This is a genomic window from uncultured Desulfovibrio sp. (genome assembly GCF_944324505.1).
In the GTDB taxonomy this organism is placed as follows: Bacteria; Desulfobacterota; Desulfovibrionia; order Desulfovibrionales; family Desulfovibrionaceae; genus Desulfovibrio.
The window spans coordinates 1-56,675 of sequence record NZ_CALUWO010000002.1 but is presented as its reverse complement, the minus strand read 5'-3'; the positions used below and the strand labels follow the sequence as shown (position 1 = coordinate 56,675).

48 protein-coding genes (1 of these 48 running past the window's edge) are annotated in these 56,675 nt (G+C 64.4%); 24 read left to right on the top strand and 24 right to left on the bottom strand.

The annotated features are described in order from the left end of the window. Positions 1–352, top strand: partial view of a TIGR01212 family radical SAM protein gene (locus Q0J57_RS02870; RefSeq protein ID WP_297216916.1) — the final stretch only. It extends 587 nt beyond the left edge of the window; the window shows 352 of its 939 coding nt (coding positions 588–939); its start codon lies off the left edge, out of view; the stop codon is at positions 350–352. Between the two features lie 93 nt (positions 353–445). Here the strand turns inward: Q0J57_RS02870 and Q0J57_RS02865 are convergent, their stop codons facing one another. Beyond that, positions 446–847 (bottom strand): YbjN domain-containing protein, encoded by a 402-nt coding sequence (locus tag Q0J57_RS02865; protein WP_297216914.1) that lies wholly within the window; start codon positions 845–847, stop codon positions 446–448. A gap of 236 nt (positions 848–1,083) precedes the next feature. Between Q0J57_RS02865 and Q0J57_RS02860 the strand changes: the two genes are divergently transcribed. From Q0J57_RS02860 to Q0J57_RS02845, 4 genes are all read left to right on the top strand, one after another. Then, positions 1,084–1,872, top strand: coding sequence for a type III pantothenate kinase (locus Q0J57_RS02860; RefSeq protein ID WP_297216912.1), 789 nt, complete (start codon positions 1,084–1,086; stop codon positions 1,870–1,872). A 135-nt stretch (positions 1,873–2,007) separates the two neighbouring features. Beyond that, positions 2,008–3,306, top strand: coding sequence for a phosphopyruvate hydratase (eno, locus tag Q0J57_RS02855; RefSeq protein ID WP_297216910.1), 1,299 nt, complete (start codon positions 2,008–2,010; stop codon positions 3,304–3,306). Positions 3,307–3,452: 146 nt separating this feature from the next. Further along, positions 3,453–4,307, top strand: coding sequence for a bifunctional methylenetetrahydrofolate dehydrogenase/methenyltetrahydrofolate cyclohydrolase FolD (gene folD / locus Q0J57_RS02850; RefSeq protein ID WP_297216908.1), 855 nt, complete (start codon positions 3,453–3,455; stop codon positions 4,305–4,307). A 222-nt stretch (positions 4,308–4,529) separates the two neighbouring features. Next, positions 4,530–4,994 (top strand): DUF4952 domain-containing protein, encoded by a 465-nt coding sequence (locus Q0J57_RS02845; protein ID WP_297216906.1) that lies wholly within the window; start codon positions 4,530–4,532, stop codon positions 4,992–4,994. A gap of 121 nt (positions 4,995–5,115) precedes the next feature. Here Q0J57_RS02845 and Q0J57_RS02840 read toward each other — a convergent pair whose 3' ends face one another. After that, the gene (locus tag Q0J57_RS02840) at positions 5,116–5,997 is read right to left on the bottom strand and encodes a hypothetical protein (RefSeq protein ID WP_297216904.1); all 882 of its coding nucleotides are present in this window, start codon (positions 5,995–5,997) and stop codon (positions 5,116–5,118) included. Positions 5,998–6,077: 80 nt separating this feature from the next. After that, positions 6,078–6,860, bottom strand: a complete 783-nt coding sequence (locus tag Q0J57_RS02835) for a sirohydrochlorin cobaltochelatase (RefSeq protein ID WP_297216902.1) — start codon at positions 6,858–6,860, stop codon at positions 6,078–6,080. A 119-nt stretch (positions 6,861–6,979) separates the two neighbouring features. Between Q0J57_RS02835 and Q0J57_RS02830 the strand changes: the two genes are divergently transcribed. Together Q0J57_RS02830 and Q0J57_RS02825 are read left to right on the top strand one after the other, a co-directional pair. Beyond that, positions 6,980–7,840 (top strand): SDR family oxidoreductase, encoded by an 861-nt coding sequence (locus Q0J57_RS02830; RefSeq protein ID WP_297216900.1) that lies wholly within the window; start codon positions 6,980–6,982, stop codon positions 7,838–7,840. Between the two features lie 153 nt (positions 7,841–7,993). Beyond that, a complete protein-coding gene (locus tag Q0J57_RS02825; RefSeq protein ID WP_297216898.1) occupies positions 7,994–8,794 on the top strand; it encodes an NTP transferase domain-containing protein in 801 nt (266 codons plus the stop codon). Between the two features lie 72 nt (positions 8,795–8,866). Here Q0J57_RS02825 and Q0J57_RS02820 read toward each other — a convergent pair whose 3' ends face one another. Beyond that, a complete protein-coding gene (locus tag Q0J57_RS02820; protein WP_297216896.1) occupies positions 8,867–9,418 on the bottom strand; it encodes a hypothetical protein in 552 nt (183 codons plus the stop codon). After that, the gene (locus tag Q0J57_RS02815) at positions 9,415–10,206 is read right to left on the bottom strand and encodes an HD domain-containing protein (RefSeq protein WP_297216894.1); all 792 of its coding nucleotides are present in this window, start codon (positions 10,204–10,206) and stop codon (positions 9,415–9,417) included. The genes Q0J57_RS02820 and Q0J57_RS02815 overlap by 4 nt, the downstream gene beginning before the upstream one ends. A 153-nt stretch (positions 10,207–10,359) precedes the next feature. Between Q0J57_RS02815 and dnaE the strand changes: the two genes are divergently transcribed. Further along, entirely contained in the window at positions 10,360–13,836 is a 3,477-nt protein-coding gene (gene dnaE / locus Q0J57_RS02810; RefSeq protein WP_297216892.1) for a DNA polymerase III subunit alpha, read from the top strand. A gap of 50 nt (positions 13,837–13,886) precedes the next feature. Then, complete coding sequence (gene queD / locus Q0J57_RS02805; RefSeq protein ID WP_297216890.1) at positions 13,887–14,300, top strand: 6-carboxytetrahydropterin synthase QueD; 414 nt, start codon at positions 13,887–13,889, stop codon at positions 14,298–14,300. 304 nt (positions 14,301–14,604) lie between these two features. Here queD and hypB read toward each other — a convergent pair whose 3' ends face one another. Further along, positions 14,605–15,282 carry a hydrogenase nickel incorporation protein HypB gene (gene hypB / locus Q0J57_RS02800; RefSeq protein ID WP_297216888.1) on the bottom strand — a complete coding sequence of 226 codons (678 nt, stop codon included), beginning with the start codon at positions 15,280–15,282 and terminating at the stop codon, positions 14,605–14,607. Positions 15,283–15,301: 19 nt separating this feature from the next. After that, entirely contained in the window at positions 15,302–15,658 is a 357-nt protein-coding gene (locus Q0J57_RS02795) for a hydrogenase maturation nickel metallochaperone HypA (RefSeq protein ID WP_297216886.1), read from the bottom strand. Between the two features lie 281 nt (positions 15,659–15,939). Between Q0J57_RS02795 and Q0J57_RS02790 the strand changes: the two genes are divergently transcribed. Next, positions 15,940–16,800, top strand: coding sequence for an AMIN domain-containing protein (locus Q0J57_RS02790; protein ID WP_297216884.1), 861 nt, complete (start codon positions 15,940–15,942; stop codon positions 16,798–16,800). Positions 16,801–16,984: 184 nt separating this feature from the next. Here the strand turns inward: Q0J57_RS02790 and proC are convergent, their stop codons facing one another. From proC to Q0J57_RS02770, 4 genes are all read right to left on the bottom strand, one after another. Next, positions 16,985–17,797, bottom strand: coding sequence for a pyrroline-5-carboxylate reductase (gene proC, locus Q0J57_RS02785; protein ID WP_297216882.1), 813 nt, complete (start codon positions 17,795–17,797; stop codon positions 16,985–16,987). Positions 17,798–17,869: 72 nt separating this feature from the next. Further along, positions 17,870–19,126: a divergent polysaccharide deacetylase family protein gene (locus Q0J57_RS02780; RefSeq protein ID WP_297216880.1), complete on the bottom strand. Its 1,257-nt coding sequence runs from the start codon at positions 19,124–19,126 to the stop codon at positions 17,870–17,872. A 6-nt stretch (positions 19,127–19,132) separates the two neighbouring features. Then, positions 19,133–20,455, bottom strand: a complete 1,323-nt coding sequence (locus tag Q0J57_RS02775; RefSeq protein WP_297216878.1) for a S41 family peptidase — start codon at positions 20,453–20,455, stop codon at positions 19,133–19,135. A 269-nt stretch (positions 20,456–20,724) separates the two neighbouring features. Further along, on the bottom strand, positions 20,725–21,237 hold the full coding sequence (locus Q0J57_RS02770) for a rubrerythrin family protein (protein ID WP_297216876.1): 513 nt from the start codon (positions 21,235–21,237) through the stop codon (positions 20,725–20,727). A 203-nt stretch (positions 21,238–21,440) separates the two neighbouring features. On the opposite strand from Q0J57_RS02770, the gene Q0J57_RS02765 reads away from it, so the two are divergent. From Q0J57_RS02765 to Q0J57_RS02750, 4 genes are all read left to right on the top strand, one after another. Further along, on the top strand, positions 21,441–22,064 hold the full coding sequence (locus Q0J57_RS02765; RefSeq protein WP_297216874.1) for a YigZ family protein: 624 nt from the start codon (positions 21,441–21,443) through the stop codon (positions 22,062–22,064). 85 nt (positions 22,065–22,149) lie between these two features. Beyond that, positions 22,150–23,952: a TraB/GumN family protein gene (locus Q0J57_RS02760; protein ID WP_297216872.1), complete on the top strand. Its 1,803-nt coding sequence runs from the start codon at positions 22,150–22,152 to the stop codon at positions 23,950–23,952. A 2-nt stretch (positions 23,953–23,954) separates the two neighbouring features. Continuing rightward, positions 23,955–24,881 (top strand): translation initiation factor IF-2, encoded by a 927-nt coding sequence (locus Q0J57_RS02755; RefSeq protein WP_297216870.1) that lies wholly within the window; start codon positions 23,955–23,957, stop codon positions 24,879–24,881. Then, on the top strand, positions 24,878–25,948 hold the full coding sequence (locus Q0J57_RS02750) for a radical SAM/SPASM domain-containing protein (protein ID WP_297216868.1): 1,071 nt from the start codon (positions 24,878–24,880) through the stop codon (positions 25,946–25,948). The genes Q0J57_RS02755 and Q0J57_RS02750 overlap by 4 nt, the downstream gene beginning before the upstream one ends. A gap of 61 nt (positions 25,949–26,009) precedes the next feature. Here the strand turns inward: Q0J57_RS02750 and murJ are convergent, their stop codons facing one another. From murJ to Q0J57_RS02735, 3 genes are all read right to left on the bottom strand, one after another. Then, positions 26,010–27,617 (bottom strand): murein biosynthesis integral membrane protein MurJ, encoded by a 1,608-nt coding sequence (gene murJ, locus Q0J57_RS02745; RefSeq protein ID WP_297216866.1) that lies wholly within the window; start codon positions 27,615–27,617, stop codon positions 26,010–26,012. Next, the gene (rnr, locus tag Q0J57_RS02740) at positions 27,617–30,214 is read right to left on the bottom strand and encodes a ribonuclease R (protein ID WP_297216864.1); all 2,598 of its coding nucleotides are present in this window, start codon (positions 30,212–30,214) and stop codon (positions 27,617–27,619) included. The genes murJ and rnr overlap by 1 nt, the downstream gene beginning before the upstream one ends. 140 nt (positions 30,215–30,354) lie before the next feature. After that, positions 30,355–31,059, bottom strand: a complete 705-nt coding sequence (locus Q0J57_RS02735; RefSeq protein ID WP_297216862.1) for a Bax inhibitor-1/YccA family protein — start codon at positions 31,057–31,059, stop codon at positions 30,355–30,357. Positions 31,060–31,237: 178 nt separating this feature from the next. Between Q0J57_RS02735 and Q0J57_RS02730 the strand changes: the two genes are divergently transcribed. Continuing rightward, complete coding sequence (locus Q0J57_RS02730; RefSeq protein ID WP_297216860.1) at positions 31,238–31,834, top strand: peptidylprolyl isomerase; 597 nt, start codon at positions 31,238–31,240, stop codon at positions 31,832–31,834. Between the two features lie 200 nt (positions 31,835–32,034). On the opposite strand, the gene Q0J57_RS02725 is transcribed toward Q0J57_RS02730, so the two are convergent. After that, entirely contained in the window at positions 32,035–32,991 is a 957-nt protein-coding gene (locus Q0J57_RS02725) for a peptidoglycan glycosyltransferase (RefSeq protein ID WP_297216858.1), read from the bottom strand. Between the two features lie 216 nt (positions 32,992–33,207). Here Q0J57_RS02725 and Q0J57_RS02720 point away from each other — a divergent pair, with 216 nt between their 5' ends. From Q0J57_RS02720 to Q0J57_RS02710, 3 genes are all read left to right on the top strand, one after another. Next, on the top strand, positions 33,208–33,957 hold the full coding sequence (locus Q0J57_RS02720; RefSeq protein WP_297216856.1) for an SPOR domain-containing protein: 750 nt from the start codon (positions 33,208–33,210) through the stop codon (positions 33,955–33,957). Positions 33,958–34,026: 69 nt separating this feature from the next. Further along, positions 34,027–35,502 (top strand): monomeric [FeFe] hydrogenase, encoded by a 1,476-nt coding sequence (locus tag Q0J57_RS02715; protein WP_297216854.1) that lies wholly within the window; start codon positions 34,027–34,029, stop codon positions 35,500–35,502. A gap of 540 nt (positions 35,503–36,042) precedes the next feature. Next, on the top strand, positions 36,043–36,423 hold the full coding sequence (locus tag Q0J57_RS02710; protein WP_297216851.1) for a CrcB family protein: 381 nt from the start codon (positions 36,043–36,045) through the stop codon (positions 36,421–36,423). 273 nt (positions 36,424–36,696) lie between these two features. On the opposite strand, the gene Q0J57_RS02705 is transcribed toward Q0J57_RS02710, so the two are convergent. After that, positions 36,697–37,320, bottom strand: coding sequence for a flavodoxin family protein (locus Q0J57_RS02705; protein WP_297216848.1), 624 nt, complete (start codon positions 37,318–37,320; stop codon positions 36,697–36,699). A gap of 128 nt (positions 37,321–37,448) precedes the next feature. Here Q0J57_RS02705 and Q0J57_RS02700 point away from each other — a divergent pair, with 128 nt between their 5' ends. Further along, positions 37,449–38,354: a hypothetical protein gene (locus Q0J57_RS02700; RefSeq protein WP_297216846.1), complete on the top strand. Its 906-nt coding sequence runs from the start codon at positions 37,449–37,451 to the stop codon at positions 38,352–38,354. Between the two features lie 91 nt (positions 38,355–38,445). On the opposite strand, the gene Q0J57_RS02695 is transcribed toward Q0J57_RS02700, so the two are convergent. The 5 genes from Q0J57_RS02695 to Q0J57_RS02675 all read right to left on the bottom strand — a co-directional run bounded on the left by Q0J57_RS02695 (position 38,446) and on the right by Q0J57_RS02675 (position 42,922). Then, positions 38,446–39,726, bottom strand: coding sequence for a tRNA-specific 2-thiouridylase (locus tag Q0J57_RS02695; RefSeq protein WP_297216843.1), 1,281 nt, complete (start codon positions 39,724–39,726; stop codon positions 38,446–38,448). Next, positions 39,726–40,475, bottom strand: a complete 750-nt coding sequence (locus Q0J57_RS02690; RefSeq protein ID WP_297216840.1) for an amino acid ABC transporter ATP-binding protein — start codon at positions 40,473–40,475, stop codon at positions 39,726–39,728. Before Q0J57_RS02690 ends, Q0J57_RS02695 begins: the two co-directional genes overlap by 1 nt. After that, on the bottom strand, positions 40,459–41,265 hold the full coding sequence (locus Q0J57_RS02685) for an amino acid ABC transporter permease (protein ID WP_297217420.1): 807 nt from the start codon (positions 41,263–41,265) through the stop codon (positions 40,459–40,461). The genes Q0J57_RS02690 and Q0J57_RS02685 overlap by 17 nt, the downstream gene beginning before the upstream one ends. Positions 41,266–41,396: 131 nt before the next feature. After that, complete coding sequence (locus Q0J57_RS02680; protein ID WP_297216838.1) at positions 41,397–42,134, bottom strand: basic amino acid ABC transporter substrate-binding protein; 738 nt, start codon at positions 42,132–42,134, stop codon at positions 41,397–41,399. A gap of 143 nt (positions 42,135–42,277) precedes the next feature. Then, entirely contained in the window at positions 42,278–42,922 is a 645-nt protein-coding gene (locus Q0J57_RS02675) for an NYN domain-containing protein (RefSeq protein WP_297216836.1), read from the bottom strand. A 194-nt stretch (positions 42,923–43,116) separates the two neighbouring features. On the opposite strand from Q0J57_RS02675, the gene Q0J57_RS02670 reads away from it, so the two are divergent. Beyond that, positions 43,117–44,484: an O-antigen ligase family protein gene (locus tag Q0J57_RS02670; protein ID WP_297217418.1), complete on the top strand. Its 1,368-nt coding sequence runs from the start codon at positions 43,117–43,119 to the stop codon at positions 44,482–44,484. On the opposite strand, the gene Q0J57_RS02665 is transcribed toward Q0J57_RS02670, so the two are convergent. Continuing rightward, positions 44,481–46,379, bottom strand: a complete 1,899-nt coding sequence (locus tag Q0J57_RS02665; protein ID WP_297216833.1) for a sigma 54-interacting transcriptional regulator — start codon at positions 46,377–46,379, stop codon at positions 44,481–44,483. The genes Q0J57_RS02670 and Q0J57_RS02665 overlap by 4 nt on opposite strands. Positions 46,380–46,688: 309 nt before the next feature. Between Q0J57_RS02665 and Q0J57_RS02660 the strand changes: the two genes are divergently transcribed. Continuing rightward, positions 46,689–49,316 carry an amidohydrolase family protein gene (locus Q0J57_RS02660; RefSeq protein ID WP_297216829.1) on the top strand — a complete coding sequence of 876 codons (2,628 nt, stop codon included), beginning with the start codon at positions 46,689–46,691 and terminating at the stop codon, positions 49,314–49,316. A 101-nt stretch (positions 49,317–49,417) separates the two neighbouring features. Here Q0J57_RS02660 and uvrA read toward each other — a convergent pair whose 3' ends face one another. Then, positions 49,418–52,354: an excinuclease ABC subunit UvrA gene (gene uvrA, locus Q0J57_RS02655; RefSeq protein ID WP_297216826.1), complete on the bottom strand. Its 2,937-nt coding sequence runs from the start codon at positions 52,352–52,354 to the stop codon at positions 49,418–49,420. A 121-nt stretch (positions 52,355–52,475) separates the two neighbouring features. On the opposite strand from uvrA, the gene Q0J57_RS02650 reads away from it, so the two are divergent. After that, positions 52,476–53,267 (top strand): hypothetical protein, encoded by a 792-nt coding sequence (locus Q0J57_RS02650; protein WP_297216824.1) that lies wholly within the window; start codon positions 52,476–52,478, stop codon positions 53,265–53,267. Between the two features lie 175 nt (positions 53,268–53,442). Here the strand turns inward: Q0J57_RS02650 and Q0J57_RS02645 are convergent, their stop codons facing one another. Next, the gene (locus Q0J57_RS02645; RefSeq protein WP_297216821.1) at positions 53,443–54,033 is read right to left on the bottom strand and encodes a TrmH family RNA methyltransferase; all 591 of its coding nucleotides are present in this window, start codon (positions 54,031–54,033) and stop codon (positions 53,443–53,445) included. 146 nt (positions 54,034–54,179) lie between these two features. Between Q0J57_RS02645 and speG the strand changes: the two genes are divergently transcribed. Both speG and Q0J57_RS02635 read left to right on the top strand, forming a co-directional pair. Further along, entirely contained in the window at positions 54,180–54,773 is a 594-nt protein-coding gene (gene speG, locus Q0J57_RS02640; protein ID WP_297216818.1) for a spermidine N1-acetyltransferase, read from the top strand. Positions 54,774–54,922: 149 nt separating this feature from the next. After that, positions 54,923–56,368: a sodium:proton antiporter gene (locus tag Q0J57_RS02635; RefSeq protein WP_297216815.1), complete on the top strand. Its 1,446-nt coding sequence runs from the start codon at positions 54,923–54,925 to the stop codon at positions 56,366–56,368. The last annotated feature ends 307 nt before the right edge of the window (positions 56,369–56,675 follow it).

The window sequence follows — 56,675 nt, the reverse complement described above, 5'->3', positions numbered from 1 at the left end:
GCGCAGTCTGGACTGGGCGCTTTCCCTGCCCCTGGCCGGGCTGAAGCTGCACAATGTCTATGTGCCGCGGGGAACGGCGCTGGCCCGCCTGTATGCGGCAGGGGACTATTTTCCGCTGGCCCGTGACGAATACGTGGACCTGCTCTGTCAGATGCTGCCGCGCATTCCCTCCCGCGTGGTGCTGCACCGCATCCAGGGCGATCCCGCCCCCGGCGAGCTGGTGGCCCCGGCCTGGGCAGCCGAAAAGCGGGGCATCATGACGGATGTGCGCCGTGCGCTGGCCGCCCGGCATCTCTGGCAGGGCTGCCGGGCCGATGTCACGGAGGCCCGGCCGGAGTGGTACGGGGGATAGTCCGTCCCGCTGCCGGGGCCTGGTCGCGTTCCGGACAGAAAAAAGGGGCAGAGGCCCGCGCCTCCGCCCCGATGGAAGGTTCCGGGCAGGGGATCAGTGGGCTGCGTCCTCGCCGTTGAGCACGTCGAAGAATTCCGCGATCATGTCCTGCACCAGGGAAACATAGCGGTCAAGATCACGGTCAAGGGATTCGGGCGTCACAAAGGCTTCCACGGCAAAGCGCACCTCGAATTCGCTGTCGTCATCGTCAAAGACAATGGCCTTGCCCACCTTGAAGGACTGGGACAGGGCGGCGGCAATGCCGTAGACAGCCTCCTGTTCGGCCGGGCCGAAACCGGTGAAGCTGGCGCCAAGGGAAATGTAGTCGGGGTCTTCCGCATCCAGAAGGATGTTCATGTCCACGTCGTCGCTGGTAAAGGCAATGTCGCCGTCTTCGTCCAGTTCGGGGGCAAAACCGTGTTGGGTCATGATGTGCATGATCTGTTCGGCCTTCATGAAAAGACTCCTTGGAAGGGGTGAGCCGCCGTTGGCAGGCGGCACGGATATGGGGCAATGGTACATGCCCGCACGAGAACAGGCAAGAGTGCCCTTGCGTGTTGCGGTCCAGTCTGGCATACTCCCTGCAAACGCTTCCGGTCCGGAGCGTTTTTCCTTTTCCGTGCCGGGTGCGTTATCTTCCGCGGAAGTCTGCCCCCGGCGAGCGCGGGGCAACACGGGCTACAGGAGCGCGTATGCAGGCGGAACTGCTGCTTTTTGATATCGGCAATACCTCCATCAAGATAGGTCTGGCCGGACCGGAGCAGGTGGAAACCACCTATTCGCTGCGCACCGATGCCGAACAGTCGTCGGACAGCCTGGGGCTTAACCTGCTCATGCTCTGCCAGCATGCGGGGCTGGATGTGACCCGGGTGCGCGCCTGCATGGTGTCTTCCGTGGTGCCGGACTTCAATCCCGTGCTGCGCGAGGCGCTGGCCCGCTATGTGCAGCGCCCGGTCTTCTTTGTGCCTGCCGACGTGCCTGTGCCCCTGGAAAACCGCTATGCCCGCCCCGAGCAGGTGGGGGCGGACAGGCTGGTGGGCGCCTACGCGGCCCGCCGTCTGTATCCCGGCCCGGAATCGCTCATGGTGGTGGATTTTGGCACGGCGGTGACCTTTGACTGCGTGGCCGGCAATGCCTACGAGGGCGGCCTCATCTTTCCCGGTCCCCAGACGGCCCTGGCGGCCCTGGCCCGGCATGCGGCGCAGCTCACACGGGTCAATCTGGACGTGCAGGCCCTTCAGCCGCAGCTGGGGCGCGATACGGTCACCAGCATCCAGCACGGCCTTGTCTTCGGCTTTGTGGGCATGGTGGAAGGGCTGGTAAGCCGCCTGAGAACGCAGCTTCCGGGGCAGACGCGAGTGCTGGCCACGGGCGGCTTTGCCCAGGCCATTGCCCGGCTCAGTCCGGTTTTTGACGACGTGCTGCCTTCCCTTCTGCTGGACGGGCTGCGCCGCCTGCACTACGAACAGTTTTCCGGTTAGGGCACCGATTGCCCGAGGGCGTGCCGCGCCTGCCGCGCAGCCCGGAGGGTCTTGCCGAACGCGGCGCGTGGGCGCGCGACGGCCTTTTGCGACACCCCTGCTTTCGCTGGTGAAAGCGCAACACAAGGAGCAGCTATGAGCAGCATTGCCTCTGTCTATGGTCGCGAGATTCTCGATTCGCGCGGCAATCCCACGGTGGAAGTGGAAGTTACCCTTGAATCCGGCCACAGTGCCCGCGCGGCCGTGCCCTCCGGGGCTTCCACCGGCAGCCGCGAAGCGCTGGAAATGCGCGATGGCGACAAGAGCCGCTTTGGCGGCAAGGGCGTCATGAAGGCCGTGGAAAATGTCAATGGCGAAATTGCCGATGCCCTGCTGGGCCTGGATGTGCTGCATCAGGTGCAGGTGGACAATACCCTCATTGACCTGGACGGCACGGACAACAAGTCCCGCCTGGGCGCCAATGCCATGCTGGGCGTATCCATGGCCTGCGCGCGCGTGGCCAGCCAGTTCCTGGGACTGCCCCTCTACAATTATCTGGGCGGTGTCAATGCCAAGGTGCTGCCCGCGCCCATGATGAACGTCATCAACGGCGGCGCCCATGCCTCCAACAATCTGGACATCCAGGAATTCATGCTCATGCCCCTGCGTGCCCAGAGCTTCCGCGATGCCCTGCGCATGGGGGCGGAAATCTTCCATGTGCTCAAGAAGATTCTGGAAAAGGACGGCTATTCCACCGGCGTGGGCGACGAGGGCGGCTTTGCCCCCAATTTCAAGAATCATGACGAGGCGTTCTCCTATCTCATCAAGGCCATTGAGGAAGCCGGCTACAATCCGGGCAGCGAAGTGGCCCTGGCCATTGATGCCGCTGCCTCCGAATTCTACCAGGATGGCAAATATGTGCTGAAGGGCGAAAACCTCAGCCTCAACAATGCCGAAATGGCCCAGTGGCTGGAAGAATTCACCAAGAAGTATCCGCTCATCTCCATTGAAGACGGCATGGCCGAAGGCGACTGGGACGGCTGGGGCATGCTCACTGCCAGCCTGGGCGACCGCATCCAGCTGGTGGGCGACGATGTCTTTGTGACCAATCCTTCCATTCTGGCCGAGGGCATTGCCGAAGGCGTGGCCAATTCCATCCTCATCAAGCTGAACCAGATCGGCACGGTCACCGAAACGCTGGATACCATCGAAATGGCCAAGGAAGCCGCGTATACCACGGTCATTTCCCACCGCTCCGGCGAAACCGAGGACAGCTTCATTGCCGATCTGGCCGTGGGCGTCAATGCCGGCCAGATCAAGACCGGCTCCCTGTGCCGTTCCGAGCGCATGGCCAAGTACAATCAGCTGCTGCGCATCGAGGAGGAACTGGGCGACGGCGCCGAGTTCTTCGGCCCCATGCTGGCCGAATACTACGCGCTGGACGAACGCGACTAGGCAGAACATTCCCGGGGCACGGCCCCGTTGCGGGCGCCCTTCGGGGCGCCCTGTTTTTTCCGTGTCTGCGGCGGCGAGGCGGGCCTTTGCCCGGCCGCGGCCGGACCGTAGACTCTTTCACCGGTTTTTCATGCAAGGGAGGGCGGATGCTGCTTATTGACGGAAAGAAGGTGGCGCAGGAAGTGCGCGCAGGCTTGCGCGAAACCATTATGGCGGCCACGGCGCAGGGCTTGCGTGCGCCGGGACTGGCGGTCATTCTGGTGGGTGAGGATCCCGCATCCCAGGTCTATGTGCGCAACAAGGAGCGGGCCTGTGCCGAGGCGGGCATCCTGTCCCTGCCCTATCATCTGCCCGCCAGCACCCGGCAGGAAGACCTGCTGCGCCTCATTGCCGAACTCAATGCCCGCCCGGATGTGGACGGCATCCTGTTGCAGCTGCCCCTGCCCGCCGGTCTCAACGCCACCCAGTGTCTGCTGGCCATTGATCCGGCCAAGGACGTGGACGGCTTTCATCCCGAAAACGTGGGCCGCCTCTCGCTGGGGCTGCCCGGGCTGGTCTCCTGCACGCCGGCCGGGGTCATCGAGCTGCTGCGGCATTACAATCTGCCGACCCAGGGCCGGCGCGCCGTGGTGGTGGGCCGTTCGGACATCGTGGGCAAGCCGCTGTCCATGCTGCTGACCCGGCCGGGACTGTTTGGCGATGCCACGGTGACGGTCTGCCATTCGCGCACGCCGGATCTGGCCGCCTGCTGCCGTGAGGCGGATTTCGTCTTTCTGGCCGTGGGGCGCCCCCGGCTGCTCAAGGCCCACATGGTGCGCGAAGGTGCCGTGGTCATTGACGTGGGCATCAACCGCACGGCCGAGGGCTTGTGCGGGGATGCGGACTTTGCCGATCTCAAGGACAAGGTGGCGGCCATGACGCCCGTGCCCGGCGGGGTCGGGCCCATGACCATCGCCATGCTGCTCAGCAATACCGTGCAGTCCTGGGAGGGGCGCCGCTAGCGCCCGTCGTCACGGCAGCACTGCCTGCGGAGAGAGAAAGGAAGCCCTGCCGCCAGCGCAGGGAGGACGTTTCTTCGCTGGCGCACGTTTTTTCATGAGGATATGCCGCGGGAAGAACGGCTTTCCGAAGGCATGTGAACAGGTCCCGGACGGGCTGTATCAGCCCTGTGTGCCGCCGTCTGCCCCTTCGGGTGGACGGCGGCTTGTCATGAGGAGGCAACCATGGGGAAAAAGGTCGCGGTGCTGCTGCTGGCCGGACTGCTGGGGCTGGCCGTCACGTCTCCGGCCGGGGAACTGTCCGTGCTGCCGCCGCCGGCATGGCAGCTGCCGCAGGAAGGCTGCGGCGATGTGCTGCAACAGGCCGGCCTGGTGCTGCCCGGTTTGGAATTTCTTGTCTGCCGCCGGGAAGGGCAGCCGGCGCGGGAGGTGGCGCGCTACCGGGTACGGGGGGATCAGGCCGCTGCCGTGGAGGCGCTCCTGCGGGAAAAAACCGGCATGGCCGCGCTGGAGCGTGTGCTGGGCATGTGGACACTGCCTGCGGGCGGCGAGGGACGCCTTCCGGCCGGCGCTGGTCGGACAGGGCGGGTATTCATGGGCGAGGTGCCCCTGACGGCGGCCCTGGCGGCGGAACGCAGCCAGTGGGCGCAGATTGCCTGGTTTGCCGTGCGGGTGGAGCTGGACCACTGAACGGATATGGCTGCCGCCGGACGGCACGGCCCGCATGGACAGACGAAAACGGGGGGAAGACGGCCTGTGTGGCGGTCTTCCCCCCGTTGCTATCCTTTGCCCTGGGGCAGAAGGCGTCAGCCTAACGGACAGCTTTGATCATGTCCTCGGCGGACGGAGAGGACAGCACCTTGCCGTCAGCAACCACGGCGGGCAGGGCGGTGATGCCGTAATAGCGGCATATCTGCACGGCCTGATAGGTATTCACGCTGCCGGCATCATAGCAGTAGCTGGTAATGTCCATCTCGCGGCTGGCGGGCACGGCGGGCTTGAGACGCGAGAGATAGGCATAGTGAATGGGAAAGTCCGTGGACTTCACCGTGGCGTCATATTCGTTGGTAAAGGGAATGGCCTTGCCGCGGGCCTTTTTCTGGCCGGCCTTTACCGCATTCCAGCGGGACAGGGCATAGTCCAGATAGGCCATGGCCTGGCCCTTGCGTTCGTAGGATATCCAGATGGCCATGCCCATGAGGTCGGTGCCGTAGTTTTCCTTGTTCAGGCCGTAGACCACGATCTTGCACTGGGACGGATCCAGCGAGCGGGAGGCTGTCATGACCTGTTTCCAGAGCGTTTCGCTGCGGGGATTGCTGAAGTCCAGCAGCACCAGCAGTTCATGCGGGGCCTGCCGGTTGCCGAAGACCACAGGATAGATTTCTTCCCGCCAGTGGGCACGGTAGGCGGCCTCTTCCTCGATGCGGGAGGCAGATCCGCCCATCTGGGGCAGCATGCGCTTTCCGTCGGTGCTCAGTTCCCGGGTATTGGGCAGGGTCTTCTGCATCCACGGGTTGAAGGCATTGGCCGTGCCGCCGCCTGCCGCCACGGCGGGCGTATCTTCATGGGACAGGGCCGCCGTGAGACCTGACGACGAGGAACCGGACGAGCCGTCCGTGAAGGAACAGGCGCTGATCAGGCAGGCCAGGGCCAGCAGACCGGCCAGAAGCAGTTTTCCGCAATGCTGATACATGTGATATTTCCCCTCCTGTGGAGCGTTGTTTCTGTACTGAAGGGAGGCCCTGGAAAAAAGGGCAGGAAAAACGGCCGGCATCAGGCCGGCGCATCCAGTCCGGCCACGGCCTGATCCAGATGCCGCAGCCAGATATCCGCAAAGCCCGCGTATTCCGCCATGCCGTGCAGCACCGGACAGCAGTGGTGACCGGCCGCTTCCAGCCGCGAGCGCCACGAGCTTTCCCGCTGGCCGGCCATGTCTTCCAGGGCATGGCGGCCGATGACCGAGAGCAGGGGCATGAGCCAGACGCGCGATGAGGTGAGCCGGGGCAGAAGGTGCCCCAGTTCGCGGGAGCCGCACATGGCGCCCACGTGGATGCGGGGGTCCAGGGCGTAGACGGCGCGGGCCAGGTCTTCATAGCGGGACACGGCCGCATGCTGGGCGCCATGCCCCATGAGCAGCACATCCTCGTGGGGAAGGCGTTCCGCCGGCACATGGGCGCACACGGCACGGGCCGCGGCCAGCACATCGTCGTCGCTGTTCAGCAGGGGCGTTCCCAGGCGCAGCACCATGCCCGTGGCCTGTGCCACATCGTCCACCACACCGCGTACCTCGGCATGTTCACCGCCGGGAATGGTTTGCAGGGGCTGCACGGCCACATGGGTGAAACGTTCGAATTGCAGGCGAAGCAGCGCCTTGGCCACGGAATCGCTCTTTTGCCTGGCCTGTGCCAGCCGCTCGCGCAGCAGCAGGGAGGTATAGGCCCAGCGCACGGGCACGCCCGGGTGGGCCAGGCGTACCCGCACGTCAAAGCCCCGCAGGGCTTCCTGGGCGCGCAGGCCGCTGGCTCCGAAGGCCACAAGCAGGATAGCACGTTTCATGCAATGGCTCTATACCACTTGTCCGCCAGAGGCAAGGCGGCGGCGCCTTTTGCCAGGGGCACAGGCCGGCTGTTGACCCGTGGCAGGGCCGGAGGTAGCATGCCGGTCAGGAGGTACATATGCGGAAAGCCCTGGTTCTGGGGGGATGCACGGGTCTGCTGGGTCAGGCTCTGGTGCGGGTTCTTGCGCATCGCGGCTGGCAGGTGGAGACCCTGGGCCGCAGTGATGGCAATTTGCTGGATATGGACTTTCTGCAGCGCTTCCTGGAGCGCAGCGAGGCGGATGTGGTATTCAACGCTGTGGCCTGGACCCGGGCCGATGAGGCCGAGGATCACCCGGAGGAAGCCCTGCTGCTCAACCGGACCCTGCCGGATGCGCTGGCCCGGGTGCTGCGCAATCTGGGCAGCGGTCTGCTGGTGCATTTCAGCTCTGACCGCGTCTTTGCGGGGCACGGCCTGACGCCCCTGGACGAGTCGGAAACGCCGGCCCCGCTTTCCGTCTATGGCAAGACCAAGCTGGAGGGCGAGCGGGCCGTGCTGGGCGATCTGCCGGAGCGCTCGCTGGTCATCAGAACGGCCTGGCTGTTCGGACCGGGGCGCAGCAATTTTGTGCAGCGTGTGCTCGATGCCTGCCACCGGCGGGATGTGATCAGCGTGGTGCATGATCAGACGGGGTCGCCCAGCTATACCATGGATGTGGCCCTCTGGAGCACCCTGCTGGCAGAGGGCAGCCAGACGGGGCTGTGGCACGTGGCCAACAGCGGGTGCGCCACCTGGTGCGAGCTGGCCAGCGAGGCCGTGAGCCTTACGGGCAATCAGTGCCGGGTGGAACCCATTCCCGCCTCGCACTGGCCGCACAGGGCCGAACGGCCCGAATTTTCCGTGCTGGACTGCGGCAAGCTGGCGGCCTTTCTGGGCGAGCTGCCCCGTCCGTGGCCCCAGGCCCTGCGCGAATACCTGTATGCGGAAGGCTGCGCCTGAGGCAGCGCCGTGCTCCCGTCCCGCCCGCGGGAGGAACGGGGGACTGGCCGTACTTTCCCGCAAATGGCGTCTTGCGGCAGACAGGGTTTGCTCGTATAGTGCCCACAACATGTGAAGACGCGTGTTTTGCGCAACACCATAGGGGGAAGACGCATGATTGCCATTATTCTGGCCGCCGGTCGCGGAGCCGGCCTCAAGGAGCTGACGCAGGACAGGCCGCCGAGCCTCATTGAACTGGGAGGAAAAACGCTGCTGCGCTGGCAGTGTGAAGCCCTGCTGGCCGCGCGTGCCCGGAGAATCTGCGTGGTACGCGGCTACCGTTCCCAGCAGCTGACTCCCGAGGCAGCGGGACTGCCCGCCAATACGTTCGAGACCGTGGAAAATCCGGCCTGGATGCATGGCAGCATGCTGTCCGGCCTGCGCTGCGTGGCGTCCTGGATCGACAAGGCCCTGGCCGAGGACGAGGACGGCATCATCGTCAGCCATGGCGAGACCCTCTATCCCGCGGATCATGTGCTGGCGCTGGCCAATGCCGTGGAACCGGTGGCCATCACCTATGATACCCGCTGGCAGACCCTGTGGATGCAGCGCTACGGCGACCCCATCATGAATGCCGAAACCTTTGTGCATGAGGATGGCCGCCTGCTGGAAGTGGGCTTCCGCCCGGAAGACCCGGACGACATCCAGGGGCAGTACATGGGCCTGATCCGTTTTTCGCCCCGGGGCTGGGAACTGGCCAAGAAGGCCATCAACCGTCTGGGTGATGCCTGTGACCATACGGACATGACCACCTTCCTTCAGGGCCTGGTGGAAGATGACGTGCTGGTGCAGGCGGTGCCGGTGGTGGGGCACTGGGTGGAAGTGACCAGCCGCAATGACTATTACGTGTACAAGCAGGCGCTGGAGCACAAGGGCTGGTCGCATGACTGGCGTGTGACCTCGCCCACGCTGTAGCGGACACGCCACAAAAACGAGACGGGGAGGAGCCTGCGGGCTTCTCCCTTTTTTTATGGCGTGCAGCGGGCGTCAGCAGGGCCGGCAGCTTACCAGCAGGGCAGCGCCGCCCAGCAGCGTTCGCCGGGCCGCGGCATGCAGGCCGGCCGCGTAGAGGCAGCCCTCAAGACCGCCGCGTTCCAGCCACTGGCGGCCGGGGGCCGAGCCTGCCCCCAGGGGCCACAGGCCGGGCAGCAGGCGGCAGCACAGGGCCGCGGGCAGGCCGAGATTGCGTTCCGCCGGCAGGAAGTCTGCCAGCCAGAGCTGGCGGCAGGCCAGAAAGGCCGCCCGGGCCAGCGCGCCGGCCACCGGCAGGGGGACAGTGCTGAGCACATAGGCCAGACGCAGGGGGGGCAGGCTGTGCGCCGGGGCATCGAGCCAGGCGGGCAGGGCTGCCCGTAGTTCCTCCGGCCGGCAGATGAGGTCCGCCCGGGCCGGGGGCCAGGGAACGCGGCGGGCCAGCAGGGGCCGCAGCAGCGGCGCGCGGCAGGGCAGGCTGCTGTCAGGGGTGTCGGAGGATGGCAGCGTCGCCAGCAGGGTCGCCAGGGGAGGGGGCAGCAGGTCCCGTACACAGGCCGCGCTCATGGCCGCTCCAGCCGTTGCAGCAGCAGGGCGCGCACCGGGGCGTAGGGGCCATGGTCGGGCAGACCGGCCAGCAGGCGATGCACATGGGGCGAGCGGCGGAAGCATTCCCGGCTGGAGGCAAAGTGCATGTCGTCCAGCCAGGTTCCCAGCAGCACGCGGAAGTCGTTGACGCTTTGCAGGTCGGCATAGGCAGCCACCCGGCCGTGGCGGGCGGCATCCAGCACGGTTTGGCTCACGCGCCGGGGATCGTCGGGCAGGTTGAGGACCACGGTGGGGCTGTAGGGCCGGGGACCGGCGAGGTGCTCGTCCATGACGCGCAGGATGTCCAGCTTGTCCGCATCCCGGACCATGCAGGCCACCAGCGCCATGGAGGCGGGCAGGTGCGGCGGCAGGGCAAAGCGGTTGTGCAGGCCTACGCCGGCCAGCACCAGGGGGCGCAGGGCCGGATTTTCTCCGTCCAGGCAGTCCAGGCGCTTGAGCAGGCGTACCCCGAGCGTGCCGTGATTGCAGGAATCCCGGTCCCGGAAGGTGCCGTAGCGGCAGTATTGCGCAAAGCGGGCAATGTCATGATACAGGGCCGCCAGCAGGCAAGCCCGGGCCACCAGCGCCCGGGGACGTTCCTGCTGCACCATGTGCCGGGCATGGCGCAGCACCTGCCGGCTGTGCTCCCGCTTGAGCGTCAGCGGCAGGGGATCGCCGGCAAAGTTCCGGATCATGTCCGCCGCATAGCAGGAAAACCATATTTCGTGCTGCCGGATGTCTGTTGCAGAAGAAAAACAGGCGTTCATGGCCTTGCTTGTAGCGCTGCCGGCGCGGGGATGCAAGGCGGGGCGGCGCTGCCGACTTGAGGCCCGCGGCAAGCGGTGCTATGCTGATGCCTTTCCGCAGCCAGAGAACGGGCAGCGGGCTTTGCCGCTGCCGCATGCCACGAGGGCTTTTGCATGTCCGATTTTGTCCATCTGCATTGTCACACAGAATACAGTCTGCTGGACGGCGCCATCCGCCTCAGGGACCTGTGCAGTCGCGCCAAGGATTACGGCATGCCTGCCTGCGCCATCACGGATCACGGCAATATGTTCGGCGCGGCCTATTTTGCCAAGCAGTGCGCCGAGGTGGGCATCAAACCCATTTTCGGCTGCGAGGTCTATGTCTGCCATGACCACCTGGACAAAACGTCCGAGCTGGCCCGCAAGCGCAATCATCTCATTCTACTGGCCCGCAACGAAACGGGCTATCACAATCTCGTCAAGCTGGTGACGCGGGGCTATCTGGAGGGCTTTCACTACAAGCCGCGCGTGGACAAGACTCAGTTGCGCCAGTACGCCGAGGGCCTGGTCTGCCTGTCGGCCTGTATTGCCGGCGAGGTGCCGCGGGCCATTCAGGCCGGCGACATGGACAGGGCGCTGGAACTGGCCCGGGAATATGTGTCCATCTATCCCGACAATTTCTATCTGGAACTCCAGTCCAACGGCCTGAAGGAACAGCAGGTGGTCAATGACGGCCTCATGGAGATTGCCGAAAGGCTGCATCTGCCGCTGGTGGCCACCAATGACTGCCACTACCTCGATGCCCAGGACGCGGACGCCCACGAGGTGCTGCTCTGCATCCAGACGCAGACCACCATGGATGATCCCAAGCACATGCGCTTCGAGACGCGGGAGCTGTACTACAAGAGCGCCGAGGAAATGGAGGCCGCCTTTGCTCACGTGCCGGAGGCCCTGGCCAATACGGTGCGCATTGCCGAACAGTGCAACGTGCAGCTGGATTTCGGGCATCACTATTTCCCGGTCTATCCGCTGCCCGAGGGGGCCACGCTGGAATCGGAGTTCCGCCGCCTGGCCGAGGCTGGGCTGGAACAGCGCCTGCAACGGCATCCCGATCCGGCCAGCCTGAAGCCGGAGGTCTATCGCGCCCGCCTGCAACATGAGCTGGATGTGATCTGCGACATGGGCTTTCCGGGCTATTTCCTCATTGTGCAGGAGTTCATCAACTGGGCCAAGGACCACGGCATCCCCGTGGGGCCGGGGCGCGGTTCCGCCGCCGGCAGTCTGGTGGCCTGGGCGCTGCGTATCACCAACCTTGACCCCCTGCCCTACAATCTGCTGTTTGAGCGCTTTCTCAATGTGGAGCGCGTGAGCCTGCCCGATATTGACGTGGACTTTTGCGAACGGCGCCGGGGCGAGGTCATCCAGCACATGGTGGATACCTACGGCAAGGACAGCGTGGCCCAGATCACCACCTTTGGCACCATGAAGGCCAAGGGCGTGGTACGTGACGTGGGCCGGGCGCTGGGCATGAGCTTTGCCGAGACGGACCGCATTGCCAAGATGGTGCCCGATGATCTCAAGATGACCATCAAGAAGGCCATGGAAATGGAGCCGGAGCTGCAAAAGCTCTATGACAGCGACCCGCAGGTACGGCATCTGCTGGATACGGCGCAGCGTCTGGAAGGGCTGGCCCGGCACGCCTCCACCCATGCGGCGGGCCTGGTGGTTTCCGACAAGCCCATGGACGAGTATCTGCCGCTCTATACGGGCAAGCGCGGCGAACTTGTCACCCAGTTTGACGGCCCCATGACCGAACAGACCGGCCTGGTGAAGTTCGACTTTCTGGGCCTCAAGACCATGACCCTCATCCAGGACACGCTGGACAACATCAGCCGGCAGGGGCAGACCCCGCCGGACCTGGACAATCTGCCCCTGACGGACGCGGCCACCTATGATCTGTATTCCCGCGGGGATACGGACGGCGTTTTTCAGGTGGAAAGTTCGGGCATGCGGCAGTATCTGCGTATGCTGCGTCCCTCCTGCTTCGAGGACATCATCGCCATGCTGGCCCTGTACCGTCCCGGTCCGCTGGGGTCAGGCATGGTGGATGAATTCATCAAGCGCAAGCACGGGCAGGTGCCTGTCGTCTATCCGCATGATTCCCTGCGCGACTGCCTGCGGGATACCTACGGCGTCATCGTCTATCAGGAGCAGGTCATGCAGATTGCCCAGATCATTGCCAATTACACCCTGGGCGGAGCAGACCTGCTGCGGCGGGCCATGGGCAAGAAAAAGGCCGAAGCCATGGCCAAGGAGCGCGTCAAGTTTGTGGACGGCGCCCGCGACAATCACATCGGCAAGGAAAAGGCCGACGAAATCTTCGACCTCATGGAAAAGTTCGCGGCCTACGGCTTCAACAAGTCCCATTCCGCGGCCTATGCGCTGGTGTCCTATTTTACGGCCTATCTCAAGGTGCACCACAAGGTGGAATTCATGGCCGCGCTCATGACCTCGGAAATGGGCAATCAGGACAAGCTGCTCAAGTATGTGGCCTGCTGCAAGGACATGGATATTGACGTGGTGCAGCCGTCGGTCAATGACAGCCAGCGGGCCTTTTCGGCCAAGAACGGCCGGGTGGTTTTCGGCCTGGGCGGCATCAAGAACGTGGGGGATGAAGCCATCCGCGAACTTGTGGACGCCCGTGCGGCGGAGGGCGACTATGCCTCGCTGCTGGACCTGTGCTGCCGCGTGAACCTGCGCAAGGTCACCAAGCGCGTGCTGGAATCGCTCATCAAGGGCGGGGCCTGCGACTGCTTTGGCGTCAGTCGTGCGGCCCTGCTGGCCTCGCTGGATGCGGTGGTGGCCCGTGCTCAGAAAAAGGCCAGGGACAGGGAGTCCAGCCAGGTTTCCCTGCTGGCCATGGCCCCTCCGGTGGAAACGGCGCCCCTGACGGGCATTGGTCTGGACTGCCCCGAAGCCGGCATCCCCGAATGGGACGAGGACGAAAAGCTGCGCTTTGAAAAGGAAGCCCTGGGCTTCTTCCTGACCAGCCATCCGCTGCAACCCTATCACCGCGAGATGCACCGCCTCAGCCTTACCTCTCTGGAAGACGCGCGGGACATGTTCCCCGGGGCGGAAATCAGTACTGGCGTGCTGGTGACCGGCATCAAGGAAATCATTACCAAATCGCGGGGCGAGCGCATGGCCTTTGTCAATGTGGAGGACCTTACCGGTCATGCGGAGGTAACCTTCTTTCCCAAGGCCTATGCCGAGGCACGGGAGCTGCTCAAAAGCGATCAGCCCCTGCGCCTGAAGGCGCGCCTGGACAGGCAGGAGGAAAGCGCCAGCCTGGACGATGACGAGGGCGAAGAGGCCCCGCGCGAGGTCAAGCTGCTGGGCCTGAACGTCATGCTGTTGCAGGATGCCTGCGGCCAGAGCGACACGCCCGTCTGCGTGCAGATTCCGTCCCATCGGCTGGGACAGGCGGATATGCTTGCCCTCAAGAATATTCTGGAGTCGTACCCCGGCACGGTGGAAACCGAGGCGCAGGTGCTGCTGGACGGCTATGTCTGCCATCTGCGGCTGGGCCTGCAATTCCGGGTGACGCCCGGGCCGGAGCTGGACAGGGCGCTGCGGGCCTGGGCCTCCTAGGGGGCCGGCCATTCCATGAACATCATCAGGAAATACGTGGAATACGTGTCATGAGCACAAAAAAATGCTGGCGTCTCACTGTGCGGGATGAGTTCTCTTCCGGGCATGCCCTGCGCCATTACGAAGGCAAGTGCGAAAATCTCCACGGGCATAACTTTGGCGTGGAGCTGACAGTGCAGGGCGAGGAGCTGCTGCCGGATACCGAGCTGCTGCTGGATTTCAAGGTGCTGAAGCAGGCGCTCAAGCAGACCCTTGAGGCCCTGGATCACCGTGTGCTCAATGAGACGCCCCCCTTTGATCGCATCAATCCCTCGTCGGAAAATCTGGCCCGTCACATCTGGCGGCAGGTGGAAGCCCGGCTGGCGTCCAGCCCGGACCCGCAGGCGCAGAAGGTGCGTCTGGTGAGCGTGGCCGTGTCCGAAAAGGGTCGCCAGACGGCAACCTATATGGAATGGGACGCCTGAGCCGCAGACGGGCTGCTTACGTCCCATCTGCCTGCACAAGCCTGTGCCGTATGCCATGCCCCGTGCCGTTGTGTGCTGCCTGTGCGAAAAGCGCATCCCGTGTCCGCAGTGATGGTTTCGGCTGCCGCATGGCCGGGGCATGTGACGCAGTGCCCGTTGGGGGCACAGCCCAGGGCAAAGACACAAGGCACAGCCCGGTGACGAGCTGCAGCCCAGAACGCGGAAAAGGGCGGGATACCCACGGTATCCCGCCCTTGCTGTTTGCTGTGCCGGTCATCCGCCGGCGGCGCGGCATGAGGGAGTGTTACTTGCCGGCGTCCAGCGTGCCGTCCTGTTTGGCGCGGCGCATGGTGCGCAGCCAGGCATACCAGCCGTCCAGGCCGCTGCCATTGCGGCAGGAGACCTCGAAAATGGCCAGATCGTGATTGAGCTTGGTGGCAAAGGCCCGGGCGCGGGCCACGTCAAAGTCCACGTGGGGCAGCAGGTCCATCTTGTTCAGCACCATGGCGCGGGCCAGGTTGAAGAGCAGGGGGTACTTTTCGGGCTTGTCGTCCCCTTCGGCCACACTGAGCAGGGCCACCTTGGCGTCCTCGCCGCAGTCGAATTCCACGGGGCAGACCAGATTGCCCACATTTTCGATGAACAGGATGTCCAGCCCCGTGAGGTCGATATTTTCCAGAGCCTGGAGGATCATGCTGCTGTTCAGGTGGCAGCCGCCGTCCGTATTGATCTGCACGGCCTGGGCGCCGGTGGCTGCCACACGCCGGGCATCATTGTCGGTCTGCAAATCGCCCTCGATGACTGCCATGCGGAATTCGGGGGCCAGATCGTGCAGGGTACGTTCCAGCAGGGTGGTCTTGCCGGCTCCGGGCGACGAGATAAGGTTCAGGGTCAGCACCTGGCTGCTCGACAGCCGGCGGCGGACCGTATCAGCCACTCTGTCATTGGCTTCCAGGACGTTGCGGACAACGGGTATCTGCATGTTTTTTCCTCCAGCAGGTTCATGACGCCTCAAGTTGCGAGATGCGCAGCTCCTTGCCCTGTTCCACCGTATGGCCGAACTGTTCGCCACAGTGGGGGCAGGGTTGCCACAGGGCATCCTGGCCGGCCTCGCCGCCGAAGGAATGCCCGCAGGAAAAACAGCGCAGGCGCAGGGGAATGGTGTGTATCACCAGCCGCGCATCGGGCCACGGCGTTTCCCGCAGCAGCACCTCAAAGCAGAATTGCAGCGAGTCGGGAACCACCCCGGAAAGGGCGCCGCATTCCAGCTCCACCCGCTCAAGGTGGGTACAGCCGCGGGCCGTCATTTCTTCCCGGACAATGGCAAGGATATTCTGGGCAATGGCCATTTCGTGCATGGCGGCCATCCTAGCCCAAAGGAGGCAGCGCGTAAAGCCGGGGGAAGGAATCTTGCCATTCGGCCCAAATCATGTACATTCGGTTCATACGTCAGGTCCCGTGTGCCGGGGCGGACAAAATCCTTGCGGGCGGTGGCCACAGGACGTATTTTCTCCTGTGGAAGCCGGCCTTTTCCGAGCGTGTCGTGTGGACGGTCCGGCGGGGCGCTATCCCGGAGCAGGGCCTTGTCTGCCGCGGTGCCGCGGCATTTCCTCTTTTGCGCAACAGGAGCCTTCTGGCCATGAATAAAGCCTTTATTGCCATTATCATTGCGGTCTGCATCCTGGGCATGGCACTCATCATGCTCACCCAGTGGCAGGCGCAGAATGCCGACCCCGAACCGGCAGCCTCTCGCGAAAGCGCTGCGGCCACGGCGCCGTCCGGTGGCGAACTGACGCTCCCGCCGTCCGTCGAGGCCCCGTCCGGGCAGCCCGCGCAGCCCAGCACCGGCATGGAGCGCGGCTTTGCCTTTGACGATACCTCGGCACAGCAGGTGGCTGCTGCCCCGCAGCCCGCCGGCAATACCGAACCCCCGGTCGCCGCGCCCGACCTGCCGCAGGAGGTGCTGGCGGAATCCCATGCGCCGGCCCTGGGCAGCGGAACGACCAGTGGCCCTGCCCTGCCCGTGGAAAAGACGCCCCCGGCGGCGGAGGCCCCCAAAACGCCGGCAACGGCCGTTCCTGCCCCGGCAGCACCCCTGCCGGTGGCGGATGAACCTGCGCCGGCCTCCGAAAGCCGGAAGGCCGAGAGCAAGGCGCAGACCGCAAAACCGGCCCGCACCCAGGCCACGCCGGCCCGCACCGTGACGCGCTTTGTGGTCTATGCCCGTGAAAGCGGTGCCACCATTCGCCTTGTGGGGTCCTCGCCCATTTCCTTCAAGGAACCGTTTGCGCTCAAGGAACCGGATCGTGTGGTGGTGGACCTGGTGGGCGACTGGAAGATCAAGGCGCCTGGCGTGCCCAAGAATCCGCTGGTCACCAATGTGCGCCTGGGCAAGATGGACAATCGTACCCGTGTGGTCATTGACATGAACGGCCCGGCCCGGGTGCGCTATACCCTGTCCAAGGACCACAAGCAGCTGGATGTGCGTGTGGACAGATAAGGCGCGCCACAAAGCGTTCACGAAGAGCGTGTTGAAAAAAGGCGTCCCGCGAGCAGTGCGGGACGCCTTTTGCTTTTGTCTGCGGACAGGGGAACTGTACGCGGGGAGGAAGGACGCTGCCCCCCCCCGGCAAAACCGGCGGCACGAGCCGGACAGCACGAGTCTGGCAGCGCGGAAGGGACGGCTATTCCGTCTCCATCTGGCGGCCCCGTTCCTCGGCGGCCAGCACGGCATCCACCAGCAGGCCGCTGAGACCGGCGCGGTCCAGCACATTGACGCCGGCAATGGTCAGCCCGGCCGGGGAGCAGACCTGATCACGCAATTCCATGAGCGGCGTATCCTGCCGGGCAGCCATGCAGGCACAGCCCGCAAACAGGGCCGTTACCAGGTCGCGGGCCTGGGCGCGGGGAAATCCCTGGGTGACGCCCGCCTGCACCAGTCCCTGCATCATCTGGAAGACATAGGCCGGGCCAGCCCCCACCAGGGCGGAAAAGGCCGTGAACTTGCTTTCCGGCAGGTCCAGCACCATGCCCAGGCTGGCAAAGAGCCGGCGCACGGCCTCTTTCTGGCTCTCCTGCAGGGCAGGATGATCAAAGCAGAGGGCAAATATGCCCTGCCCCACCACGGCGGGAGTATTGGGCATGCAGCGCACCACGGGGCAGCGGTCTGCCAGGGCCTGGCGCAGGCGTTCCAGAGACAGGCCGGCCGCCACGGAAACCACGACGCTGTTCTGCGGCAGGACCGGGGCCACATCCCGCAGCACGGCTTCCGCCTGATAGGGCTTCACCGCCAGAATGACCACGTCAGCTCCCTGCACCGCCTCGCGTGCCGTGGGCAGCAGTTGCAGGCCGCGTTCCACAAGGGCCGCCGCGCGGGAGGGGGTGCGGGTCATGCCCCTGAGGACATAGCCCTTTTCCTGGGCCTGATGGAGCCAGCCGCCCAGCATGGCGCCGCCCATATTGCCACAGCCGATACAGGCGATGGTGGTTGTTGTCATATCTTGTGCTCCTTTGGGCGCCGGAAAGGCGCGCCGGTGCGGCGCAGGGCCGCATGGGTAAAGAATGAATCGTCAGCGGGCGCTGTGCATGGCGGTGTCGGGCAGGCTGGCCCCGGTGGCCAGGTGCCAGACCAGCCGGCGCAGGGTGATGACGGCCACGCCAGCGCGGTTCTGCCAGACCTTCAGGGCTGCGCGCGTTTCCTCGTGGGGATGGCAGATGGCAATGGCGATGCCGCGCTGCATGGCCAGACGGGCAGCCTGATCCAGCGCTGCCACAATATCGGGAACGCGCCGCACATTATCCAGAAAGACCGTGCGCTGGGCACTGACCAGGCCCTGGGTCAGGGCTTCGGCGCAGAGCAGAGAATGCTTCTGGGTCATGCTGTCCAGCACAAAGAGGCCCTGTCCCCGCAGCAGGGAACAGAGCTGCCGGCAGGCCGGCAGGCGCCCGGTGAACAGGGAACCCATATGGTTGTTGAAGCCGATGGCAGAGGGCAGGCGCTGAAAGGCGGCATCCAGAATGGTCCGCATTTCTTCCGTCCCCATGTTTTCGGTGAGGGCATGGGGGCCGGGATCGGGCTGTTGGCCCCGGCTGCGGGGCAGGGGCTGCATGGGCAGGTGAACCAGCACATCCAGGCGCTGTTCCCGTGCCAGGCGTTCCACGTCCGTTGCGTGGGGCGCATGGGGCCAGATGGAAAAGGTAACGGGAAAGGGCAGGGCGGCCAGGTCTTCAGCGGCCTGCATGCTGCGGCCCATGTCGTCCACCACGATGACCAGGCTGGGCCCCAGCAGCGGACGGGACAGATCGCCCAGCTGACCCTCATGCCCCGGAAAGTCTATGCGCTGCACCAGCTGCTCACCCACGCGGGCTTCAAGGCTGCCGTCATCATTCCACACAAGGCGGGGCTGTTCGCCGGGGCGCAGCAGCGGCGAGCGCCGGCCTTCCTCATGCGAGGCTCTGCCCCAGGCCTGCACGCGCTGTTCCAGGCCCAGGGCCAGCCGCAGCGGCGCATCGGCCCCTTCCACCACACAGCGTGCCGCCTCTCCCGGCGCGCGCGGCGGGTCACAGTGCAGGCGCGCCATGGGCAGGGCGGCAAGGCTGCGTTCCAGCACGGCGGCAAAGGCCTGCTGACGCTGCTGCAGCAGGCGCCCATGGTCGGAAAGGGGAATTTCCATCGGCAGTGCTGGGGGCTGTTCCCGTGACTGGAGCACCAGGCCGAGCAGAAGGCAGGCCGTAAGCCAGACCAGGCCCGCCAGGCCCAGGCGCGCAGACGGACGCAGCCCCGGACGGCCGGGCCGCCCTGTCCGGGAGCTGTCATGGCCGTTCATGCTGGTCTACCTGATGGTGCTCATGCGGGGCAGGCTCTTCACAAGGCTGAGGGCCATGCGCAGCTGGTTATCGCGTTCCAGCTGCTGGCGCACTTCCTCATCGTTCTTGCTGGCGCCCGTTTCCTTCTTGCTGTTTTCCAGGTGGCGGTTCAGGTCCTTTTCCCGCACCAGGAAGCGGGCATCCTCCTTGTCCTTGTCCTGCGGGGGCACAAAGGGCACTTCCACATCCGGCACAATGCCTTCGGCCTGGATGGAACTGCCGTTGGGCGTGTAGTACAGGGCAATGGTAATCTTGATGCCCGAATTGTCCGGCAGGGGGATGAGATTCTGTACGGACCCCTTGCCGAAGGAGCGTTCGCCCACAATGAGGGCACGCTTCTGGTCGCGCAGAGCGCCGGCCACGATTTCCGAGGCAGAGGCAGAACCGGCATTGATGAGCACCACCACCGGGGCGGTCACGTCATCGTCCTGCTTGCGGGCCTTGTATATGCGGCGGGTCTGCTCCGTGCGGCCCTTGATGGACACGATGTCGCCGGAGGAAAGGAACATGTCCGAAACATCCACGGCCTGATCCAGCAGACCGCCGGGATTGTTGCGCAGGTCAAGCACAATGCCCTTGATGCCGCCGGTCTTTTCGCATTGGCGGGCCGCTTCCTTGAGGGCCTTGCGCAGCTCGTCGCAGGTGGGATCGGCAAAGCGGGAGAGACGCACCCAGTAGTAGCCGTCCTCCAGCTTGCGGGACTTGACGCTGATGAGGGGAATGGCGTCGCGCACGATGCGCACGGTCTTGGGCGCCTTGGCATTGGTATGCAGCAGGGTCAGTTCCACTTCCGTACCCTTGGGGCCGCGGATGCGCGAGACCACTTCCTGCAACGACAGTTCCTGCGTGGGCTGCCCGTTGATGGACAGAATGATGTCGCCGGCCTGGACGCCGGCCTTGAAGGCCGGGGTGTCGTCAATGGGCGACAGGACGGTAACCTGGCCATTATCCAGGGTGATCTCGATGCCCACACCAAAGAATTCGCCGGCCGTATTTTCGTGCATTTCCTTGAATTCTTCGGCCGTCATGAAGGTGGAGTGGGGATCAAGCGACTGGAGCATGCCCTTGAGGGCACCGTTGATGAGGTCCGTATCCTTCACTTCCCTGACATAGTTGTGCTCCACCAGGTCCAGAACCTGGCTGAAGCGGCGCAGGGCCTCGTATTTGGCATCCAGTTCGGCAGGGGCGGCCTGGGTGCGGGATGCGGTGGCAGCCGCCGCCGGCGTCAGGGGCAAGAGGGCCAGAAAACCGGCCAGCAGCAGGGCGCACGAGGGGAAGAGTCTGTGCATGTGGGGAGCCTCCCGGAGCACGCCCGCAGGCGCGCTCTTTTTTGCAGATGGTACGCTGCCGCAGACTGCGGGAAAGCGTTTCATATCCGTTGCGGATGTGCCGGACCGTATGCGAAGGGCGCTTCGCACGCAGGGCGCGGTCGAAAATGTTGCCCGCTTTCGCCGCAAAAAGCAATGCCGCGTGCAGCGGGCTACGTCCCTGACGGCGGTAAAAAAAACCGCGAACGGCAGGGCCGTTCGCGGTGGCGGGACAGGTACGGCGTTCTGCCTTACTTGTTCAGGCAGCAGGTGTCGTCAACCTTGAAGAAGGCGGCAGCAGAGGCACCGCACACGGGGCAGGTGTCACAGGGGCCTTCATGGGTGTAGCCGCAGACCTTGCACACATAGTAGTCAGTGGAGGCAAAGCCCTTGGGATCGGCCATGGCCTTCTTGTACAGGTTGGCATGCACTTCTTCCACCTTGTTGGCCAGGTCGAAGTATTTGGCAACAGCGGTATTGCCTTCTTCCTGGGCGGTCTTGATCATGTCGGGATACATCTTGGTGAATTCGTAGGTTTCGCCTTCCACGGCAGCCTTGAGGTTGGCGGCAGTGTCACCGATGAGGCCGGCATTGCGCAGGTGGGCATGGGCATGGATGGTTTCGGCAGCGGCAGCGGCACGGAACAGCTTGGCCACCTGGGGCAGGCCTTCCTTGTCGGCAACGGCGGCAAAGGCGAGATATTTGCGGTTAGCCTGGGATTCACCAGCAAAGGCGGCCAGCAGATTTTCTTGGGTCTTGCTCATGGGAAACTCCTTTTATGCGGTGACGCATTGTGGTTATTATCAGGAACAATTCTTGTTTACGGCAAAGCCGGGTGGCTGTAAAGCCTTTTTTTACAATAAGTCGTTTTTTTCTGCCGTAAAGGGGGCAGCCCCAAACCTTGCCAGGCTTCGGGGGCCGGGCTATAGACCGGACAGATAGTCACCCCTCCAGGAAGACACGCCCCATGAGCCGTTATCCCGTTCCTTCCGTTTCGCCCGAGGCGCCGCACTGCGCGGAGCTTGTCATCCGGCGCAGCCGTTTTCTGGCCCAGTGTGCCCGCACCACCGGTCACGAGGAGGCGCGGGCCTTTGTGGAGCGCATCCGCGCCCGCCATGCCGATGCCACCCACAACTGCTGGGCCTATGTGGCCGGCGCACCGGGGCAGACGGCGGCAATCGGCTTTTCCGACGATGGCGAACCCCACGGTACGGCCGGGCGCCCCATGCTGCAGGTGCTGCTGCACTGCGGCGTGGGCGAGCTGTGCGTGGTGGTCACCCGCTGGTTCGGCGGCGTCAAGCTGGGGACCGGCGGCCTGGTGCGCGCCTATCAGGACAGCGTGCGCGAAGTACTGGCCGCCCTGCCCCAGGAAGAGCGCGTGCCCCGCCTGACGCTGGATGTCCGCGTGGACTTTGCACATCTTGACCGCCTGCACCGCCTGCTGCCCGACTTCGAGGCCCGCCTGAGCGCAGAACATTATGATACGGCGGCCGTCCTGACCATCAGTCTGCCCCAGTCCTGCGAAGCGGCGTTCCAGGAGGCCCTGGCCGGCCGCACCGACGGCCGCGCCACCTGCACACGCCGGGAGTGAGGGTGGTCCGTTCGTTGCGGGGCAGGGGCAAAGCGGCTATGCTCAGCCTGTCTGCTGATGCCCTTTTTCCGCAGCGAGGCCCGCCATGCTTTCCCCACGTGACATCCTTGCCCGTGCCGTGGTGCCTGAACATTCCGTGCCCTTCATGCAGGCCGTTTCCGGCGGCCGGGCGCTGGTGCTGGATCATTTCGTCTTCTACACGGCTGAGGACTGGCTCATGGCCATTGCCTATCCCCTGCTGGGGGGTGGCAGCTACAGCCATGCGCGTTTCGAGGCTGCTCTGGATGAAGCCCTGCGCCAGAGCGGCGCCACGGCCTGCTTTGCCGCGGGACCGGACCTGCCGCCGCGTCTTGCTGCCAGTGTTCTGGAGCGGGACACCTTCTATGCCCTGTCGGCTGCGGCGCCCGTACCGCCGCGGCTGCGTTCGCCCGTGCGCACGGCGCAGCAGCGGCTGCATCTGGAGGAATCACGGGATTTCGGGCCGCAGCATCGTCGCCTGTGGGCGGAATTTCTGAGCCGCACTGCCCTGCGGGCCAATGTGCGCGAACTGTATGCCCGGACGCCGCAGATGCTTGCCGCCCCCGGTGCCGACGTGCGCCTGCTTAATGCCTGGGACAGGCAGGGCAGGCTGGTGGCCTGTCTGGTGCTGGACTACAGCACGCCGCGTTTTGTGAGCTATGTCATCGGGGCGCGGTCGCGGCAGTACGCCGTCCCCCATGCCGGGGATGCCCTGTTTGCCCTCATGCTGGAAAAGGCCGGTGCGGCCGGCAGCGAGTTTGTGCAGCTGGGGCTGGGCGTCAATGCGGGCATTACCCGCTTCAAGCGCAAGTGGGGGGCAGAGCCGCACCTGCCCTATGTCATGGCCCAGTGGCAGGAACGGCCCCGGAGCGGCGTGGAAGGGGTGGTGCTGCACGGGCTGGTGCACGCGCTGACGGAACGCAGCGAAGACCTTTCCGGCCGGCAGATAGCGGACCGCCTGCCGGATCAGCGCCCCTTTGCCATGCTCTGGGAGCTGGAAAGGGAGGGCCGGCGCTCGTGGCTGTGCGGCACGGCGCATTTTTTCTGCTATTCGTTTGCGGATGCCTTTCGCCGCCTGTTCCGGCAGGTGGACACGGTGCTGTTTGAAGGCCCGCTGGATGAGGACAGCCTGGCGCGGGTGGAGGCCCGGGGCCGGCAGCCCGAACCGGGCGCCGCAGTGCTGGGCAGCCTCATGACGGAAGAGGAGATACGGCGGCTGGAGCGCGTGGTCTGCGGCGTGCGCGGACCGGTGGCACGCTTTCTGAACATGGAATGGGAACATATGCCCGATGTGCGGGAGCGCCTGAACGGCACACGGCACTGGTACGCCTTTTTCTCGCTCTGGACCAGCTTTCTGGAGCGGCAGGGCTGGCGCGGTTCCGTAGACCTGGAAGCCTGGCATCTGGCCCGCGGCATGGGCAGGACCATTGTGGCCATGGAGACCCTGGAAGAACAGCTGGACTCGCTGGAGGCGGTCCCCGTGCCGCGCGTGCTGGACTTTTTCCGGCACTGCGGCCAGTGGCGGGCCTACATGCGGCGCAACATTGTCCATTACCTGCGGGGGGAACTGCATGCCATGATGGGCACCAGCACCGAATTTCCCACGCGCACGGAGCAGGTCATCGATGTGCGCGACCAGCGCTTCCGCCAGCGTATGCTGCCCTTCATCCGGCGGGGCAATGTGGCAGTTTTTGTGGGAGCAGCCCATCTGCTGCGCCTGCGGGGCATGCTGGCCGAGGACGGCTTCACGGTGCGTCAGGTGCTGCCCACCTGGAGGCTGCGCCTGCGTGCCCGCCTGCGCGGAACACAGGACATATGGCGGCCCGGTCCTGACGGCAGCGTCGTGCCGCCCCCCTTGCAAGGAGAGTAGCCATGCTTGCACAAGGCTTGCAGCGATTCACGGCAGAGGCCGTTGTGCCGGAGCAGCTGCTGCACTACGTGGCGGCGGTGGCGGGGTCCCGCCCGCTGGACTGTGCCGGCTGCCCTGCCTATGTCCAGGCGGGGCACGTGGTGCTGGTGGCCTATGATGCCGCCATGCCGGAGGCCTTTGCCGACGCGGCTGGAAAGACAGGGACGGATACCCCGCCGCAGGTGCGTCAGCGGGTGGATGCTGCCACGGAATGCGCCCTGGCCCTGCCCGGTGTGAAGCATATTACCGTGCTGGCGCCGGTGCGTCCCGCTCAGGCCCCTGCCGCGGCGATCTCCGGCCCGGCGGATGCCTATTGGGAGCTGTCCCTGCCGCTGCTGCGCACGGATGGTTCCCTGCCCTGGCAGAAGCTGCGCAACATGGTACGCCGCGCCCTGCGTGAGGTGGAGGTGCGGCCCGAACGCTGGCAGCCGGAGCATGCCGCCCTGGTGCAGGACTTTGTACGCCGCCGTCCGCTGGAGGCCGGCACGGTGCACATCTTCGGTCGTCTGGAAGCGTATGCGGCCTCCCATGCCGACGTGCTGCTGCTGTCTGCCCGCCGGCGGGATGATGGCACTTTGCAGGCCTTTGTCCTGGGGGACTATGCCTCGCTGAGCACGGCCTTCTACATGTTTGCCTTCCGCCGGCAGGATGCGGTGCCTGGCTGCGCCGACGCACTGCTGGCCGCACTGGTGCGGGAGGCGGAAATGCGGGGGCACAGCCGCTTCTGTCTGGGGCTGGGCATCGATGCCGGCATCCGCTTTTTCAAGCGCAAATGGCATGCGCATCCGGCGCTGCCCTGCGTGGAAACCGGCTGGGATGTGGAAAGCGCTTGTGGTGATGGCTGGTTTGCCCGGCTGCGTCATCGGCTGGGCAGGAGGAAGGAAGCATGAGCAGCCCTGATCCCCTGAGTTCCCGGGCGCTGCCCGGTCCCGGCCTGTTCCGGCGCCTGCGCGAGCTTGCCCTGGGGCGGGAAACGCCCCTGCTGTGCATGCAGGTGGAGGTTTCTTCCGTCTGCACCTGTCACTGCACCTACTGTCCGCAGACCGTGAAAAAGGCGGTCTGGCAGTCGCGGCTCATGACGGACCAGACCTTTGCCGCGCTCTGGCCGCTCATGCGCCAGTGTGCCCGCGTGCATTTGCAGGGCTGGGGAGAACCCTTCCTGCATCCCCGTTTTCTGGATTTTGTCCGGGTGGCGCGGCGGGCGGGCTGTGCCGTTTCCACCACCACCTGCGGGCTGCGCATGGACGAGACGCTGGCCGCGGCCATTGTGGACAGCGGCATGGACGTGGTGGCCTTTTCCCTGGCCGGTACGGATGAGGCCAGCAATGCCAGCCGCCGGGGCATTCCCTTTGCCCGGGTCTGTGCGGCCATCCGCCAGGTGCAGGCGGCACGGAGGCAGCGGCCGGACTCGCCGCTGGAGCTGCATCTGGCCTATCTGCTGCTGCCGTCGCAGCTGGAGGCTGTGCGGCGTCTGCCCGATGTCATGGAAGAGCTGGACGTGCGCTGTGCTGTGGTCAGCACCATGGATTATGTGGCCGCGCCGGAGCTGGCGCACGAGGCCTACCGGCCCCAGGATACGGACAAGATAGCCCGGGCGGCAGCCGTGCTGGCGCCAGTGGCGGCCCGTGCCCGCCAGATGGGCCGGGAGCTGTGGTATGCCCTGCCGGACCCGGAGGCCGTGGGCCGGGTGCGCAACGGCTGCCGGGAAAATGTGGACCGTACCATCTACGTGGACACGCAGGGGAATCTTTCGCCCTGTGTCTATGTCAATCTGCCCACCAGCGAGCAGGACCCCCGGCGCCGGATTTTTGCCCGGGCCGAGTACGGCCGGCCCGCCGGGGAACAGGCCGATCTGTGGCGCAACCGGGAGTTTGCGGCCTTTCGTGCCGCCCTGTCCGGCCCCTGGCCGGATGTGCCCTGCGCGGACTGTTCCAAGCGCTTTGAAAAAATCTGGTAGCGCCGGATACGCAGACAGCCCCTCCGGCGGGACTGCCGGGAAGGGCATGGCCGGCATCTGATCAGGCGCGGCGCAGGCGCTTCCAGAGCGGCGCCAGCACGCCGGGCGCCAGCCAGGCGGACAGGGGCAGAAAGCAGAACACAAAGGTCAGGCCGCTGCCTGTCAGCACAAGGCAGGCTTCCAGGATGGGCGCGGGCTGCGTCCAGAGTGCGCCGGATGCCAGCCAGGAACGGAGATACTCCTGCAACAGCCAGGCGGCCGCTGCTGCCGGCAGGGCGCAGGCCAGCACACGCAGGCTGATGGACACAAGGCCCGCATAGGCCCCGCAGCCCCTGCGGCGCGCCCAGATGACCATGAGCCAGAGCACGTACAGACAGATACTTACGCTGGAAACGCCGCTGACGGCCCAGGCGCCGCGCGGGACGGCCCACCAGTAGTAGCAGGGCAGGACCAGCAGGGTCATGATGGTGCCGGTGACAGCGGGGGTGATGGTGTCGCCGTCGGCGTAGAAGGCCCGCACCAGTACCATATAGATGATCCACATGGGCGTGGCGGCCAGCATGATCTGGAGCAGCGGCGTGCAGGCCAGGGTTTCGGCCGCGCCGAAGCGCCCGCCCTGAAAGATGACGCCCAGCACCGGCCCGGCCGCCACGCCCAGCCAGAGCGCGCAGGGAATGATCAGGCCCACGCTGGCCCGCAGGGCCGTGGCCAGGGTGGCGTCAAAGCGCTGGCGTTCGCCGCGCGTGATGAGGTCCACCAGAAAGGGATAGGAGGCCACGGCGGCGGCCTGTCCCATGAGGCCCACCGGCACCTGAGTGATGCGGCGGGCATAGTTGAGCAGGCTCACGCTGCCATCCGTCAGCAGGGAGCCGAAAACGCGCATGAACTGCTCGTCCAGCAGGATGATGGTCTGCCCCAGCATGAGGGGCAGGGCCATGACAAAAAAGCGCCGCAGCAGGGGGTGGGAAAGGCGCCAGTGCAGGTGCAGTCCGCCGGAGCGGGCCACACGCCAGGGCAGCCAGAAGGCGCCCAGGGCCGCGCCGGCCGTTACCCCCAGGCAGTAGCCGCTCATGCCGCCCAGCTCCCACTGCGGGGGCAGGTTCAGCCCGGCGGTGAGCACGGGCAGGCTGATGCCGCCCAGGATGATGCAGCCGTTGTAGATGAGCGGCGTCAGCGCCGGCACGCGGAACTGCCGCCGCAGGAAAAGCAGGGCCGTCATGCAGGCTCCACAGAGAAAGAAGACCTGGGCCGGCAGGATGATGCGCATGAAGAAGGCCAGGCGTTGCAGCTGGGCCTCGCTGAAGCCCGGCGCCGTGATGCGGGCCAGGGCGTGCGCTCCCAGCATGCCGGCACCGGTGATACTCACCGAGGCAATGGCCATCCAGCAGAACACGCAGGAAAAAAAGCGCCAGCCGTCTTCCTCGTCCTCGGCAAAGCGGCGGGAAAGCAGGGGAATGATGGTGATGGACATGATGCCCCCGGCCAGCAGGTGGTTGATCATGTCCGGCACCACAAAGGCGGCAAAATACATGTCCGCCTCGCTGCCTGCGCCGAACTGCCAGGAAATGACCTTGTCGCGTACAAGGCCCATGAGCCGGGAAAGAATGGTGCTGACCGCCAGCAGCAGGGCCGCGGCACCCATGCGCTGTTTGCCGGAAAGCAGACCCATCAGCGTGCCCTCCGGGAGCGGGGCCGGGCATGCCCGTGCCGCTGTGCGCGCAGGCCGGACGTCTTCCGCGGTCCGTCGTCATCGCGGGCCGGTGCATCCTGCCGGGGATGGCGCGCATGCCAGGGGACCGGCGCGGACGCTTTTCTGCCGGCGGAGCCGCCGTGGCCCTTCCGGGGCCGCTGCCGTCCGGCCTGTCCGCCTCCATGACGACGCCCGGCGGCGCGCCCGGCACCCTGTCCGGCGGGAGACGTGCCCGGCAGCTCAAGGCGTATTTCCAGGCGTTCGGCATTGACGTCGGCCAGCTGCACATCCACGGGCTGCCCCATGTGCCAGACGGCGCCGGAGCGCTGGCCCACCAGGGCGTGGCGTCGCTCGTCCAGCTGGAACCAGTCCGGGCCGAGGTCCTCCACCCGTATCATGCCTTCCACGGGCATGGTCCGCAATTCCACGAACAGGCCGAAATCCGTCACGCCGGCAATGATGCCGCTGAAACGCTGCCCCACCTGCTCGCGCAGCGCCAGGCAGGCCAGGCGGCGGGCCATTTCGCGTTCGCATTCCATGGCTTCGCGTTCGCGTCGGTTGAGCTGATCGGCCACACGCAGCAGCTTCTGGCCGGCCGGCACGCTGCCCGCGCCCTGTCCCAGGGCCAGCTTGAGGGTGCGGTGTACCAGCAGGTCGGCATAGCGGCGGATGGGGGAGGTAAAGTGGCAGTAGGCCGTGGAGGCCAGGCCGAAATGCCCCTCGTTCCAGGGCTGGTAGCGGGCCTGCGGCATGGAGCGCAGGCACAGACGGTTGATGACGAATTCCTGATCCGTCCCCTGTGCCGTCTGGAGGATGCCCTGCAGGGACGCGGCGGAAGGCCGGGGGGGCAGCAGGTCCGGTGCCACCACAGACAGGGAATCAAAGAGGGCGTCCAGGCGTTCCACTTCCGGCTGGGGATGCACGCGGTAGAGAAAGGGCAGGCCCTGCCCGCCATGATCGCCGGCAGGGGCGTCATGGCCGGGGCTGCCCCCCAGAAAGCGGGCCACGGCTTCATTGGCCGCAATCATGAATTCCTCGATGAGACGGTGGGCGTCCAGACGTTCGCGGCGGTCAATGCCCAGCAAGTGCCCGGCATCGTCCAGGCGGTAGCGCGGTTCCGGCAGGTCGAAGTCCAGGCTTCCCCGCCGGCGCCGGGCATGGCGCAGGGCCTCGAACAGGGCATGGGCCTCTTCCAGCATGGCCAGCACCGCCTCTCCCCGGGGCAGGCGCAGCAGGCGCTGCCGTGCGGCGGCATCCCGGCGGCTCAGGGCGGCGTCCACCTCTTCATAGGTCAGGCGGGCGGCCGAACGCATGACGGCCGTGGCAAAGCGGCTTTTCCGGGGCAGACCCTGCTGGTCCACCTGCACTTCGGCCAGCAGGCAGAGGCGGTCTTCGCCGGGATTGAGGCTGCACAGGCCGTTGCTCAGTTCAGGGGGCAGCATGGGTTCCACCGAGGCGGGAAAATACCAGGAGTTTCCCCGGGAAAATGCCTCCGCATCCAGTGCCGAGCGGGGCCGCACATAGTGGCTCACATCGGCAATGGCCACGCGCAAAAGCCAGCCCTGGGCCTGGCGTTCCACATGCACGGCATCGTCAAAGTCCCGGGCATCGGCGCCGTCGATGGTCACCAGCGGCAGGGCGCGCAGGTCCTCGCGCCCCTGCATGTCCTCCGCCGTGGGCGAGGCGGGCAGTGCCCGGGCCTCGGCCAGGGCACGGGGCGGAAAGTCCTGCGGCACCTGATGATTGATCTTGACCAGGTTTTCCTGCACGGAAACGGCATCGGCATCGCCTTCCACGCGCAGCAGGCGGGCCTGCCAGAGGTCGGAGGCCAGGCGCTCCTGCGGTGCCAGCATGACCAGCGCCCCGGGCCGGATCGCCTGCGCTCCGGGAAGCGGGCTGTCTGCCAGGGTCACGCTGAAGTCCAGAGGCAGCCGGCTGTCCAGCGCCCGGCAGTGCAGATGCCGGCCCGCACGGTCCAGCACCCGGGCGGCCACCTGCTGCTGTCCGCGTTCCAGCACCTCCACAATGCGGCCTTCGGGGCTTCTGCCGTGCGCCTGATGGCTGCGCGGCGCCAGCAGCACGCGCACGCGGTCCCCATGCCAGGCATCGCCGCAGTGCAGCGGATGGATGAAAATATCCGCACCGCGGACCCGCCCGTGTTCATCCTGCGGCGTCACAAAGCCGCCGGCCCCGTTGCGCAGGGCGGTATAGCGTCCCACCACCTCGCGCAGGCTACCGGGGAGGGTCCAGAAACCGCCGCGCAGGCGCACCAGCTTCTGGCGCTCGGCCAGGCGGTACAGCGCGTCTTCCAGGTCCTTCCGGGCACGGCGGGGCAGACCCAGCACGCGCAGCAGGCCCTCTGTGCGCAGGGGGCGCTGCTGGCGGCGGAAGGCCCGCAGAAGGTCGCCTTCCAGCCGGGAGCCGGGCAGGTCGCACGGATCCTCCCCGTACTCCGGAAGATCGCGGGCGGGCAGGGGATTGGGGTCCACATCCTGCGGGGGCCATGCCGTGTCCGCAGTGTCGGGAAGGGGCTTTTCGTCACAGAGGGAAGCGGGCGCGAAACGGCGCTGGGTCATGGAAAAAGTCCTTGCAGAAGACGGAAACGACGGAAACGGGGGCAAAGGCCAGGCCTTGCCCCCGTGATCGCGTGCTGTCAGGACGCCGGCGCTGGCGCGGTCATGACCTCAAGGTCATGGCCGGATGCGCCGCCGTGCTCTTAGTCGCGGTTGCCGCCGAAGAAGCGCAGCAGCATGAGGAAGAGGTTGATGAAGTCCAGATACAGGGTCAGCGCGCCCAGAATGGCGCCGCGGCGGATGGCCGTGGCATCGCCCAGGGGCGCATTGGCGCCGAACTGGCGGATCTTCTGGGTATCATAGGCCGTCAGACCGGTGAAGATGAGCACGCCGGCGCAGCTGATGACAAAGTCCAGCATGGTGCTGGCCAGGAAGATATTGACCAGCATGGCAATGCAGATGCCGATGAGGCCCATGAAGAGGAAGCTGCCCAGGCCGGACAGGTCGCGCTTGGTCACCGTGCCGTAGACGGACATGGCCAGGAAGGTCCCCGTGGTGGTCAGAAAGGCATTGGCAATGGAGCCGATGGGATAGACCACGAAGATGCTGGACAGCATGGCGCCGGTGAGGGCCGAGTACAGCAGGAACAGGCCCGTGGCCATGGCCGCGGAAAACTTGTGGATGGCGGCGCTCAGGGCCACCACCAGACCGATCTGGGCCAGGACCAGCACGATCATGACGGCCATGTTGTTCATGAACTGGAGAGCGGCCATGCTGCTGGCAATACCGTAGGACACCAGGGCCGTGACACCCAGGCCCACGGTCATCCACTGGTAGACGTGGCGCATGAAGATGGCGGAGACGCTGACCGTGCTCCGCGTACTTTCAAGAGTATTGAATGACTGCATTGTTACCTCCGTAGGGGGTTCATTCTTCCGGCAGGAAGAATTTCATGTCCTTTTCCTATATAGGACCGGAATGGCGTTTGGCAAGTGACATTCTGTGACAGCGCGCGGCCCGTGGCACCCCGGCTTGCGGCCCTGGGGGAAAGGTGCTAGAGGCGGTCAAAACTCCAGGAGGCAACCCATGCTGCAAACCTTTCTTCGTCGTGCCCTGCTGGCGGTGCTGGCCGCCTGCCTGCTGGGCGCGGTTCCTTTCGGACCGGCGCAGGCCGCCGGCCCTGATCCGGTGGTGAAACTGGAAACCAGCCTTGGCGACATTGTGCTGCGTCTGGATGCCACCAAGGCTCCCCGGACCGTGGCCAACTTTGTGGAATATGTGCGGGCCGGGCAGTATGACGGCACCATCTTTCACCGTGTCATCCGCGATTTCATGATTCAGGGCGGCGGCATGACCCCTGATCTGCGCGAAAAGCCCACCCGGGCGCCCATCCGCAACGAGGCGGACAACGGCCTGGAAAACCGCCGCTACACCATTGCCATGGCCCGTACCGCCGAACCCCATTCGGCCACCTCGCAGTTCTTCATCAACACGCGGGACAATGCCTTTCTTGATTACCGCGGCGCCACCCCGCAGGGCTGGGGCTATGCCGTGTTCGGCAAGGTCATCCGGGGGCAGAACGTGGTGGACAAGATTGCCGCCGTGCCCACGACCAGCCGCGGTTTCTATGATGACGTGCCGCAGGAGCCGGTGATCATCAAGCGGGCCATCGTCGTGGAATAGTTTTTGCCGTGACGCGGCAACGCCAAGGGACCCTTTCGCGTTCGGGCGGAAGGGTCCCTTTTTGTCATGGATGGGCCGCGTCTGCGCGGCGCGCACTGCCGGAAGCCGGGGCGGGAGCGCCTGAAGCCTGGCCGGCAGTCAGAACAGCGGACAGGCCGGAATCCGGGGCCGGAAGTCGGGACCGGAAGCCGGGGCGCTGTCTAGCGTTCGCCCTCGTCCTGGAGTTCTGCCGTATAGGAGGCAATGTCCACCAGAAGGGTGGAGGAAGCCGGGCGCAGGGTGACGGTGAAGAGCTGCACGTCTTCCTTGGGGTCTTCGGCATCCAGCAGGGCCGGCAGCAGGGCACGCGGAGCCAGCATGATGGAGGCCTCGCCCGTGCCGGCGCTGAACATGAGTTCCACCCCCTGCTGGAGAATCTGGCGGCGGCGCTCCTCGTCAAAGGTGGTCATTTCCGTAAAATTGAAGTCCATGCCCGGAAATTCGGCCTGCCAGAGGCTGTAGCCCTGGGCATAGAGGGTGGACAGCAGGGCGCGCAGATGGTCGGTGGTGAGGGTCTGGCGCAGTTCCAGATGTTCCAGCACGGCCGAACGCACCGGCCCCTGTCCGGGGGTAAGCCGGGCGGCCCAGACCAGCCCCGCAAAGCCCAGACTGGTGAGCACGGCGCCATTTTCATCCGTCAGCAGGTTCTTTTCCAGCAGGGCGCAGGCATCGTCCATCTTCATGCCCGGGCGGAAGCTGGTAAGGGCACAGACGGGGCGGCCGTCAGCCGGGAGCAGGCTGCGGACCGTGCCGGCACAGTGCGTTTCCTCGCCCCTGCTGCCGTGCAGCAGCAGGCAGGGGGCGTCATGTTCGCGGCAGGCAGTGATGCCTTGCAGGCGGTCCAGATCGATGTGCGGAAAGTTCCAGAGAACCAGGCCGAAATCCAGGCGCAGGTCCTGGACGCCGCCGGGACGTTCCAGGGTATCTTCCCCGTCCGGCGGCAGATCAAGCCGGGCGAAACTTTCCACACGGGTCGTGCTGAAGCGGATGCTCAGCAGCTCCATATGGGTATGGTTGCGGACGTGAAGGCTTGCCGGGGTGTCTTCCGCCCTGACGAGGGGAGCGGAAAGCACCAGCAGCAGGCAGCCAAGGACAGCGGAAAGAAAAGGACGCAACATGGGACCATCCTGCAGAAAAATTTTTCGCAGTGTAGCAAGGGCGCCCATGGGGAGCAAGCGCGGCGTCGGGGCAGGGCGGGGACGGTTCCGGGCCTTTACCTTCGGCCGGGGGCAGGCTAAACTGAGCATTCCGGCAGTCTGTCCGGCAAGGTTTTTTGCAGTTCCCCGTGCCGTGAGCACATGGCCCGGACTGCCGCCCGTCAGCAAGGAAATGGCATGAACGTTTTTCGTAGACAGAAGGAACACGGCCCCGACCGGGAGCAGCGCCCGGCCGCCGGTCTGCCCATGACGCTGCCGTCCGTGCTGGTGGTGCTCTTTCTGGCGCTGGTGGCCATATCGTCGTCCTATCTGGTGGGCATCATGTTTGGCCGCAGCCAGTGGGAGGACATTTCTCCCTTTGTGGCCGGCAAGGAAGATGCCCTGCGAGAAGAGACCGCTGCGGCGGATGAGGAGACCGTGGCCGGGGAGGACAGCGAGCAGACAGCGGAGACGGAGCAGAACGAGCCGGGCATTCTGGCTGCCGAAGACCTGCGCTTTGCCCGGGTGCTGCGCGCTGCGCCGGGCGAGAATGTGGATCAGGTCACACCGCCGCTGGCGCCGGCACAGCCTGCCGTACCCCCTCGCACGGGCACGGATGCCGCCGCGCCTGCTGCGGTTCCCGCCATGCCGCCCGGCATGCAGGCCGCTGTGCCCGAAGGCCAGACCGCGCCGCCGGCCACGCCGGCCACCATGTTTGACTATGTGTTTCAGGTGGGCGCCTTTCGTGATGCCGGCGCCGTGGACGATCTGCGGCAGCGCCTTGAGGGGCGCGGCCTGCGCACCCGCATGGAAAAGAGCGGCCGCTACTATCTGGTGCTGGTGCTTTTGCGCGGTAATGCGGAGCGCGCGGCGGAGATTCCCCGCATCATGCACGAGCTGCGCCTGGGCGATCCCATCCAGCGCAGCCGCAAGCCTGTCCTGCGCTGAGGCGCGGGGCGTCCTCTTTTTCTCGTCCGTCGACGCTGTGTCCCGAACCTGTTCCAAGGAGGATGATTCATGGCCCTGTCAAACAAAAATATGGTCTGTGCCCTGCGTCTGGGCGTTATCGGCCACGTTGCACAGGCCTTCTGGAACGGTCGCCTAGCGGAAACGGTGGACAGGATTCCCCATGACATGCGGCCCCGCAACGGGCGGAAGCAGACCCGCTGCTGCATTTACAAGGACCGTGCCATTCTGCGCGAACGCATCATCGCCGCCCTGGGCTTTCGTCTGGAAGACGAGCAGGACGACAGCATTCCCCTGCGGCAGTTTGCCCAGCGGGCGCTGGAGGAACAGACGCCCAGGAGGCCCGTGCTCACCATCTGCGACATTGCCTGCCACAGCTGCATGAAGGCCCGCTATTTTGTCAGCGATGCCTGCCAGGGATGCGTGGCCCGTTCCTGCGCGGGCAGCTGCCGCTTTGGCGCCATCGCCATTGTGCAGGGGCGCGCCCACATTGATCCCGACAAATGCCGCAACTGCGGCCAGTGCCATGCCCACTGTCCCTATCATGCCATTGTGCGCCTCACTGTGCCGTGCGAGGCGGCCTGCCCCGTGCAGGCCATCCGCAAGGGCGTGGAAGGCCGTGCGGAAATCGATTTTGCCCGATGCACCAGCTGCGGGCGCTGCCTGCGGGCCTGCCCCTCGGGCGCCGTCATGGAGCGCAGCGACGTGCTGCCCGTGCTCATGGCGCTGGCCTCTCCCCGGCATGTCACGGCTCTGGTGGCGCCGGCCATGGCGGGGCAGTTCAAGGGCGGCCTGCCGCGCATCATCACTGCCCTGAAAAAACTGGGCTTTGACGAGGTGGTGGAGGTGGCCGCCGGCGCGGATCTTGCCAGCGAGCAGGACGCCCGCCACTGGGCGGAGCGCATGCAGCGGGGAGACACCTTCATGACCACGTCCTTCTGTCCGGCCTATGTGGAGGCCGTGCGGCGGCATGCTCCCGAACTGCTGCCCTTTGTGTCCGAGAGCCGGACGCCCATGCACTATGCGGCGGAAATTTCCCGCGCCGGCCATCCCGATACGGTCAATGTCTTTCTGGGGCCGTGTGTGGCCCAGCGCACCGAGGCCCTTGGCGATCCGCTGGTGGATTTTGTGCTGACCTTTGAGGAAGCGGGCGCGCTGCTGGATGCCCGCGGCATTCGCGTGGACGAGTGCGAGGCTTCTCCGCTGGGAACGGCCAGCGGCGCCGGCCGGGGCTATGCCGTCACCGGCGGGGTGGCGGCGGCCATCCGCGCGCTGGCGGGCGACGCCTGCGCGGTGCACCCCGTGTGCATCAACGGTCTGTCGCCGCAGGCCATGCGCCGGCTGCGTTCCTACGTTGACGGGGACTGTCCCGGCAATCTGGTGGAGGTCATGGCCTGCGCGGGCGGTTGTGTGGGCGGGTCCGGTGTGCTGGTCGAGCCGGATACGGCGGCCCGGCTGGTGGAACGCTTTGCCCGCGCCACCTGCGGCAGTGCTGCCCGGCATGAGAGCCTGACGGCGCATGAATGAGCCTGCGGGCCGACGGGGCAGGCCGGGGGGCGGGCAGTGTTGTCCGTCGGCAGGCAGCTTGCGGCAGCGGGCGCCGCAGAAACTGCCGGGCAGAGGCCACATTTCCGCATGCCGTGTCCGGTGCTGCGGGCAGCGCACAAATCAGCGGCGTATCAGCCGCACAGTCCAGCGGCATGCCTGTATGAGGGCGTGCGCCGAGGACATTTCTTCGGCCGGGGGAACGGGAGGCATTTCCTCCGTTAGGTAAACAGTATTTTTTGTGAGGAACGTATGGCCTATTTTCTGGGAGGCGTCCTGTTTCTGGTGCTCATGACGCTGGTGCGGTATCTGCTGAAAAAGGGACCGGTGGGCTGTGGCGGGGGCTGAGGCGTCAATCTTCGCGCTCTCGGTCTGAGAGACCCGCAGAAGGACGCGGACGGTGATGCACCGGCACAGGGCAGTTTTTTTCATGACAAAAAGGATAGATCATAGCACCGCCCCGTCAGGGCCTGCGGGGCCCCGTTCGTCACGGACGATGCGGCGGCAGAAAAGGACAGAACCATGGCAACGCTGAGCAATCTTTTGCTGCTGGGCGGGGCGGGAGCGCTGGGAACGCTGGCCCGCTACGCCACATCCGAACTGGCCAACCGTCTGGCCGGAGGCAGCTACCCGTTGGGGACCCTCACGGTCAATGTGCTGGGCAGTTTTCTGTTCGGCTTCATCTGGCATCTGGCGGCCGTGCGCCTCATGATTCCCGATCAGGTCCGCCTGTTGCTGCTGGTGGGCTTCATGGGATCCTTCACCACCTTTTCGTCCCTTATGTTCGATTCCTTTGCCCTGGGGCAGGAGCGGCTGGGGCTGCTGTTTTGCAACATCCTTGTGCAGGTGGTCCTGGGCATGGGGGCGCTGCTGCTGGGCATGACCCTGGCCCGGCATGTCTAGGCGGCCCGGCCACGCCGCAGCCGGCGTCCGGCGGGCAGGAGCCGGAGAAACGGCCCCTGCCGCGGACGAGAGATACCTGCCGGCGCCTGCCGGGACCAATGATCCGCACCCACAGAACGCCTGCTGCCTGCGGCAGGGCACTTTTCCGCAGGGCATTGTTGCCGGAAAACGCTGCCCTGCGGCATGAGCATACCGCAGCACCCGTTTTTCCCGACACCGTGCCCGGCGAAAAAGATCGTGCTTCGCCGGCGGCAGGCGTAGGCGCCCGTGACGCTAGCGGATGAAGTTGGTGCCTTCCCAGGGTTCGGGTTCCGGCGGCGTGATGCCGGCGGCCTTGCCCGCGGCAATGCACTTGAGCAGCCAGGCCATATTGTCGGCCAGGGTGCGCATGGTCTGCAAGCCCTCCTTGTCCTGCAGGGCTTCTTCCGCATTATTGCCGTGGATGGAGTTCCAGTACTGGGAGGAGACCACGGGCATGCGGGCAATGGTGAAATACTTGTTCAGGCGGTCAAAGGTGGCGCTTGCCCCGCCCCGGCGACAGCTGACCACGGCCGCCGCCGGCTTGAAGGCATAGGCATCGGACTTGCGGTAGAAAACACGGTCAAGAAAGGCGCACAACGTGGCATTGGGTCCGGCATAGTATACCGGCGAACCGACGATGAGCGCATCGGAGGTGCGGAGCAGGGCCATGCCCTCGTTGACCGGGTCGTCGTTGAGGAAGCAGACCCGGTTGGGGCCGCAGTAATTGCAGGCAATGCAGCCGCGGATGGCCTTGTTGCCGATGTGGAACAGGCGGGAATCCACGCCGTGTTCGTGCAGGCGGTCGGCAATGGTCTTGAGGGCCGTTGCCGTGGCCCCGTTGGCGTGGGGACTGCCGTTGACAAGCAGAACGTTCATGCGGAAACTCCTGGTGGTGCTGGTCGCCACGGATTCCCTGCGGAGGCGGCACGGGCCGCTTTCTCCTTGCCTGATGCAGGGGGAGTCCGTATAAGACCGTTATTCATTCACCCCGTTTGTATACACCTATGTTGCACACCTGTCTTCTCTTCCTTCTCAAGTATCCCCTGCACGCCGCCCAGCTGCTGCCCCTGCTCCTGCTGCTTTCCTATCCCCTGGGGCGCCGCGGTCATGGCCGCCTGTGCCTCTGGGGGGTGACGCGCCTGTCGCGTCTGGCTGTCTGGCTGTGCTGGGGCAGCCTGCTGCTGCTTGCTGCCGACTACGCGCGGGAGCTGCTGGCCCTGCCCCGGTGGACGGACCTGCCGCCGTGGCGGCTGCATACCATGGCCGGCAGTCTGCTGGCGGCGGCGCTTGCCGGCGTCTGTCTGGCGGCCCTGCGCAGGGCGGAGCGGCAGTTTCCCCACTTTCCCGGGAGCATTGCCGATGCGCAGACCTGCTATGACGGCCGGGTCATCCGTCTGCCCATGCTGCTGAATCTGGGGGCGCTGCTTTGCTATTTTGGCATGGCTCTGCTGCTGGAAGGCATGCTCATGCCGCCGCCGCAGGGCATGGAACGGGCCGCCATGCAGCAGCTTGTGCTCAGCTCAGCCCTGCACCATGCCTTTGCCAAGATGGCCCCGGCCGGCGGAGCTGCCCTGCTTTATCTGTACTGCCTGCGTGACGACCCCCTGCTGGCAAACGGCAATTTTGACCGGGTGGTGCGCTGGTGCGCCGTCTGGGCCGCGCTGGGCTATTTCCCCTCCTGCATTGACATCTGGAGCGACATGCTTCTGATTCCGGTGCAGCATTTCCGCTACGGACTGCCCATGCAGGAGCTGCCGCTGTCCGTCTGGGGGGGCATTGTGCCCCTGACCCTGGCCATGCTGCTCTGGGCGGTCTTTCTTTTCCGTCCGGCGCAGGCCCGCCGGCTGTGGCTGCTCTGCCTGCCCTTTGTTCTCCTGCTGCTGCGGGAAGTTCTTGTGTTCTGCTTGTAAGCCGCGCGGCCGACAGGCCATGACCCGATGGACCAGAAAAGGACGCCGCATGGCGTCCTTTTTTGTCATGTCGAGAGCAGACGGCAGCGCGTCAGCTGATGTCACTGATGAGGGCGCCGGCCAGCATGCGGCCCTGCGCATCGTAAACGGCGGCCACCTGGCCGGGGGCCGAGGGAAAGTGCGGCCCGCTGTGCGGGGCCGGGCAGATGTGCAGCCCGCCGTCGGGACGGATGCCTACCCTAGCCGGCACGGGCTGCTGGCGATAGCGCAGGCGCACCCGCAGCGTTTCTCCGGCAGCGGGCATTGCCTGCCAGCGGTCCGGCGGCAGAAAGAAATTGGCGGGACGGGTCAGGCAGGTGTGCATGCCCAGCAGGGAACGGCCGCCCACCAGCAGGGCATTGCGGGACATGTCCTTGGCAAGCACATACAGCGGCTCGCTGTGGGCTATGCCCAGGCCGCGCCGCTGCCCTTCGGTATAGCGCCAGAGGCCGTTGTGCCGTCCCAGGGGGCGTTCGGCCATGTGTCCGTCCTCCTGCCGCCAGCGCAGCAGCACGGGGCCGACTGCCGGGCAGGGGATACCTTCCTGTTTCCAGCGCTCTTGCAGAAAGTCGCGGTAGGCGTCTTCATGCGGGGGAATGAAACAGATTTCCTGACTTTCTCCGGGCAGGGGAACGGACAGGCCGGCGGCACGGACCGCCTGCAGGCAGTCCTGCTTACGCAGGCTGTCCAGCGGAAAGTGCACCCGCTCCAGGGCCGCAGGCGGTACCAGAGCAAGAAAATAGCCCTGGTCCTTGGCGCTGTCTGCGGCGCTGGTCAGGGTAAGGCCGCCGGTCTCCGGCAGGGTGCCGAGGCGGGCATAGTGGCCGGTGGCCAGGTCCGCCTGAAGCTCACGGGCGGCGGCGGCAAGAATACCGAACTTGATATGCCGGTTGCACAGGGCGCAGGGATTGGGCGTCTGCCCGGCGGCATAGGCCCGCACAAAGGGCCGCACCACGCAGGCGTCGAAGAGTGCCCGGGCATCCAGCAGATACAGGGGAATGCCCAGCTTGCGGCAGTTCTGGCGCAGGCCCGGCAGGGCCGGGGACAGGCTGTCCGCCAGAGGGGCAGGTAGCAGGGGAGCGGAGGCGGGAACGTCTGCCGGGTCCAGGCAGAAGAGGCGGGCCGGCGGCAGGTCGCCGGTGGCGTTTCCGCAGGAAGCAGGCAGGCGGACAGTGACGGACAGGGCGTCATCTGCCGTCTGCCGCGGGGGAATGTCTTCCCCCGGCGGCAGAAAAAGACCGTGCACGGCCAGCACCTCATGCCCGTCCTGGTGCAGGCGCCAGAGGGCACAGAGACTGTCCACGCCGCCGCTGACGGCCACGGCAATGCGCATCAGAGAATCTGGTTGAGGAACTGGCGCAGGCGGGGATGCCGGGGGGCGGTAAAGAGGCGCTCCGGCGTGCCCATTTCCAGTATCTGGCCCTGATCCATGAAGATGACGCGGTCAGCCACGGTGCGGGCAAAGCCCATTTCGTGGGTGACGCAGATCATGGTCATGCCGTCCTCGGCCAGCGACACCATGACATCCAGCACTTCCCCCACCATTTCCGGGTCCAGGGCGGACGTCGGCTCGTCAAAGAGCATGATGGCCGGCTGCATGGCCAGGGCGCGGGCAATGGCCACGCGCTGCTGCTGTCCGCCGGAAAGCTGGGCCGGAAAGACATTGGCCTTGTCGCTGATGCCCACGCGCTTGAGCAGGGTAAAGGCGCGGTCTTCGGCTTCGCTGCGGGACAGCTTGAGCAGCTTGATGGGGGCCAGGGTCACGTTTTGCAGGACCGTCTTGTGCGGAAAGAGGTTGAACTGCTGAAAGACCATGCCCAGATTGCGCCGCATGGTATTGATATTGTTGTGATGGTCCGTGATGTCCTGCCCCTGGACCAGGATGGTGCCACTGTCGATTTCTTCCAGGCGGTTGATGGAACGCAGCAGGGTGGACTTGCCGGAACCGGACGGGCCGATGATCACCACGCGTTCGCCGGGGGAGATATCCAGGCTGATGTCCTGAAGCGCGGCATTCTTGCCAAAGTATTTCCAGACATTGCGGATGCTGATGATCGGGGCGATATTACTTTTTTCCATCATAGTAGTTCAGCCGGGATTCCATTATGCTGACCACCTTGGAGAGCAGCAGCGTGATGATCAGGTAGATGAGAGCAATGACCGTATAGGTTTCAAAATAGAGATAGGTATTGTTGGCAAAGCTGCGCGCCCGCTGCATGAGGTCCGGCATGGAGACCACGGAAACCAGGGCCGTGTCCTTGAGCATGGCAATGCATTCGTTGCCGATGGGCGGCAGGATGGTACGCCAGGCCTGCGGCAGGATGACGTAGAACATGGTCTGGAAGCGGTTGAAGCCCAGGGAGCGCGCCGCTTCCGTCTGGCCCTTGGAGATGGCCAGAATGCCCGCGCGGAAGACTTCGCCCATGTAGGCGCCGTAGCAGAAGCTGATGGAGATGACGGCAGCGGCGGTGCGGCTCAGCTGGAGCATGCCGGAAAGGGCGTAGTAAAAATAGAATATCTGCACCAGCAGCGGAATGCCGCGGATGACTTCCACATAGGTGGAAGCAACGAGATTGATGAGCCGGTGGCGCGAAATGCGGCCCAGACCCGTCAGCAGCCCCAGCGGAACAGCGCAGCAGATGGAAAGAAGGGTCACCTGGAAGGTGGCGGCAAGTCCGTCAGGGACGAACAGAAGAATTTCGCGATAGGGGTCTGGCTTGAACCATGCCAGAAGGCAAAGAGTGGTGACGGCCCCCACCAGCGCAATGGACCAGGCGTTGATAAGCCGCCATTCACGGGGGTCTGGAATGGATGGACCATCGGTGACCATGATAATGGTATTCTTGCTTTGGCCGTCGCGGCTGTCGGGCATGGCATGCTCTTCCGTCACCATGACGATATTGCCCTTGCTCTGGCCTTCGATTTTATCCTGCATTGCCGGTTCCTGCGTAGGGGTGAAAGGTCGGCGTGCGGAGGGCTGCCCCCCCGCACGCCATACGGACACTATTCAGCGCCCATCCACTTTTCCTTGATCTTGGCTTCGGTGCCGTTTTCGCGGATGATCTTGAGACCCTTGTTGATCTTTTCCGCCAGGTCCTTGCGGCCCTTCTTGATGGTGAAGCCGTAGTATTCCACATCGTTGGTCACCAGCGGCACATTGAGCTTCTTGGCGTATTCGGCCTTCTTGTTCATGTAGTACATGGCCACCGGATCGTCACAGATCACGGCGTCGATGCGGCCGGCCACCATGTCCTGGATGGCAAGGCCCACGTCGTCATATTCGCGGATGGTGGCGCCCACATTGGCCTTCTGCATGACAAAGATGCCGGTGGTGCCGATCTGGCCGCCCACGCTCTTGCCCTTGAGGTCGGCCAGCTTGGAGATGGTCTTGCCGGCGGGCATGATCACGGCCTGGCGCACTTCATAGTAGGGGTCGGAGAAGTCAAAGGCCTTCTGACGTTCGGGGGTGATGGTGGTGGAGGAGGCCACGATGTCGTAGTTGCCCGCCGCCACGCCGGCGAAGATGCCGTCCCAGGCAATATTGCGGATTTCCACTTCAAAGCCGGCAGCCTTGGCCACGGCGCGGATGATGTCAAAGGAATAGCCCACGGGGGTCTTGTCCTTGTCAAGGGCTTCCATGGGCGGCCAGGTGCAGTCACCGGCCACAACGTAGGTTTCGGCAGCCGCCGGGCTGCACCAGAGGGTCAGGGCCAGCAGGGCCAGGGCGAGTTTGCGCAGCATAGTGCATCCTCCAGAAAGAAAGGGTAACGAATCGATCCGCCCCGCACGGGGACGGAGCCTTGTGTGCCATGCGGCAGCAGATGTGCCCGCGTGCCGCAAAAAGTTCTTCGTATGTAGCGGGACGGCCCGGCCGGCGTCAAGTCCTACCAGTGATTTCCAGGGGTGGGATCCTCGTCATGACTGTCCTGCTGCGGAGCGGGCGCCGCCTGGTTGCGGGCCGGGCTTTCCGTCTCGAATTCCTCCCGCTCTTCCTTGAGGGCCTGCTGCACGAACCAGTCTTCGCGGATGCGCCAGGAGGCGGCAGCCGTATAGGCCGGCGAGGAATACCCCACGGAAAGGACGAGCGTGCGCCGGGCATGCTCCTGAAGCCGGATGAGCAGGGGGGTGAAGTCGGCATCACCGGAAAGAATGATGAATTCATCAAACTTGGTGGGGTGGGAAAGGTCGTCCATGCAGTCCATTACCAGATGGATGTCCGTGCTGGTCTTGCCTCGCGAGGTGAGAGGGGGGCAGTCCACCACCTGGAAGGCGCTGCGCGTGAACTGATGACGGAATTCCTGATAGCGCTGGGGGTTGAGGTAGCACGTCCGCTTGAGGATGCGGCGCCGCACGCCATCGCCATACAGAATACGCAGGGCATGGTTTTCTATCCAGCGGACCCAGCGGTAGGGCGCACTGCCAAAGGAGCGGGCGGCCTCGGGGTCCACTTCCAGAAAGCGCGTATAGATATTGTCAAAATCCACATAAAGAGCACTGTACACTTCATCAAATCCTGTGAATCGAGCCATGATGACCTCAAAAAAATGTTACTGGGGAAACAGTTTTCACCTGCCCTTCATGAATACACGCCGCGTGCGTATCTGTCCAGAACTCCCCGGAAAAAACACTGTATTCACGTGTCATTACCGTTTGTTTCTTGAACTTCCGGAGGGTCTTGGGTATTTTGCCCCCAGCGTTACCTCATCGAGGCGGAAACGGTTTGATGTTCCATCATATGTCCCAGCGGCTGCGGCTTTTGTACAGCAACGACCCCGGAGAATTCTTCTTCCGTGGACTGTTCTGGTCCTTCTGGCTGACACTGGCCATCTTTCCCAGCGGCTATGGCACCCGCGAGGTCATGCCGCTGGTCTGCCTTCTTTTTCTTGCGGGCTATTATCGCCATGCCCGACAGCGTTCCGTATGGGGCCGCCTGCCGGTGCGCGCCCTGTTTTTCTGCCTTTGGACCATGATTCTGCTGGGGATTGTCCTGTCCGGCAATGTCTTTTCCTCGCTGCTGCATGCGGGAACGGGCATCAACAAGGGCTTTATCCTGCCCCTCATTGCCATGGAATGCGTGCGCGACCTGCGCGATCTGCGCCGTCTGGTCTGGGCCGGCGTCATGGCCTGTCTGTGGCAGGGGCTGGACGGCATCTGGCAGTGGTACAGCGGCTATGACTTCATTATGGGCTACACGCTCAATAGCGGCCGCCTCACCGGCAGCCTGGGCGACTATGCCGTGGGCAACTACATTGCCCTGGCGCTCATCCCTTCCTTTGCCTGCTGGCATCTGCTGCGGGAGCGCTTTTCCGCCCCTGCGGCCTCGCTGCTGCTGGGCATGCTGCTGTTTCCGGCCTTTTTTTTGCTGGTAGGGGCCAGCAGCCGCAGCGGCTTTCTGGCGGTGGGGGCGTCGCTGTGTTTCTGGTGGGTGGTGGCCCGGCCGCCCGTTTCCCGGCGTCTGCTGCTGATTCTGCTGGGGCTGCTGGGGCTTTTTGTGCTGGCACAGCAGTCCCGTCTGGGACCCTCCGTGGTGGCCGGCGACGGACGCTGGAGCCTGTGGCGCCTGGGCTGGGCCGTTTTTTGCCAGCATCCCGTCTTCGGGGCGGGAGCCGGGCAGTACAATGCCGCCTTCCGGGCGCTGGGGCTGGTGCCGGAACGGGATGCCATCACCATCAGCCATCCGCACAATATGTACCTTGACCTGCTCTATGCCCACGGCCTGGTGGGTTTTGCCCTGGGCATGCTATTTCTGCTGGGCTTTGCCCTGTGGGGCTACCGGTGCATACGGCCGCAGCTGGCGGGCTGGGCCGCCGGCACGCCGCAGCGCCTGTACTGGCAGATCACGGGCTGGTTCTGGTGCGGCTACATGGGCTGGCTGGTCAACGGCATCTTTGGCCACGATTTCTACCGTACCTGGTGGCTGGGGCTGGCCATGTGCCATCTGGGAGTGTTTGCCGGCGCTATCGTCAATGGCGAGCGCTGCGCCGCGGCGCGGCGCGGCACGGGCGGCCCGCAGGCGCCGGCAGTTGCACCGCAGGGGAAGGCCGATACGGCAGAACCGTCGGAATCCCCATGGCGGGAGAGAACACGTTAGGCATCCGTGCGCTGCGCTCTGCGCCTGCGCCAGAGGGTCACGCGGCTGATGCCGAGGAGACGTGCTGCCTGTGTGCAGTTGCCGCCGGCAAGGGCAAGGGCGCGCGCTATTTCGCCGCCGTGATCACTGGGGGCGTGCCGCTCTCCGGGGGATGCGGCAAAGCGGCGGATGTGATCCTCCTCGTCAAAGATTTCCTGAATGATGCGTTCGTCTATGCAGCGCTGCTGTCCGTAGAGGGCCACAAGGCGCTCCATCATGTTCATGAGTTCCCGGACATTGCCCGGCCAGTCGTATTGCTGGAGCAGAAGCAGCGCTCCGGGAGAAAGACTCAAGGCTGACCGGGCCTTGCCGGCATGACGCTGCAGGAAGTTCTGGGCCAGGACAGGAATGTCCTCACGGCAGTGGCGCAGGGGCGGGAGGAGCAGCGTGAGCACACCAAGGCGGTAATACAGATCGGCGCGGAAGCTGCCCTGGCGGATATACTCGTGCAGATTGCGGTTGGTGGCGGCAATGAGACGCAGATCCACGGGGATGAAGTTCTGCCCGCCAAGGCGCATGATCTTGCGTTCCTGCAGGGCGCGGAGCAGCTTGCCCTGGAGGGAAAGCTCCATTTCGCCGATTTCGTCCAGAAAGAGCGTGCCCTGATGCGCCAGCTCAAAAAGTCCCGGCTTTCCCCGGGATCCCGCCCCGGTAAAGGCCCCGGATTCATAACCGAACAGCTCGCTTTCCAGAAGATTTGCCGGCATGGCGGCACAGTTGATGGCAACAAAAGGCCCCTTGCGGCGTCGGCTGTGGTTGTGGATGCTCTGGGCAAACAGCTCCTTGCCTGCGCCGGATTCGCCGTACAGCAGAATGGTGGAATCCGTAATGGCATACAGCTTGGCCTTTTCCAGAGCTGATGCCATCTCCTTTCCCTTTCCCAGGATGTCGTCAAAGTGGCCGTCAGCCACAAGGCCCCGGTCCGCAATCTTGCGGCGTGCGGCAGCTTCTGTGCGGTGGATCTGCCGCGTGTCCTGCAGGATGGCCAGTGCCCCTGTGGGAACCTCGTCGGACTTCAGCAGAATCTTGTCGCAGAGCAGGGTGCAGTGGGCAAGTTCCAGGATTGCGTCAGTTTCCCCCCGGCCCGATGTCAGTACGTTATCCAAGGAGAGCTGCGGACAGACCTCGCTGACAGGTCTGTCCATGGCGCGGCATTCGGGAATATCCAGCATCCGCTGAGCGGCCGGACTGAATATGCGGATGCGGGCTGTGGTGTCTATGGCAATGATGCCGTGCACGGTATGGTTCAGGAATGTCTGGATGAGGTCCTGCTTCTGCTTCAGCCGGTCCATGAATTCCACGATTTTTCTGGCGTGCTCGATGGCTGTGCAGATGCTGTTGGCGCTGACGCTCAGGGGGACAACGGGAATGTGTATGATCTGCTGCAATGAGGCGAGAAGGGAGTATCCCCCCACGATTACGCGGGCACCGTCCTTTTCTGCCTGGCGGATGGCAGCCTCGGGAGAGGCAAAATCGCTGAGGGCGTAGTGGCTTACCCGCATGCCCAGCAGGGCGGAGAAGTGAATACAGCCGTCCGCCAGCGACGTATCCCCCACAAGCGCCGCATGGAGACTCTTTTTTCTGGCAGCCACAAGGGCTTTCATGATGTCAAAGGGCGTTGTCATCAGATTGACCACGGGCAGCGATGGCAGCATGCGCGCAAGGTGGCTCCGGCGTTCCCCGTTGGCAATGGCAACCGTGTCTTCCATACAGGGAACAGCCTGCAGAAGCTCGTCCACCCTGTCGAGGGCGCTGCACCTGACAAGCTGTACATCCTGCATGTCCTGGCGCTCCAGAATGCCGGAGCAGAGGGCGATGGTCTGGGGGTTGGCCGAAAGAATGATGATGCGCTTCACAAGGACCTCGCAGGGAGGAGTGTTTCAGGCGGGTGTTTCACTGTTGCCAAAAAGGAAACAGCAAGAAATCTCATTGTGCGTAAAATATTTTATTTTGTCTATAATTTAAATATGTTGCTTGTTTGCCTTCCGCTGGAACGAAACTTGCTTGCTGGTAACAGGACATGCTCCGTGCTGCCCGGGGAAATGCCATGAAGGCAGGAAGAACGATCACGAAAGGAGGATATGTGCAGGGCAGTACAGCAGAAAGGAACTGAACATTTTTAGGAGGTATGTATGTGTAGTCACTTGGGGAAGTCTCTTTTAGTCATGGCAATGCTCATCCCGTCATTACTGTCGGGAACATCGCCTGCCGGTGCTGAAAACCTGCTGGCCGATACCGTTTATTACAACGGTACCATATACACCATGACGGAAACACCACAGGAAGCCCAAAAGACCGAAAATGCCCACAAGGCGGATGTTGTTGCCGCCAGGGACGGCAGGATCGTCTTTGTGGGATCCCGGGAGGATGCCCAAAAGGCCGGCTATTTTACCCCCGGGCGGGTCGGACGTTGTGTGGATCTTCGGGGAAAGGCCATGTATCCCGGCTTTGTGGACGGGCATGGGCATTTCCCGCGCCAGGGAACGTATGATCTGTATCAGGTGAATCTTTCCAGCCCCCTGCTGGGCGGAACGGTGGATACCATGGACAAGCTTGTGGCCAAGCTTGCCCAGAAGGCCCGGACCGTTCCTGAGGGAATGCCCATCATTGGCTGGCGCTATGACGATACGCAGATTGCCGAGCAGCGGCATCCCAACCGTCATGATCTTGACAGGGCCAGCACCAGGCACCCCATCATGATTATGCATATCTCCGGTCATATTGCGGCGGTGAATTCTGCCACCATCGAAAAGTACAAGATTTCGGACAGCAATGATACGCCCGGGCTGGAAAAGGACGCCAGCGGCAAGATCTCGGGGGTTCTGTTTGAACTCAAGGCCCGGTCACTCATGCCGCTGCTGGACGAACTCAAGACCAACGCGGGCTTCGGCACGGCGCGGGCCTGTCAGGTCTATGCCGCAGCCGGGGTGACAACGGCTGATCTGGGCGGAGCCATCGTGCGGCAGCAGCTGCCTCAGCTGCAGAATGCCCTGAGCAGGGATCAGCTGGATCTGCGTGTGCTTGTGCATCCCTATGGCTATCGCATTGCCAAGGGCAGCACGGGGGATGCTCATGGCCTGCCTAACCGCAAGGCGCTGGGCTGGAAGGACAGGGGCGACGGCAAGTATACCGATGCCTCGCAGGCTCCCACGGTGGGGCAGGACATTACCCGCTGGCAGATTCCCGGCGGCGAGGCCGTTCCGGCTGACCTGCCCGCAGACTATCTGCTGCTCGGCGCGCACAAGTTTGTCTATGACGGGTCGCCACAGGGCTATACCGCATGGATGAAGGCCCCCGGCTACTATGACTGGCGCAATTACACGCCGAAGGACAGCTTTATGGCGTCCGAGTATTTTGTGGGTCTGCCCGGTACGGTGAACATTCCTTATGAGGCGCTTCTGGAAGGGATCAAGATCTACCATGCGGCCGGACAGGGGGTGGAAATCCATACCAATGGTCCAGCCGCGGCGGAAGCCTTCATTGCGGCCATTGAAGAGGCTGTTGCCACCTATCCGCATATCCGCGATACGCGGCACACCTCCATTCATGCCCAGACCATGGAGCGGCAGCATATTGAGCGCATGACCGGGAACTATGCCGATCTGGAAAGGACGGCCGGCATGTACAGCGGGCTGCGGGGCGCCTTTGCCCATGGCAAGGTCGACCTGACCATGGGCGGCCGCCTGCCGCAGGGGAATCTCCCTGAACTGATGAAGGCGCAGCATCTTTTCAACTCGTATTTCAACAATCACACATACTTCTACGGCTATCGCCATACCAATCAATTCTTCGGGCCGGGACGGGCCTTTAACATGAGTCCCACCGGCTGGAGCGAATACTATGGACAGCCGTACAGCTTCCATAACGATACCACCATTACGCCCATCTCGCCCCTGCGCAGCATCCAGTCGGCGGTAACCCGCATTTCCGGTGATGCCCGCGCAGACGTCGGGCAGAAGAATCTTCTGGTCAACGGGACGGGAAAGGACATCAACGCCACAGCGGAATACAAGGCGCGCATCAATGCCACGGAAACCAGCACGTTCTGGACGTATGACCATCGTCTCAACGCGTTGCAGGCACTCCGGGCCGTGACGGTGGCCCCTGCCTATCAGAACAAGGTGGAAGATCGTATCGGTTCCCTTCGGGAAGGCATGTTTGCCGACTTTGTCATCATGGACGAGGATATTCTTGATGTGGCTGTCAGCGATCCCATGCGCATTGCCCGGATGCGCGTGGCAGCCACCATTGTGGGCGACAGGCTTGTCTACGGCATGCTGCCGGATGACGCCTCGTTTGTGGCGCCGGTGAACATCAGTTATGCACAGCCGCGCTTCGATACCACGGCGGCCATGGATCGTGTTCAGGCGGTGCCCGTGTCGTCCGTGGCTGCCGGCGAAGCCGGCCTCGGCGCCTATGCTTTCACCGCATCCGTGCCGCAGGGGGAAAGTACCATTTTCCGGATGGATTTCCTGGGTAACGGCGAAAGCCTGGAAAAGTTTGCCCTGCACGGCATGGCGGATGGGGGCATGGTAACCTACGCCTACAAGGAGCCGTCGGCAGATGACATGACGCAGGCTTCCGGACAGTGGTGGGTGGCCACCCTTGATGATCCTACCATCGCGCTGCCACGAAACAGCGTGCTGGATATGGACAGAACCTATATTGCCTTCTTCATTATCCGGGATAATGACGGAACGCTTGATGCGGATGCCCGGGCCGGAACGATGGCTCACCGCGTCATGATGACCACAGCCGGCAGCCTGCCGGCCAATGGCCTGAAGACCCGGTAGGCGGGCGGACCATAGCACAGGAAAGGGCTGTTCTTCCTCGCGCTGTGTCAGTGGCGGCGCAGGAAGAACAGCCCGTTGTTTGCGGGGACGGGGGCGCTGCGTCAGCCGCGCCGGTGGAGGCGGTCCAGGCGTTCCTGCATGAGGAAGCGTCCGGTGACCGAGGCCGGATCGGCCACGATGGCTTCCGGCGTGCCCTGCGAGACAATGGTGCCGCCGTTTTCCCCGCCGCCGGGCCCCATGTCCAGCACATGGTCTGCCGCCAGAATCATGTCCGTATTGTGCTCGATGACCACCACGGTGGCGCCCTTGTCCACCAGGGCATGCAGCACGGTGATGAGCTTGCCCACCTCGTGCATGTGCAGGCCGGTGGTGGGTTCGTCCAGGACGTACATGGTGCCGGGCAGGGAGCGCTTGCCCAGTTCGCGGGAAATCTTGATGCGCTGGGCTTCGCCGCCGGACAGGGTGGTGGCGGGCTGCCCCAGGCGCAGATAGCCCAGGCCCACATCTTCCAGCACGGACAGGCGGCGTTCCAGCACCGGATAGTTTTCAAAGAAGGCGCGGGCCTGATCCACAGGCAGGTCCAGGACTTCCGCAATATTGAGGCCCTTGTAGCGTACCTCCAGGGTTTCGTGATTGTAGCGGCGCCCCTTGCAGACATCGCAGGTCACGTAGACGTCGGGCAGAAAGTGCATTTCCACCCGTATCTGGCCGTCGCCCCCGCAGGCCTCGCACCGGCCGCCGCGCACATTGAAGCTGAAGCGTCCCGGCTTGTAGCCGCGCTTGCGGGCATCCGGCGTCATGGCAAAGATGGTGCGGATTTCGTCAAAAACCTTGGTATAGGTAGCCGGATTGGACCGGGGGGTGCGGCCGATGGGCGTCTGGTCAATGGCCACGATGCGTTCGATGGGGCGGGCATCCTCGCTGTATTCCAGGCCCGCAATGCTGCCGGGCTGGTCCACGCGCTGCCCCAGCTGTATGGCCAGATGCTTGTAGAGGGTATCCACCACCAGCGAGCTTTTGCCCGAGCCGGACACGCCGGTGACGCAGGTCAGCACGCCCAGGGGAAAACGGCAGTCAATGTGCCGCAGGTTGTTGGTGGCCACCTGGCGCAGGGTCAGCCAGCCCTGGGGTTCGCGGCGGGCATCCGGCAGCGGGATGCCCATGTCCCCGCGCAGATAGCGCGCCGTGAGGGTGTCTGCCTTCAGCAGTTCCGGCACGCTGCCCTGAAACATGATCTGCCCGCCGTGGCTGCCGGAACCGGGGCCAAGCTCGATGACCGTATCCGCCGCGCAGATGGTGGCCTCGTCATGTTCCACCACCAGTACGGTATTGCCGCGCTGCTGCAGGGAACGCAGCGTGCCCAGCAGGCGCTGATTATCCCTGGGGTGCAGGCCGATGGACGGTTCGTCCAGCACGTAGGTGACGCCCACAAGACCGGACCCCAGCTGTGACGCCAGGCGGATGCGCTGGGCTTCGCCGCCGGACAGGGTGCCCATGGTCCGGCTCAGGGAGAGATAGTCCAGGCCCACATTGACCAGAAAGGAAAGACGGTGCGTCAGCTCCTTCATGAGCGGTTCGGCAATGAGCACATGCCGCCCGCTGAACTGGCGCTGCCGCAGCCAGTGCAGGGCGCGCTCCACGGAAAGGGCACAGAACTGGGCAATGTTCAGATCATCCACCGTGACGGACAGGGCTTCCGGCCCCAGGCGCTGCCCGTGGCAGTCTGGGCAGTCCGTGGACTGGCGGAACCGGGCCAGCACCTCCCGCCAGGCATCGCCATATTGCATGCCCTTTTCCAGCAGGGGAATGACGCCGGGCCAGCGCGCTTCGGAGACCGTGACCTCCTCCTGCGCCCGCGCGGCGGTGAAGTGGCTGCTCTGATAGTCGCCGGCAGCCGTGAGGGCCACACTGCCGCCCATCCAGTTGCGGCGCAGGCCGGAAACATGAGCCGCCGGCCGGCCCTTGGCATCCTCGCCATAGAAGAGGGCTGCCAGCGCCTCATCGGAAAAGTCGTCCAGGGGCGTTTGCAGGGTGAAGCGCCAGCGTCGGCCCAGGGCGGCAAGAGCCGGGGCATAGCGCTGGAAAAGGCGGTTTTCCGCCCACGGCAGCAGCGCCCCGCTCTCCAGGGACAGGCCGCGGTTGGGCGCAATGAGGCGCGGCTCGAAATAGTCCACCGTGCCCAGGCCCACGCAGCGGGGGCAGGCTCCCTGCGGGCTGTTGAAGGAAAAGAGCTGCGGGCTGGGCGCCGGCAGGGAAATATGGCAGACAGGGCACACCGAGGTGGTGGAGTGAATGGTGTCGCGTTCCGCCTCGGGCAGGTCCGGCTGGTGCAGCACAAGCCGGCCCTCGCCATAGCGCAGGGCCAGTTCCACGGAATCGGCCAGCCGCCCGCGGATGCCGTCCTTGTTCACCAGGCGGTCCACCACCAGGTCAAGGCTGTGCTTCTTGTTCTTGTCCAGGGGCGGCACCGTGTCCAGGGTGTGGAAGGCGCCGTCCACCCGCACGCGGGCAAAACCCTGGGCCTTGAGCTTCTTGAGCCTGTCCTGCTGGGTGCCCTTCTGGTGTTCCACCAGGGGCGCCAGGATCATGAAGCGGGTGCCCTGCGGCAGGTTCATGATATCACTGATGATTTCGTCAGCGGCGCGGGCTTCGATGGGGCGGCCGCAGTGCGGGCAGTGCATGTGCCCCAGCCGGGCAAAGAAGACACGCAGAAAATCGTAGATTTCCGTCACCGTGCCCACCGTGGAGCGCGGATTGCGTGACGAGGTGCTCTGCTCCAGGGAAATGGCCGGGGAAAGCCCCTCGATCTTTTCCACGTCGGGCTTGTCCATCTGGGGCAGAAACTGCCGGGCGTAGGTGGAAAGGGATTCCACATAGCGGCGCTGCCCTTCGGCATAGACAATGTCAAAGGCCAGCGTGGACTTGCCGGAACCTGACGGCCCGCAGACAACCACCAGCTCATCCCGCGGGATGTCAAGGCTGATGTCCCGAAGATTGTGCTGGCGGGCATGTTCAATATGAATGGCGTTCTTGGTCATGCAGCCCTTGTACGCAAGGGCATGGGGCCTTGGCAAGGTGCGGGATCCGCCACATGGGGATGGACAAGGCTGCGCGAAGACGGTATAAATTTTTTTACGTCATCCGCGCACAGCGGGAAGCATGTCCGGCAAGGTTCTGCGGGATGGCGGGGGGAAAGCCATGTGCCGTTTTGTGTTGCTGTTGTTTCTTGCCGTTACGGGGTTGTGCGGTCACAGCCTCGCCGCAGCCGATGCGTCCCGACAGGGGGAAGACAGTGCGGCTGCTCCGGCACCCGCGCCCACGCCGGCCAATGCCGCCAGTGCGCCCGTATCGCCGCAGACACCGCAGCTGACGGCGCGCACGGTTTTTGCCATGTTGCCCGGCAGCCTGTTTGAGTCCACGGTGGCGGGCCTTGACGAAACGGAAAAACAGCAGCTGCTGCTGGAAGGGCGCAGCGAATTCTGGGAACTGGCCGGAGAAACCGAGGATGTCATCGTGTTCACGGCACTGCCTTTCCGTGATGGTGGCGTGGCGGTGCGCCTGTTCCGCAATGAAAAGGACGGTTCCGTGCTGGCGGCCATCGGCACGCTGGGCGGCGAGATGTGCACGGTGGAACTGTGGCGGGTGGACAGCAGCTGCCGCGTGGTGCCTGTGGATACGCCGCAGGAACCGGCCGTGGAAGAATTTTTTGCCGAGGGACAATCCCTGCCCGCAGACGTGTACCCTTCCGTGAATATCTGTCTGGGCAATGGCGGTCTCATGGCTGTTCCCATTTTCTGGAACGCCACAGGCATGGTGCACCTGCCGCACGCCCATGACATCAGCTATCAGTGGGACGGTCGGCGTTTCCGCAAACTGCGGACGGACCATGCGGCGGCCGTGCCCTCAGACGGCATGGCAGCCCCTGGGCAGCAGGCTGCCCCTTCCCGTTAGAACGTATGGCAAACAGCCCGTCGGAGGTTTCCGGCGGGCTGTTGTCGTTTGCTGCACAGGAAAATGGCGTTTGCGGAAGGAAGGGGGGCACGGCATTCCCTTGATCTCGTGTGGTCTGCTTTTTGTCCGCTGCCGGCAGCGGCGGCCGGTGGTATGACTCGGGCCGGTGTGCTCCCTACTTTTCCAGCCAGCGGGTCAGGCGGCGTTCCAGTTCGTCCGGCGGCAGGCGGGGGCTGTCGTAGAGGCCGGCGTCCTCGCGCTGGCGGCAGGCTTCGGACAGGATGATGGCCGAGGCCACGGAAACATTGAAGCTCTGGATAAGGCCGTACATGGGAATATAGAGTTCGCCATCGGCGATCTGGACCAGCTCCTGGTTCACGCCGCTGTGTTCGTTGCCCATGATGACCGCCGTGGGCCGGGTGAAATCCCAGTGGCGGAGCGGGCGCGCCGTGGGGGTGAAGGTGGTGGCCAGTATCTGCATGTGCTGTTCCCGCAGGGCGGCAAGCAGCTCCTCGCGGTTGCGGTGGCGCACACTGTCCACCCATTTGCGGGCCGAGGCCGACGTCTTGCGGCCCAGTACCGGAAAGGGCGTGTCCGTATAGTAAAGATGCACCTTGTCCACCCCGAAGGCGTCACAGGAGCGGTAGATGGCCGAAACATTGTGCGGGTCGTGAATATTGGCCAGCACCAGCGTCAGATCGGGCTGACGATGGCGCAGGACGGTTTCCAGGCGCGCCCGTCGGCGGGGTGTGGGGTCCTTGGGCATGATTCCTCCTTGCGGCGGCAGCGCGGACACGAGTTGCCAGCGTCCAGCCGACGTTCGTCTTGTGGCAGAAAAGCGCACGGCGCGCAACTGCCGCCGGAACGGCCGGGCGCCGGGACCGGAAATTTTTTGCCATCGTGGAGGGCAGCATGACAGGAGTACGGGAACAGGATGTGACCATCCGTCCGTTGGAGCGCGAAGACCTGAAGTTCGTGCACGGGCTGGACAATAATGCCACCATCATGCGTTACTGGTTCGAGGAACCCTACGAGGCCTTTGTGGAGCTGCTGGATTTGTACGACAAGCACATCCACGACCAGAGCGAGCGCCGCTTCATCGTGGACCGCATGGGCGAACGGGTAGGCCTGGTGGAACTTGTGGAAATCGACCTCATCCACCGCCGGGCGGAGTTTCAGATCATCATTGCCCCGGAATGGCAGCATCGGGGCTATGCCGCCAGGGCAGCCCGCCTGGTCATGGCCTATGCCTTTGACGTGCTCAATCTCTACAAGCTGTATCTGGTGGTGGATACGGAAAATGTGCACGCCATACGCCTGTATACCCAGCTGGGGTTCCGCGAGGAAGGTCTGCTGCGGCGGGAGTTTTTTGTCAACGGCACGTATCACGATGCGTCACGCATGTGCATTTTTCAGGATGAATACCGCGCCGGGCAGGCCCTGTGCCGGCGTGCCGCCGCGCCCGCGGCCTCTGGTTCGTGCACCGGGAGCGAGGGAGGGGCGTGAACCGTTTTTACCGCCCCAGCTGCCGCAAAGTCATTGCCAAGGTGCTAGATTTCCAGTATGTAAACAGGTAATCGTAGGTTTCCCCCTTCGGGGGGTTGGAATACGTGCCCCATCCGGGGTGTCTGGTACTGTGTAGAGAGGAGAAACTCATGCCAAAACTTCGGTCCCTGATGCTGTCCCTGTTATTCACCCTTTTGCTGCCCGCAGTGGCCTTTGCCGCTGAGGGCATGCCCCATATTCCGGGGGCCGAACTGTCGGCCGTGTGGGTGATCCCCTTTGCCTGCATGCTGCTGTCCATTGCTATCATGCCGCTGGCCATCCCCCATTTCTGGGAACACCACTTCGGCAAGGTTGCCGTTTTCTGGGGCTTGGCCTTCCTGGTCCCCTGTTTCCTGGTCTATGGCGCCAATGTGGCCATTTATGAAGCTCTGCACTCCATTCTGCTGGAGTATATTCCCTTCATCGTTCTGCTTTTTGCCCTCTTCACTGTGGCCGGTGGGGTGCGCCTCAAGGGGACCCTGGTGGGGACGCCCTGCGTGAATACCGGCCTGCTGGCCGTGGGTACCATTCTGGCCAGCTGGATGGGGACCACTGGCGCGGCCATGCTGCTCATTCGTCCGCTGCTGCGTGCCAATGCCCATCGCCGTTACCGCGTGCATTCCGTGGTCTTCTTCATCTTCCTGGTGGCCAATATCGGCGGCTCTCTGACGCCGCTGGGCGACCCGCCGCTGTTCCTGGGCTTCCTTAAGGGCGTCAGTTTCTTCTGGACCACCAAGGCCCTGTTCTTCAAGACCCTGCTCATGGTTGTTGCGCTGCTGGCCATCTTCTTTGTGGTGGACAGCATCTTGTACAAGAAGGAAGGCTCGCCGGTGCCGCCCGTTGATCCCAACGCTCCCAAGGAAAAGCTGGGCTTCGAAGGCTGCATCAACTTCCTGTTCCTGGCCATGATCGTGGCCGCCGTGCTCATTTCCGGCATGGTGCAGCTGGGTGAGTGGTTCTCGGTGTACGGCATTGCCATTGAAGGGCAGAACCTGCTGCGCGACATTGCCCTGCTGTGCATTGCCGGTCTGTCCCTGGCCTTCACCAGCAAGAAGTGCCGTGAACTCAATGAATTTTCCTGGGGTCCCATTGCCGAAGTGGCCAAGCTCTTCTTCGGCATCTTCCTGAGCATGATTCCCGCCATCGCCATTCTGCGCGCTGGTACCGATGGCGCCCTGGCCGGCGTCATCAACATGGTTTTCGAACCGGCCGTGGATGGCCAGGCGCCCCAGCCCGTGAACGCCATGTTCTTCTGGCTTGCCGGCGCTCTGTCCAGCTTCCTGGACAATGCGCCCACCTACCTGGTGTTCTTCAATACGGCCGGGGGTGATGCCCAGGTGCTGATGAACGAAATGGCCACCACCCTGGCAGCCATTTCCGCCGGTGCCGTGTTCATGGGCGCCAATACCTACATTGGCAACGCGCCCAACTTCATGGTGCGTTCCATTGCTGAAGAACGCGGCGTGCCCATGCCCAGCTTCTTCGGTTACATGATGTGGTCCGTGGGTATCCTCATTCCTCTGTTTGTGGTGCTCACCTTCCTGTTCTTCATGTAGGTCACACACCATTGTGTGCAAGGGCGTGGCCGCAGGGCCACGCCCTTTTTTATGGCCCGCAGGCAGGTCGTCAGCAGATCGCCCGCACCGGCAGTGTACCGGCCAGGGGGCTTCTGGGGAAAATTTTGCCAGTTGTCACATTTTTGCTTGACTCCTGCGCAAAAGGCGCGCATAAACGCACTTCGCGCCCGGGGGAAACGGCAAGTGACCTTCGGGAGGCATTGACAAATGAAGAGCGAAGCACCGTGGAGCGGGCCGGACCGGGAAGAAATTTTCTCCGGCAGGCAGAAAGTGCTTGACAGCGGGC

Coding starts and splice junctions, on each gene's coding strand:
- Q0J57_RS02865 (WP_297216914.1), bottom strand. CDS start 847: ATGAAGGCCGAACAGATCATGCACATCATGACCCAACACGGTTTTGCC.
- Q0J57_RS02860 (WP_297216912.1), top strand. CDS start 1,084: ATGCAGGCGGAACTGCTGCTTTTTGATATCGGCAATACCTCCATCAAG.
- eno (WP_297216910.1), top strand. CDS start 2,008: ATGAGCAGCATTGCCTCTGTCTATGGTCGCGAGATTCTCGATTCGCGC.
- folD (WP_297216908.1), top strand. CDS start 3,453: ATGCTGCTTATTGACGGAAAGAAGGTGGCGCAGGAAGTGCGCGCAGGC.
- Q0J57_RS02845 (WP_297216906.1), top strand. CDS start 4,530: ATGGGGAAAAAGGTCGCGGTGCTGCTGCTGGCCGGACTGCTGGGGCTG.
- Q0J57_RS02840 (WP_297216904.1), bottom strand. CDS start 5,997: ATGTATCAGCATTGCGGAAAACTGCTTCTGGCCGGTCTGCTGGCCCTG.
- Q0J57_RS02835 (WP_297216902.1), bottom strand. CDS start 6,860: ATGAAACGTGCTATCCTGCTTGTGGCCTTCGGAGCCAGCGGCCTGCGC.
- Q0J57_RS02830 (WP_297216900.1), top strand. CDS start 6,980: ATGCGGAAAGCCCTGGTTCTGGGGGGATGCACGGGTCTGCTGGGTCAG.
- Q0J57_RS02825 (WP_297216898.1), top strand. CDS start 7,994: ATGATTGCCATTATTCTGGCCGCCGGTCGCGGAGCCGGCCTCAAGGAG.
- Q0J57_RS02820 (WP_297216896.1), bottom strand. CDS start 9,418: ATGAGCGCGGCCTGTGTACGGGACCTGCTGCCCCCTCCCCTGGCGACC.
- Q0J57_RS02815 (WP_297216894.1), bottom strand. CDS start 10,206: ATGAACGCCTGTTTTTCTTCTGCAACAGACATCCGGCAGCACGAAATA.
- dnaE (WP_297216892.1), top strand. CDS start 10,360: ATGTCCGATTTTGTCCATCTGCATTGTCACACAGAATACAGTCTGCTG.
- queD (WP_297216890.1), top strand. CDS start 13,887: ATGAGCACAAAAAAATGCTGGCGTCTCACTGTGCGGGATGAGTTCTCT.
- hypB (WP_297216888.1), bottom strand. CDS start 15,282: ATGCAGATACCCGTTGTCCGCAACGTCCTGGAAGCCAATGACAGAGTG.
- Q0J57_RS02795 (WP_297216886.1), bottom strand. CDS start 15,658: ATGCACGAAATGGCCATTGCCCAGAATATCCTTGCCATTGTCCGGGAA.
- Q0J57_RS02790 (WP_297216884.1), top strand. CDS start 15,940: ATGAATAAAGCCTTTATTGCCATTATCATTGCGGTCTGCATCCTGGGC.
- proC (WP_297216882.1), bottom strand. CDS start 17,797: ATGACAACAACCACCATCGCCTGTATCGGCTGTGGCAATATGGGCGGC.
- Q0J57_RS02780 (WP_297216880.1), bottom strand. CDS start 19,126: ATGAACGGCCATGACAGCTCCCGGACAGGGCGGCCCGGCCGTCCGGGG.
- Q0J57_RS02775 (WP_297216878.1), bottom strand. CDS start 20,455: ATGCACAGACTCTTCCCCTCGTGCGCCCTGCTGCTGGCCGGTTTTCTG.
- Q0J57_RS02770 (WP_297216876.1), bottom strand. CDS start 21,237: ATGAGCAAGACCCAAGAAAATCTGCTGGCCGCCTTTGCTGGTGAATCC.
- Q0J57_RS02765 (WP_297216874.1), top strand. CDS start 21,441: ATGAGCCGTTATCCCGTTCCTTCCGTTTCGCCCGAGGCGCCGCACTGC.
- Q0J57_RS02760 (WP_297216872.1), top strand. CDS start 22,150: ATGCTTTCCCCACGTGACATCCTTGCCCGTGCCGTGGTGCCTGAACAT.
- Q0J57_RS02755 (WP_297216870.1), top strand. CDS start 23,955: ATGCTTGCACAAGGCTTGCAGCGATTCACGGCAGAGGCCGTTGTGCCG.
- Q0J57_RS02750 (WP_297216868.1), top strand. CDS start 24,878: ATGAGCAGCCCTGATCCCCTGAGTTCCCGGGCGCTGCCCGGTCCCGGC.
- murJ (WP_297216866.1), bottom strand. CDS start 27,617: ATGGGTCTGCTTTCCGGCAAACAGCGCATGGGTGCCGCGGCCCTGCTG.
- rnr (WP_297216864.1), bottom strand. CDS start 30,214: ATGACCCAGCGCCGTTTCGCGCCCGCTTCCCTCTGTGACGAAAAGCCC.
- Q0J57_RS02735 (WP_297216862.1), bottom strand. CDS start 31,059: ATGCAGTCATTCAATACTCTTGAAAGTACGCGGAGCACGGTCAGCGTC.
- Q0J57_RS02730 (WP_297216860.1), top strand. CDS start 31,238: ATGCTGCAAACCTTTCTTCGTCGTGCCCTGCTGGCGGTGCTGGCCGCC.
- Q0J57_RS02725 (WP_297216858.1), bottom strand. CDS start 32,991: ATGTTGCGTCCTTTTCTTTCCGCTGTCCTTGGCTGCCTGCTGCTGGTG.
- Q0J57_RS02720 (WP_297216856.1), top strand. CDS start 33,208: ATGAACGTTTTTCGTAGACAGAAGGAACACGGCCCCGACCGGGAGCAG.
- Q0J57_RS02715 (WP_297216854.1), top strand. CDS start 34,027: ATGGCCCTGTCAAACAAAAATATGGTCTGTGCCCTGCGTCTGGGCGTT.
- Q0J57_RS02710 (WP_297216851.1), top strand. CDS start 36,043: ATGGCAACGCTGAGCAATCTTTTGCTGCTGGGCGGGGCGGGAGCGCTG.
- Q0J57_RS02705 (WP_297216848.1), bottom strand. CDS start 37,320: ATGAACGTTCTGCTTGTCAACGGCAGTCCCCACGCCAACGGGGCCACG.
- Q0J57_RS02700 (WP_297216846.1), top strand. CDS start 37,449: ATGTTGCACACCTGTCTTCTCTTCCTTCTCAAGTATCCCCTGCACGCC.
- Q0J57_RS02695 (WP_297216843.1), bottom strand. CDS start 39,726: ATGCGCATTGCCGTGGCCGTCAGCGGCGGCGTGGACAGTCTCTGTGCC.
- Q0J57_RS02690 (WP_297216840.1), bottom strand. CDS start 40,475: ATGATGGAAAAAAGTAATATCGCCCCGATCATCAGCATCCGCAATGTC.
- Q0J57_RS02685 (WP_297217420.1), bottom strand. CDS start 41,265: ATGCCCGACAGCCGCGACGGCCAAAGCAAGAATACCATTATCATGGTC.
- Q0J57_RS02680 (WP_297216838.1), bottom strand. CDS start 42,134: ATGCTGCGCAAACTCGCCCTGGCCCTGCTGGCCCTGACCCTCTGGTGC.
- Q0J57_RS02675 (WP_297216836.1), bottom strand. CDS start 42,922: ATGGCTCGATTCACAGGATTTGATGAAGTGTACAGTGCTCTTTATGTG.
- Q0J57_RS02670 (WP_297217418.1), top strand. CDS start 43,117: ATGTTCCATCATATGTCCCAGCGGCTGCGGCTTTTGTACAGCAACGAC.
- Q0J57_RS02660 (WP_297216829.1), top strand. CDS start 46,689: ATGGCAATGCTCATCCCGTCATTACTGTCGGGAACATCGCCTGCCGGT.
- uvrA (WP_297216826.1), bottom strand. CDS start 52,354: ATGACCAAGAACGCCATTCATATTGAACATGCCCGCCAGCACAATCTT.
- Q0J57_RS02650 (WP_297216824.1), top strand. CDS start 52,476: ATGTCCGGCAAGGTTCTGCGGGATGGCGGGGGGAAAGCCATGTGCCGT.
- Q0J57_RS02645 (WP_297216821.1), bottom strand. CDS start 54,033: ATGCCCAAGGACCCCACACCCCGCCGACGGGCGCGCCTGGAAACCGTC.
- speG (WP_297216818.1), top strand. CDS start 54,180: ATGACAGGAGTACGGGAACAGGATGTGACCATCCGTCCGTTGGAGCGC.
- Q0J57_RS02635 (WP_297216815.1), top strand. CDS start 54,923: ATGCCAAAACTTCGGTCCCTGATGCTGTCCCTGTTATTCACCCTTTTG.